We start from the raw sequence: 55,864 nt of genomic DNA on the forward strand, positions 1-55,864 counted from the left end.
GTGCCGAGCGCGCTCGTGTCGCTGCCGCTGCGCTGCATGCACTCGGTGGTGGAAACCGCCCATCTGGGCGACATTGAGAAGACAATCGAGCTGCTCACCGGCTTTGTCCTGTCGCTCGACGCCGACGACACTTTCCATCAGACCCTGTGAAATCCCTGCTCCTCGCCTTGGCCCTCGTCACTCCCGTGCTTGCTGCCGACTCCGGCACCCCGGCGGAAGCCGCCGTGCGCTTCGTGGAGAAACTGCGGGGCGGCCAGGTGGACCTGGCTCCGGGCGCGGACACAGCCCTCTCCGCCGCGACCGGCAAGGACAAGCGTGAGATGATCGCCGCGAGGATCAAACGTCTCTCCCGTGAAATCAGCGCCGACCGCGTGGAGGTGGGCCCGGTGAAACAGGACGGCGACCTGGCCGCGGTGCTCGTTCGGCAGGCCGCCGGATTCGATCCCGGCAGCCTGCGGGTGATCGCCATCGGTCTGGTCCGCAAAGGCGACCAATGGCTCCCCGCCCCGGTGCCGGGATCCTTTGAAAACACCAGCCTGGGGTATGACGAATCCCGGGCTGGCCGCATCGCCGCCCTTGAGGCGTGGATGACCCGCGAACAGGTGGTGGATCTTTCCACCCTGCGGGACCAATCCGCCGAACGGCTGCACAAGGAAATCGGCGGCAAAATCCAGAAGGAAGTCCTCCAAAAGGAAAAGCCCCCGGAACTGGTCAAACGCCTGCTGACGGCCTGCGCCACCCGCGACCAAGCCACCATGCTCGGCCTGATCGGCGGTCTTCAGAAGGACTTGCCGCGGGACTGGAGCGAGCGGCTGGGAGCGGTGGGCCGCGCCTTTTCCAAGGAAACCTTCGAACCCGCGTGGCGGCTGCTCGCGGCACCGGGCGTGATCCGCTCGGTGGTGCTGGAGGACGGTGACGACCAACACGCGGCGATCACCATGGCCTGCCTCGATGCCTCCGCCGAATCGGGCCGCGGCACGCTGCCCCACATCCGCCTGCTCAGCCTGGATCTGGAAAAAGATCCCGAAGGACTCTGGCGCATCGATCTGCCCGCTGCCCTGCTGCGGAGCGATCCTCCCGATCCCCATGGCGACGAGGACGGCATCGTGGGCACGGACTACCTGGATGCGTTGCCCGCCGTCTGGCGGCGTCAATTTCCCCTCGCCAAGCTGGACACCGCCAAGGCCGCCAGCGAGGCCGTCGTCGCCGCGCTGCGGGCAAACACCCCGGATAGCCTGCTGACGCTACTCGATCTCGAGGGCGACCCGGAACAAGCCCGGCTGGGTGCCTCCCGGCTGGCCCTCATCTGGCGGGACCTTCATTCCCCGCGGGACCTGACCACGCTGCTGCCGATCGGATTCATCGAGAAGAATGACGGGGCGGTCGCCTCCTACCAGGTCTTCTCCTCACGGCAACCGGAACGCGCGGACCTGCGCATGCTCTACTTCGTGAAACGGAACGGCGGCTGGCACTTGATCCCCGGCCTCCGTCCCGGCGACCAGGTGCAACCCGAGCTGGCGGAAGTGAAGGCCCAGGCCGACACCGTCGCGCCCGATTGGACCAAGGACTGGGAGGATCTCGCGCTCGCGGACAGCCCCGCGCTCGATAGCGTGCCCGGTGGAGAGGGGCCACCCGAAGAGGCCACACGTGGCATTTTCAACGAGTGGAGCAAAGCGATCGTGGCCGGAGACATCGGCACCTCCATCCGTCTGACCGCCCATCTGAAACGCGACCGGGGAACCGCGCGCCTGCTGCGCAATCTCGGCTACGAGTTGACGGGAGCCCTCAAGACCGGCGGCCACGCCACCATCCTCGGCGTGATCCGCCGCGGCCCGTGGACCGCCATCTCGGCGCGCATCGGCAATGCCGCGGACCCGGCGGCGACCTACCCGCTCTATCCGCTGGTGGCCACTCCGGACGGCCCGCGGGTGATGGCGGAGATCGACCTTTTCGCCAATGGCAACCGGACCCGCGATTTCCTCAACGTGGCCGCCTGGTCCCGCCTCGAGGCCGGCGGCAACACGGATGCCGCCGCCCAACTCCGCGAGATCTACGAGATCCATCGTAAAAACGCCGAATCCGACCGGCCTCCCATCCCGGAGAAATGAACGCTCCCACCCACGACATCCTTCCCGACCGACTGATGAGCCGCGCCCACGAGACCGCCACCCGCCTCGAACAAGCCGTCCGCACCGTGGTGCGCGGCCAGGACCATGTGATCCGCCGCGTGCTGGCGTGCATGGCTTCCGGCGGACACATGCTGCTGGAGGACTACCCCGGCACCGGCAAGACCACGATGGCCAAGGCGATCGCCAAGGCCGTGTCCGGAGCGGTGTTCAAGCGCGTCCAATTCACGCCCGATCTCCTGCCCTCGGACATCCTCGGCATCTCGGTGCTGGACCCGCGGACCCATGAGTTCCGCTTCCATCCCGGCCCGGTGTTCGCGGACATCCTGCTGGCGGATGAGATCAACCGCGCCTCCCCGCGCACCCAGAGCGCGCTGCTGGAGGCCATGGGCGAGCGCCAGGCCACGATCGAAGGCACCCGCCACGAGCTCGAAGGGCTGTTTTTCGTGATCGCCACGCAGAACCCGGTGGAATTCCGCGGCACCTATCCGCTGCCCGAAGCCCAGATGGACCGCTTCGCGATGCAGTGCGCGCTCGGCTACGTGAGCGCGGACGACGAGGCGGCGATCCTGGCCGACCAGGTGGAACGCCACCCGGTGGACGTGATGGAGCCGGTGGCCAGCCGCGAGGAGGTGATGGACCTGATGGCCGCCACCCGCGCGGTGCGTTTCTCGGACGAACTGCGCCACTACGTGGTCTCGCTGGTTTCCGCCACCCGCGGCCACCGGGACATCCAGCTTCCCGCCAGCCCGCGCGCCTCGCTGGCGCTGATGAAGGCGGCGCAGGCGCTCTCGCTCTTCGAGGGCCGCGACTACGTGCTGCCGGAAACAATCCAGGAAGTCGCCGTGGACGTCATCGCCCACCGCTTGGTGCTGGAGCCGGAGGCCCGCTACTCGGGCACCAGCGCCCGCTCGATCGTGGCGGGATTGATCGAACGCACTCCCGTGCCGGTGTGAAAGAGGCTCCGAAAGCCCGGACAGCCGACGCGCTGCTGCGCCGTCTCCACCGCACCTATTGGCGCGGCGCGGCACTCAATTACTTTTTCGCCCGCCGCGTCCGCGCGACGGGCTTCGGGGTCGGCATCGCCCTGGCCGTCACCACCGTGCTCGGCGTGGCCCAGCCCGAGAACCAGCAGCAGTTCCACGTTTACCTCGTCTTCTCGCTCACCGCGGCCTTGTTCGCGATGGCTCTCCCGCTGGCATTCTTCCGTAAACCGGGAGCTCTCGAAGCGCGCCGCGAGCTGCCACGCTACGCCACCGCCGGGGAACAGGTCCATTGCACCATCCACCTGCGCAATCCTGGCACTAGGGACCTCCGCTCCGTCTGGCTCCATGAAACGCCTCCGGATCCACGACCGCCCCTGAACTTGTTCCTGCGTGCCCGCGAACCGGAGGAGGCCACCCGCAATGCCTTCGACCGCACTTTCGCCTACTACCGGTGGCAATGGCTGATGGACCGACTGCGGCTCTACGAGGGAGGTCAATCGGCCCACTCCGTCGACGTGCCTGCCGGCGGCACCGTGGAGGTGCCCGTGGAACTGACTCCGGCGCGGCGCGGCGTGATCCGCCTGGACGACCTGCGGGCGCTGCTGCCGGATCCATTCGGGCTGTTCCAGCGCTGCGAGAAACTGCCCACCCCGCCCGCCACGCTCACCGTGCTCCCACCGCGTTACCGCCTGCCTCCAGTGGAGCTGCCGGGCAGCGGACGCTTCCAGATCGGCGGCGAGGCCGCGACCAATGCCATCGGCACCTCCGGGGAATTCGTCGGCCTGCGCGAGTACCGCCCTGGCGATCCAATCCGCCAGATCCACTGGAAAAGCTGGGCCCGCACCGGCCGACCGATCGTCCGGGAGCTGGAGGACACCTTCTATCCACGTTACGGACTGGTGCTCGATACGTTCCCCGCTTCCGGACACGAACTGCTGTTCGAAGATGCCGTGTCCGTGGCGGCCTCCTTCGCCTCCACGATCGATACCCGCGAAAGCCTGCTCGACCTGATGTTCATCAAGGACCGCGCCCACACCGTCACTGTCGGGCGCGGCATGGCCCGCTCGGAGGTGCTTCTGGAGGTGCTGGCGGGGGTGGAACCCGAAACCGTTCCTCACTTCGACACACTCGCGAACCTGGTGCTGAAGCACCGCGAGGAACTGACGTCCTGCCTGGTGGTGCTGTGCGGCTGGTCCGAGGAACGCGCCGCCTTCATCCGCCAGCTCGCCAGCCAGGGCCTGCCCTGCACCGTGCTGGCCACCGGCACCGGCCCGGCTCCCACCGGATTCCCGGGCCATTGGATCGAATCCGGTCAACTCGCCCGCGACCTTGGCTCGTTGCCCATCCGGTTGAAACCCGTGGTGGCCGGGTAATCTTCTTGTCCCCTCCCGATGCGTCCGAACACCCCGCCCCCGTTCCTGCTCGCCGCCGCGCTCCTGTTCTGGAGCGCGATGACGGACCAGTGGCTGATCGGCGTGAGCCTGGCGGTCGTCGTCGAACTGGCCCAATGGGTGCGGCTGCGCTGGGACTTCCGGGACGCCGCGTTCCTCCGGGCATGGCATCTCACCGTGCTGCTGGTGGCGGCGCGGATGGTGCTCACGTTTTTCGAAGGCAACCGCACCCAGATCGTCCAGCAACTGATCGTGTGGGGACCGGCGTTGTTCTTCCCGCTCCAATTCGCCCAGTCCTACGGCACGAAGGAGACGATGCCGCTTTACACGTTCTCGATCGTGGCCCGGAAACGATGGGAACGAAACCGCAAGCTGGGCCTCGGTGGCAACCCGCTGGAGCTCCCCTTCGGCCACATCTATCTCGGCATCATCCTGATCGCCTCCACCTTGGGAAAACCCGAGGAACCCCGTTCGCCGTGGTTCTTCCTGGTGGGTCTGCTGCTGATTCTCGGCTGGGCCCTGCTGGCGCTGCGCAACGCGCGGAAGATGATGATCATCGCCTGCCTCGCCCTCGCCGGCGGGATGGGAGTGAGCGGCATGTTCACCCTGAAATTTCTCTACGGCTGGGCCATCCGCGGTGCCCGTGGAGGAGGCGGGGACGGGTTCGATCCGAACTACTATAAAACCGCCATCGGAGACCTGGGAGAACTCAAGCAGTCCTCCGACATCCTCTGGCGGATGAAAACCCTGCAAGGCCCCACCCCGCCGCTGCTGCGGACCACCCTGTACAATCAATACGACGGCGGCGCGTGGGTATGCCGCGTTCCCCAGCCGACCGCGGTGATCGACACCACTTTCAACGAAGTGCGGAACATCGAGCCATTGCCCGGCAAGGTATACTATCTCAAATACCGCGCCAACGAGGCCACCCCGGCCGCGATCGAGGCCGCCATTTCCGACAGCCTGCCGCGGATCTCGCTGCGCGGGGCGGCGAAGCTGCGGATGCCGCTGCCGGTCCCCGGCCACTTCAGCAGCCTCACCGGATTCGATCTAGACACCGTGGAGCGAAACGACCTCTCCACGTTGCGGGTGGAACCCAAGGACCCGGTGATCAGCGGCACCGTGCTGTGGGACCCCAAAACCAGCCCGGACCGGCCACCGTGGGACCAGCGTCCGGCTCCAGGCACCTTCGTGTCCGATTTGAAGGTGCCTCAGGATGAAATCAACGCCGTCCACACCACGGCCCAGCAACTTGGCCTGGCCAATCTGCCGCTCCAGCAGCAACTGACGACGCTCAAAGGCTTCTTCCAGAGCGAATTCCACTACACCCGCTACCTCTCGATCAAGGCCCCGAACCGCAGCAAGGGCGAGGCCGACAGCGCGATCGCCAAATTCCTCACCACCGAGCGCCGGGGCCACTGCGAGTACTTCGCCACCGCCGCCACCCTGATCCTGCGGGACGCCGGGGTGCCCACCCGCTACGCGGTCGGCTATGCCGTCATGGAACTCGACCCGGCCCGCAGGGAAGCCGTGATCCGCGGCACCCACGCCCACGCCTGGTGCCGGGTCTGGGACGACAACGCGAAATGCTGGATCGATTTCGACCCGACCCCGGTGAACTGGCTGGCCAACGAACCGAGCCGCCAGGGTTGGGGCCAGGCCTTCGATGACTGGCTCCAACGGCTGCGGGAGGACTTTTTCATCTGGCGGAACGATCCGGGCAACACCGGCCTGGTCACCTTGATCGTAGCCACCTTCGGCACCGCGGGAGCCATCGCCATCTTCCGCGGCCTGTGGCGGTCGCGCCGCCGGATCGAAAAATCGTCCGGCCGCGCCCCCCTCCAACCCGCGTTCCGCACCCCGCTCCACGATCTTGAGCCGCTCGCCCGGAAACTCCTCGGAAACCGCCCTCCCGGCATGCCCTATTCGAAGTGGCTGGAAGGACTTCGGAAGCATTTGCCCGAAAACGAGGAACTCGGTGAGGCCATCCGCTTGCACCAACGGGTGCGCTTCGACCCGGAAACCGCCCCGGATGAAGTCCTGTCCCGGCTCGCCACCCTCCAGCGCTCCATGAGAGCCACGCTCAAGGGGGGACGAAAATCCGTCGGGTGATGGAAGTCCGATCGCCCCAGACAACCGAATTTTCGATCTCCCGACCTCCCCTACACACCCGGAACAGTCGAAAGGTCTGTCATTTTTCTGACACCCGCCCGCTACCCGGACGTCATTTGATACCCAAATTGGCAATTTTCGGGCAACCAAACCCCCAATCCGGCAGCCAATCGGGAAGTAATACCTCATTTTTGAGCAATTCTCCCGCTTCCAAGACTTGACCCCGCGGCACGGGATCGCCAGCTTGACGCCTCGCCGATCCCAAAAGGGGTGACGCTATTCTCCACACCATCACCTAGAGACACGCCATGGCCGCGAAGATCTACACCAACAAGGACGCCTCGCTGGTGCCCCTGAAGAAGAAAACCCTCGCCGTGATCGGCTTCGGCTCCCAAGGCCACGCCCACGCGCTGAACCTCAAGGACTCCGGCCTCAAGGTCGTCATCGGTCTCTACAAGAAGTCGAAGTCCCGTGAAGTCGCCAAGAAGCTCGGCTTCGAAGTGATGGACACCGCCGACGCCGTGAAGGCCGCCGACGTGATCTTCGTGGCCGTTCCGGACACCGTGATCCCGGAAGTCTACGCGAAGGACATCGCCCCGAACCTCACCGCCGGCAAGACCGTCCTCTTCTCCCACGGCTTCGCCGTGCTCTTCGGCGAGCTGAAGCTGCCGAAGGACATCAACGTGATCCTCGTCGCCCCGAAGGGCCCGGGCCACACCGTCCGCTCCCAGTTCGTCGACGGCAAGGGCGTTCCCGGCCTGATCGCGATCCACCAGGACGCCACCGGCAAGGCCAAGGAAATCGCCCTCTCCTGGGCCCGCGGCATCGGCTCCACCCGTGCCGGCGTGTTCGAAACCAACTTCCGCGAGGAAACCGTCACCGACCTCTTCGGTGAGCAGTGCGTGCTTTGCGGCGGCGCTTCCGCCCTCGTGAAGGCCGGTTTCGAAGTGCTCGTCGAGGCTGGCTACCAGCCGGAGATGGCCTACTTCGAGTGCCTCCACGAGCTGAAGCTCATCGTCGACCTGATGAACGAGTCCGGCCTGGCCGGCATGCGCTTCTCGGTCTCCGAAACCGCCGAGTGGGGCGACGTTTCCGTGGGTCCGAAGATCATCGACGGCTCCGTCAAGAAGCGGATGCAGAAGCAGCTCAAGGAAATCGAGTCCGGCAAGTTCGCCAAGGACTGGATCAAGGAGTACAAGGAAGGCTACCCGCGCTTCAACGCGATCCGCAAGGCCGAGGCCGCGCACCAGATCGAGAAGACCGGCGAGAAGCTCCGCTCCACGATGAGCTGGATCAAGCAGAAGAAGCTCAAGAAGGGTGCCTCCCAGGCCTCCTACGTGTCTTCCTCCAAGTAAGATCCCGCGATCTTTCCCCCAGCCCGGTCTCCGTGAGGAGCCCGGGCTTTTTCGCGCCCGGAAACCGCCCGACAGGACGCGATTCGGCAATGAATTCGCCTCATTCACCTTCCCGAAACCCACCTTTCCCTAACTGGAATCCCGCCCCGCGAGGGGAAGCGTTTTCTATCAGTTTTTCTTCGTGGAAGCTCTTGCTTGTCAGGGATCACGAGAACGGTTAATCGGTCCGGTCCTTACCCCTGAATTCCATTCATGAGCAGTACCACCGCAGATCCATCAATTGAGCCCAATGCCAAACGGCTACTCTGGGCTGGCTTCACCGCCATCCTGGCAACCGGCGTCGGCTTTTCCGTCCGCGGCGGCGTCCTCGGCCAATGGGCAGACCAGTTCGGCTTCACCATGACCGAGCTCGGCACCATCACCGGTGGCGGCCTGACCGGCTTCGGATTGGTGATCATCCTCTCCAGCTTGATCGCCGATAAGATCGGTTACGGCAAGCTGATGAGCCTGGCCTTCCTGCTCCATTTCGTTTCCGCCGTGCTCACGCTCGCGACGCCGGCGTTCTTCGCCTCGGGCGGCAAGGACTCCGCCTACTGGTGTCTCTTCTCGGCGATGTTCATCTTCGCGGTCGGCAACGGCATCTGCGAAGCGGTGGTCAATCCGCTCACCGCCACGCTGTTCCCGAAACAGCAGACGCATTACCTCAACATTCTCCATGCCGGTTGGCCCGCAGGCCTCGTCCTGGGCAGCGTGGCCTCCGCGCTGATGTCCAAACACACCGACGCCGCGGGCAACGTGACCGCCGCCGCCGTGGACTGGAAGATCCAGATGTCGCTGTTCCTCCTTCCGGTGGTCGCCTACGGCCTGATGATGATGGGCCAGCGCTTCCCGAAATCCCACGCTTCCGTGGCAGGTGTGCCACTCGGCCAGATGATCGGCACGCTGCTCACGCCGCTGATGCTCGTCCTGCTGCTCATCCACGCGCTCGTCGGCTACGTGGAGCTCGGCACCGACTCCTGGATCAGCAAGATCACCGGCGCGATCATGGACAGCCCGCAGAAGGGCCTGATGCTCTTCTCCTACACCTCCCTGCTGATGTTCGTGCTGCGCTTCTGCGCCGGCCCGATCGTCCACCGCATCTCCCCGATCGGCTTGCTGCTGATCAGCGCCGCGCTGGGCTGCCTCGGCCTCAATCTCCTCGGCGGTGCGACCACCGTCGCCATGTGCGTGATCGCCGCCACCGTCTACGCGCTCGGCAAGACCTTCCTCTGGCCGACGATGCTCTCGGTGGCCTCCGAGCGTTTCCCGAAATCCGGCGCCATCGGCATCGGCCTGATGGGCGGCGTGGGCATGCTTTCCGCCGGTCTCCTCGGTGGCCCGGCCATCGGTTTCAAGCAGGACTACAATGCTTCCCACCACCTTGAGCAGCAGGCTCCGGCCACCTACGGCCGCTACAAGGCGGACAAGGAGAACACCTTCGCCGGACTGAAGACCGTGGGTCTTGACGGTGCCAAGGTGGGCGTCCTCGAAGACGACGGCAAGGAACTCGCCCGCACCGGCGAACTGCTCGCGAAGGCGGGCACGCCCGACAAGAACCACGACCAGCTCGACGCCTGGTGGCAAGCCGCCAAGGCTGACGCCGCCGCGGACAAGCCGCTGGTGAAGGATGCCGGCCTCTACGGCGGCCGCATGGCCCTCAAGCTGACGTCTGTCGTGCCGGCCACCATGGGCCTGCTCTATCTGGGCCTGCTGATCTACTTCAAGTCCATCGGTGGCTACCGCCGCCTGCACGTGAACGACGAAGAACCGGCGACCGGTTTCTAAGCCAATCCAACTTTCAACTTTCCATTCCCAAAAGGGCGGCCGCGAGGCCGCCCTTTTTTGTTGGGTAGCCGACCGCTCACACGCTGCCGTGAACCATCGGCACGAAGCGGACCGGCAGGATGACCTGTGTGTGCAGGACGCCCGCCTGATCGCGATCCACCAGAGTGAGGTCCTGTTTCGTGTCAGGAGGGCCCACAGGGATCACCAGGCGGCCACCGGGAGCCAATTGATCCAACAGCGCGGTCGGCAGCTCCTCGGCCGCACAGGCCACCAGGATGCGCTCGAAACGCGGCTGAAGCCCCGGCCAGCCGAGAAAGCCATCGCCGTGGATCAGCTCGACGTTGCCGCAGCCCATCCCGACGAGGCGTTTGGAGGTTTCCTCCGCGAGCACCTCATCCCGTTCAATGGCGCACACATGCTTCACCAGCCGCGACAGCACCGAGCTCTGGTAGCCACAGCCCGCGCCGATCTCCAGCACGGTGGAGTCCGGGCCCGCCCCCAGCAGCTCCGTCATCAGGGCCACCATGTAGGGCTGGGAAATCGTCTGGCCGCGGCCGATGGACAGCGGCTGGTCCTCACAGGCCCAGGGCAGCAGCGCCGTCGGCACGAATTGCTCGCGCGGCACCTCGCGCATCGCCGCGAGCACGCGCGGCTCGCGGACGCCACGCGCCTCGATCTGATCCCTCACCATGCGCTCGCGTGCCCGGGTGTAATCCATCTCCCGTAGAGCGTAGCACGGCCGGGAAAGTTTTCGAGAATCACTCGTCCACCATTCGTTCAAGACCGGGGACGCGATCCGGGACGGAGGCTCAGCCTTCTCCCGGCGGATGGATCACCGCCACGCGCTCGATGCCGTGTTTGGTGAACTCCTCCCAGTAACGCTTCTCGATGTCCTGGGTGCGGGCGCGGCGCTCCTGCTCGCTCATTTTCTCCCACAGCGGCAGGCCGATCGAGCGGATCAGGTCGCGGTCGGCGAGGCGGATGACCATTTCCTCCCAGAAGCTTTCCTCGCGGAATTCCTCGAAGCACTCCTGGAAGAACGAGTTGCCCTCGTACTCCACGGTCACGCGGTGGGCCTGCTTCTCCTCGTCGAACTCGATGATCTCGCCGAAACCGGCGTGGCTGGCGCGCTCGAGGATCTTGTTTTCCAGATCCTCGAAGGCGGCGATGCCCTGCTCGGCTCCCGGTTTCTGGTTCACCGAGGCCACGTTCGCGGCCAGGCTGACCATCTGGATCAGGGTGGCGAGCTCGTTCTCGGTGAAGCGCAGGTGCATGACGGGGCGGGAAGAAACCACCACCCGGGCGGGCGGGCAAGCCCGCGATGAAAAAGGATGGTACACGAGGACGGGATCGAACCGCCGACCGACCGGGTGTAAACCGGTTGCTCTACCGCTGAGCTACTCGTGCGAAGTGCGGGGATCGTTTGCCGGGAGACGGCGCGGATCAAGCCCGGAAGTGAATCAAACCAGCCCGTCCTTCCGCGCCTGCTTCCAGTAGGCGTATTCGGAGCGGTTGAAGTCGATGTACTCCGGCGAGAGGTCGCTGGAATACATGGTGTAGTCGGCGTCGCCCTGGTTCAGGGAGATCACGATGTTGAACTCCGGCTCGGCGACCACGGCGCGCAGCTCCTCCATCGGCGTGGTGGTCTGGAGGCCACCGAGGCAGGCCGCCTTGCCGCCGATGTGGATGTCCACCAGCTCCTCGCGGATGCGGGCGCGGGAGTAGCCGACGGCGTGGAGGATACGGCCCCAGTTCGGGTCGCCGCCGTTCCAGGAGGATTTCACCAGGGCGGACTTGCAGACCGCCTCGGCCACCTTCTTGGCGTCGAGGTAAGTGCGGGCCCCCTTCACATCCACGGTCACGAACTTGGTGACGCGCTCGCCATCGCGCACGACGGCCTTGGCGAGCTCCAGCATCACCCACTGCAGGGCGGCGCGGAACTGCTTGCACAGGGCGCTGCCGCGGCGGATGGCGGGCATCTCGCTGGCCCCGTTCGCCAGCACCAGCACGGTGTCGTTCGTGCTCATGTCACCGTCGATGGTGATGCGGTTGAAGCTGTTTTCCACGCACTCCAGCACGGACTTCCGCAGCGAGTCGCTGGGGATGTTCGCGTCGGTGGTGATGAAGCAGAGCATGGTGGCCATGCTCGGGGAAATCATGCCCGCGCCCTTCACGCAGCCGCCGATGCGGACGCGGTGGCCGCCCAGATCGAAGGCGATGGAGACCTCCTTCGGGCGCGTATCGCTGGTGATGATGGCCGCGGCGACTTCCGGACCGTTCCTCGTGCTGAGCTGCGAGACGAGTTCCTCGAACTTCGGCTCGATGCGCATCATCGGCATCGGCAGGCCGATCACGCCGGTGGAGCACACGCCGATCTCGTTGCGCTTCAGGCCGAGCGGCTTCGCCACGGCATCGCACATCGCGTTGGCATCGTGGATCCCCTGCACGCCGGTGCAGGCGTTGGCGTTGCCGGAGTTCACCACTATGGCGCGCAGGTCATCCTTGCGCAGGTGCGCCTGGCTGACCTTCACCGGAGCCGCCTTCACGCGGTTGGTGGTGAACGTGCCCGCGGAGGTGCAGGGACGCTCGGAATAGATCAAGGCCAGATCGAGGCGCTCGACGGCGGGATTCTTGATGCCGCAGGCGACCGCGGACGTGAGAAAGCCTTTCGGCGCTCCGACGCCGCCTTTGATCCGGGTGAAGGGGAAGTCCATGGCAGGATTGAACGCGCGCAAGGTGCGCAGGCCTCAGAAGTTTTGCAATCCGGCAGTCTCGTCGAGGCCGAACAAGTGGTTGAAACTCTGCACCGCCTGGCCGCCCGCGCCCTTGCCGAGGTTGTCCTCGGTGCTGAGCAGGATGATCCGGCCGGTGCGCGCGTCGTATTGCCACCCGATGTCGATGAAATTGGTGCGGGTCACGTTCTTCGTGTCCGGATAGCCGCCGCGGCCGAGCACGCGCACGAAGGCGCTGCGGGAATAGGCCGCCTCCAGGCTGCGTCCGATCGCCTCCGGATCGATGCCCGGAGCGAGCATCGCCGTGGTGGTGGTGTGGATACCCGCGTTCACCGGGATCAGGTGCGGCAGGAAAGTGATCGTGACCTTTTCGCCCGCGGCGATGGACAGCTCCTGCTCGATCTCGGAGAGGTGGCGGTGCTTCGGCAGGCCGTAGGCGCGCACGCTTTCATTGCACTCCACGAAGAGGAGCGTCAGATCCGCTTTCCGGCCCGCGCCGCTGACGCCGCTCATGGAGTTCGCGACGATGGTGGCGGGATCGATCAGTTTTTCCCGCAGCAGCGGCAGTAGCGGCAGCAGGATACTGGTGGGGTAGCAGCCCGGGGACGCGATGAGATCGGACTTCACGATCTCGTCCGCCCGCACTTCCGGCAGGCCGTAAACCGCCCGCGCGAGCAAATCCGGGGCCGGATGCTCGTGGCCGTAGAATTCCGCGTAAACCGAGGCGTCCCGGAGGCGGAAATCCGCGCTCAGGTCGATGATTTTCAGGCCGCGGCCCAGCAGGGCGCGGGCGATGTCCGCGGCCACCCCGTGGGGCAACGCCAGGAACGCCACCTCCGCGCCGGTGGCGGCGATGGCGGCCGGATCGGGCTCGATGAAGGTCAGCTCGGCGGCCGGCGCGTGGCGGAAACGCGGGAAAACAGCGTGAATCGGCTTCCCTGCCTCCTGGCGGGAGGTGGCAGCCACCAACTCCACCTGAGGGTGCACCAACAGCAAGCGCAGCAGCTCCATTCCGGTGTAGCCACTCGCTCCGACGATCGCAGTTTTGATACGTTCCATGCCCGCAGGGGCAATCGCACGATTTTCCGGGCTTGCCAATCCGGATTTCCCCTGCTTGCTTGGCGCCCCGTTGATTTACGGGCTGTAGCGCAGTCTGGTAGCGCACTTGCCTGGGGGGCAAGGGGTCGTGGGTTCGAATCCCGCCAGCCCGACCAATCACCTAGTGGTGCATTGGTTATCCCGCATCCGTTTTCCCCCAAGGATGCATTCCACTCTCCATCGAGGGCTGGTGGGTGAGAACCTACCGAGCGCAGCGAGGTGGTTCGAATGCGGCGGGAGCTTCGCGACCTTTTCAACACCCGGCGAAGCCGCTGACTGGCATGGCCGGAGCGCAGCGCAGGCAATCCCGCGGCAGACAGAATCCCGGACTTCCCTGCTTCTTCATTCGGCCCCTCACCCCAACCACCTCCCTTCCCCGGGATCAAACGAATGGATCAGATCGCTCGCCGTGATCGTCCACACCGGTCCATCCGCCCATTCGATCGTATGGGTGAATCGGCCTGCCGTCCCGTCATGGGAGAATTCATCGAAACGCCAGTCCCCGTGGATGTCCCGCCAAGCCTCCCCCATGGCCAGGCAATAAGAATACACCTTGGGATAAACCAACACGATCGTCCCGTGATGCGCAGATGCCAGTTCGATCCGGATCATCACATGGCGGACACCATCCTCATCCTTCGCCTCGCCCACCTCCAGCTTCTGCAACCACGCATCGTGAGGCCCCTCGGGCCGATTTGGATCATACCACCAATCCGAGATCGCGATCTCGTAAGCATTCCGCGGAAACAGCCCTTGGGCCGCCTCAAGCGAAGCCCTGTAGTTTTTCCAGTTTTCCAAAAAGGAGGGCAGATCCTCCCGCTGCGCTGAAAGAATGAATGGCATGAGCGGCGGCATTCACTTGCACCCCGTGCACTTCTTCAAGTGCTCCCGCAGGTCCACGGTGTAGGTCTTGTTCTTCTCGTCCGTGACCGTGATCACGTCCCCCTCCAGCTTCAGCGCGGTGATGAACACCCACTGGACGTCCTTTTCCAACAGAGGATCGACCGGGTATTGATAGACCTTCAGCACGTGCCGGACCTCCTTGCCCTTGTTGTCCGTCATCATCACCTGCCCGGCGTTCGCGGGCTGGTTCGGGGCGGAAAGGGTGTAATCTCCATAAACCACCGGCTTCACCTCGGCGGGAGCCGCGCGCTTGGCGTGGCAAACCCCGGCCGCCAGCACGGTCGTCACGATCATCCCCAAGGTCGTGTACACTCTCATCGGATTTCCGGAATCTATTCGGGATTTCATCTCCGATCCATCGTTTTCTCTGCCCCCCTTCCGGAGTTGAACCGCGGCTAACAGATGCCATGGTGCAGGCGGCTCGATTGCCGTTCGCTGCATGAAATACGACATCCTGGTTCTGGGCGGTGGGTTCGCAGGCGCGTATTGCGCGAAGGCCCTGGGCGCGAACCGCTCGCTGAAGGTCGGGCTGGTGGCGGAGCGCAACGTGCTCGTCTTCCAGCCGATGCTCGCCGAGGTCGCGGGGGCCACCCTTTCCCCGCTCGACGTCGTCCACCCGCTGCGGCACTTCTGCAAGACCGCCGACATCCTTCAGGGGAAAGTAAAGCGCATCGATTGGGCCGCGAAGAAGGTGATCGTCGATGGCGGCCGCTTCACCCGCAACCACGAGATCGAGTTCGACCAACTGGTACTGACGCTCGGCAGCGTGACCGACCTGAGCAAGGTCCCCGGCATGACCGAGTATGGCCTGCCGATGAAAAACGCGGCGGACGCGATGCGGATCCGCTCGTCCATCATCAACCGATTGGAGGAGGCGAACCTGGTGGAGGACGAGGCGGTGCGGCAGCGCCTGATCACCTTCGTGATCGTGGGCGGCGGCTACACCGGCGTGGAGACCGCCGGCCAGGTGCTGGACCTGGTGAACTCCGCGAAACAATTCTACGCGAACCTCCGGGACAAGAAGCCGCGGGTGGTGCTGATCCACAGCCGCCCGCACCTGCTGGAGGAGATCGGCCCGGATCTCGGCGACCACGCCCAACGGGTGCTGGAAAAGCGCGGCATGGAGATCATCCTGAACTCCCGCGTCAGCGAGGCCACCTCCAACCGCATCCATTACGCGGAGGGGCAATTCATCGAAACCAACACGATCATCTCCAGCATCGGCAACGCGCCGAATCCGGCGGTGATGGACCTGTGCAAACAGCTCGGCATCGAGGCGGAAAAAGGCCGGGTCGCCACGGAGCCCGGCATGCGGGTGAAGGGCCAGGACAAGCTGTGGGCGGCGGGTGACTGCGCGGCGGTGCCGTGGAACGACGACGGTGAGCTGAAAACCTCCCCTCCCACCGCCCAGCTCGCCCTGCGCCAGGGCCGCCAGCTCGGCCTGAACATCCTGCGCGCGCTGCGCGGCGAGCCGCTCCAACCCTTCACCCACCGCTATCTCGGTCAGCTCGCCACGGTGGGCGCGCACGAAGCGGTGGCGGAGATCCTCGGCTTCCGCTTCAGCGGCTTCGTGGCGTGGTGGATGTGGCGCTCCATCTACCTTTCGAAGTTGCCCGGCTTCGGCCGGAAACTGCGGGTGATGATCGACTGGACCTTCGAGTTGTTCTTCCCACGCGACCTCAGCGCGCCGCTGCCGGTGCCGGAGGACCCGATGCCCTCGGTCCACTTCGAGGTGGGCGAGAATTTCGCCGAGCGGGGCGATCCGTGCCGGGCGGTGCTGCTGGTGCGGACGGGCAAGATAATCGCCTCCGCCCCCGGCGAACCGGACCGCGAATACGGCCCCGGCAGCGTGATCGGCCAGGACGAGCGGGACGCGGCGGGCTGCTGGACCCACACGCTGGTGGCCGGGGATCGCACCGACGCCGTGCTGTTCCGCGGACGCGCCCTGGACCTGCTTCGGTCCGGCGTGCGGATCGAGGCCCTGGCTCCCGCGGCGACGCCCTCCAGCGCCTCCTGAAGGCCCGCAAAAAGAAAACGCCGTCCCGGTATCCCGGAACGGCGTTTGGAAAATCAGGAAGGATCCGCGGGGATCACTTCTTTTCGGGCTCAGCCTTTTTCTCCGGCTCCGCCTTCTTTTCGGGTTCGCCCTTCTGCGCGGGCTCCGGCTCCTCGCCGCCGTCTTCTTCCTCGTCCGCGGCGTTCGGGTTGGCCTTCATCTTCTCGAGCTGGGCCTTGAACTTGTCGATGTTCTTGCCGAGCTCGCTCTCCGGGGCCACGGCCTTGGCTTCCTCGACCGCCTTGATGGCTTCGTCGTACTTCTTCACGTGGGCGTAGATCATCGCCTTGGTGGCGAGGATCTCCTGCTTGGTCTCCCCTTCGAAGCCACCCTCCTTGAGGGTCTTATCGACGAACGCCAGCGCACCGTCGTGATCCTGCTTCTCGGCGAAGGCATTGAGGTCTTCCTCGAACTTGGCGAGCTTGGCCTTCGATTCGATTTCCTTGGTGAAACCGGTCTCGTCCTTCGGGTCGGCCGCCTTGATGTCCTTCACGACGTCGCCGTAGAAGTTGGTGACGGTGGCGTCCTCGAGATCCATCTCCTTGAGGGCGGCGACGAGCTGCTTGGCCTTCTCCACGCCTTCCGCCTTGGCGGCAGCGGCGAGAGCCTCGTCACGCTTGGCCTTCTTGGCGCGCAGGGTGTCGAGGTTGGCGACGTATTTTTCCGGGCCGCCGGCTTCGTAACCGGTCTTGGCGAACGGCTTGCCGGTGGCATCGCAGAGGATGATGGACGGGAAACCCTCGACGCCGAATTTCTCCTGGAGGCCGTCGTTCTGCTTCTTGGTCTCGGCGGAAATCTTGGCCTCGTCCTGCGGGAAATCGACTTCCACGAGCACGAACTTGTCCTTCACCCCGGCCTTGAAAGCGTCCTTGGAGAACACCTCGTCATTGAGCTTGATGCACCAGCCGCACCAGTCGGACCCGGTGAAGTCGAGAAGCAGGTCCTTCTTCTCCTCGGCGGCCTTCTTTTTCGCGGCCTCGAAGTCGCTGGTCCAGCCCTCGCCCCCGGCGAACGCGGAACCGATGCTATGGAGCGCCACGATGGCGGCGCAGGTGATGGTGTTGAATTTCATGAGCGTAGGCTGATGTGCTGGCACCGTGGATGGGGTGGTGCCGGGAGTCTAGGGGATTTTGTCCGGCCGGATCAGGAACCGGACAGGCAGGCGCGGATTTCCTCCGCGATGATTTTCAGGCCGTCCCGGACCACGGACTCGTCCATGGCGAAGCTCACGCGGATGCACTCCTCGCGGTGGCGCCAGGCCGGATCGTCGTGGCCGAAGAAGAAGTAATGGCCGGGCACCACCAGCACCTCGCGGCGCTTCAGGCGCTCGTAGAGTTCCTTCGAGGTGATCGGCAGGCCGGGGAACCAGAACCAGAGGAACAGGGCCCCCTCCGAGCGGTGGACGCGCCACGGGAAGTCATCGCCGAAAATCTCCTCCGCGGCCTTCACCGCGAGCCGGGACTTTTCCTGGTAGAACGGACGGACGATGTCGTTGGAGAGCTCCAGGATCTTCCCGGATTCCACCAGCGGCAGGACGATCTGCTGGCCGATGTTGGTGTTCGCCAAGCCGACGATGGCGCTCATCGAGCCGAGGGCGCGGATGATTTCAGGCGGCCCGATCACGATGCCGGTGCGCGTGGCGGGCAGGCCGATCTTCGAGAGGCTGAAGGTGAGGACCACGTGCTCATCCCAGAATGGCTTGGCGTCGGCGAAGAAGATGTTCGGGAAGGGCGCGCCGTAGGCGTTGTCGATGATCAGCGGGATGCCGTGCTCCTTCGCGATGCCGGAAAGGCGGGCGACCTCGGCGTCGGTGAGGACGTTGCCGGTGGGGTTGGTCGGGCGGGAGAAGCAGATCGCGGCGACGTCGTCCCCGATCTCCAGATTGTCGAAATCGACGCCGTATTTGAACTCGTGCGGGCCGGTCTCGGTGATCACCGGCGGCACGGCGCGGAACAGCTCCTCGGACGCGGATTGGTTCGCATAGCCGATGTATTCCGGCACCACCGGCAGCAGGATCTTCTTGCGGCGGCCGTCCGGCATGGCTCCGGCGAGCAGGTTGAAGAGGAAAAAGAACGCGGTCTGGCCACCGGCGGTGACGGCGACGTTTTCCGGGCCGATGTTCCAGCCGAAGGACTCGCGGAACAGTTTCGCGATGGCCTCCAGGAAATGGGGGTTGCCACGCGGGGAATCGTAGCGGGTGAGCGAGCGCTCCAGGCCACCCTCCTCCGCCATCAGCTCCTCCAGGCGCTGACGCCACACGGCATTGATCTCCGGGATGCGGGCGGGCTGGCCGCCACCGAGCATCTTGATGTTCGGGCCACCCTTGGCGAGGGCGTGGCCGAGGTCGTCCATGAGTTCCTCGATGCCGCTGCCGGTGCCGAGGTGGCGGCCGATGGTGGAGAATTCAAATGCCATGGTGGGAATGCGTTGGTTGACCGAAGGAAAGCCGCTTCTATAGTCGCCCCCGGTTCCGAACAACCCCAATACCACCATGGCACTCCAAGTCGGCGACAAAGCCCCGGATTTCACCCTCGTGACGAAAACGGCCGAAGGCCCGCAGCTCGTGAAACTCTCCGATCACATCGGCCAATCGAACATCCTGCTGCTGTTCGTGCCGATGGCCTTCACGGGCGTCTGCACCACCGAGCTGTGCGACATCACCTCCGGCCTGTCCGAATACGAGGCGCTGGACGCCAAGGTGTTCGGGATCTCCGGTGACAGCCCGTTCGCCCAGGAAGCCTGGGCCAAGCAGTCCGGCATCAACCTGCCGCTGCTGAGCGACTACGAGCACACCGTGGCCAAGGCCTACGACGTGGCCTACGAGCAGTTCCTGCCCGAGGCGAACCTGATCATGGGCGGCGTGGCGAAGCGCTCCGCCTTCGTGATCGATAAGGCTGGCGTGATCCGCTACTCCGAATCCCAGGACCACCCGAAGGATCTCCCGGACTTCAACGCGGTGAAGGAGACCCTCAAGAGCCTCTGAGCCATCCGGTTTTCCCAAGAAAAAAGCCGCGGGTGACCGCGGCTTTTTTCGTGTCTGGAAGATGGGTGGAAATCAGTTCCCGGCGGGCTTTTCCGCAGGTGCCTCAGCCGAAGGAGCAGCCTCCGCGGCGGGCTTGTGCTCGGCGGGTGCCTTGGTGTCGGCGGGAGCGGGCACGGGCACATCGGTCGGCGGAGCGGCCGGATCGATCACGGTGGGAACGGCACCGCTCGGCGGAGTCTCGCCCGGCGGGATCAGCGGGATGCTCTGGTCGATGGGCTTCACCGGGCCACCCGGCAGCGGCGGATACACCTGGACCTCTCCGGGAGCCCCCGGCAGACCGGCGACAGGAGCGGACGGATCCGTGACGAGCACGGAGGCGACATAACCCACCTCGCCGGAATCGAGTTCAACCTTGAGATATGCCCCGTCGGTGGAAATGACCTTCATCTGGGTGCCGAGTTTCAACAACTTGTCGGCATCGCCTTCACCGCGCGGGCGCTTCACGAAGAACGCGGTGTTGTCGGTCACCGCGCGGACGAACTGGCCCGGGGAAAACGACGAGCCACCCGCTTGGCCGAGGTCGTTCTTTCTCAGGGAGCCGGGAGCGGTCAAGGGGTCGAAATCGCCGCTGGTGCTGAGCGGTCGATTGAGGGTGTCGCAGGAGGCCAGGGTCAGGGCCGCGGCGACAGGCAAGAGCAGGGACTTCATTTGCGCCATCAAGTTGGCACGGCCCCCTAGGAGGGTCAACGGCATTCACGGACGTATTCCCGCAGTGCATCCTGCCACCCGCGGGGGGCCTCGCCGAGACATGCCGACAATCTGTTAGTGGCCATGGCGGTGTGGCGCGGACGGGGCGCACGGAAGGCGGTGGTGGCGTCCAGCGCGGTGGCCGCCACCGGGGGCAGGGAGGCCAAACGCCCCTGCCGGACGAGTTCATCCACGATCACCTCCGCCATGCCGTGCCAGCTCACCGGCTCGCCGGATTGGCAGGCGTGGACGATGCCCTCGGTGCCGGTTTCGATCAGTCGCTCCGTCCATGTTGCGAGGTCGCGGGTGTGGGTCGGCAGCGACCACTTGTCGGCGATGGCGGCAAGCGGCTGACCCGCCAGCGCGGCGCGGACGATGCCGTCCGTGAACGACGGCTTCTCAGGCCCGAAGACCCAGGACACGCGGACCACGCAGGTCCCGGGATGGGCGAGCACCGCCAGTTCCCCTTCCCGCTTGGTCGTGCCGTAGACCGAAAGCGGTTGAGGAACATCGTCCTCGGTTTTCAGACCCGGCGCTTCCCCGGAGAAGACGTAATCGGTGCTGAAATGGATCAGCCGGACACCGCGGCGGGTGGCCCACGCGGCCAGCTCGCCCGGAGCCTCGACGTTCAGGCGACGGGCCAGCGCGGGATCGTCCTCGCTGGCCTCCAGGCCTGTTAGGCCCGCGGGATTGAGGAACACATCGCAGTCCAGCTCCCCGAGCGCGGCCGCCATCGCAGCGGGATCGGCGAGGTCGAAGCGCGCGCGTGACAATTCAGTCACCTCGTGCCGCCCGGCGAAATGCGCCGCCAATGCCGCGCCCACCCGTCCGGTCGTGCCGGTCACCGCGATCTTCATGCGGGCAGCGAAACCGATCGCGGAATTCCGCGCCAGCCGACACTTGCCGAAGACCCGGCTTTTCCACGATACTGGCTCACCGTGCCACGTGACCTCACCCGACCGCTCGTGACCGGCGGTGCCGGATTCATCGGCTCCGCCCTCGTCCGGCTATTGCTCGCCCGCCCCGAGGTGGAGCGGGTGGTGGTGCTGGACAAGCTGACCTACGCGGGCTCGATCGGCCGGCTGCCGGAGGGCGGCAAGCACCCGCGGCTGACCTTCCTGCGCGGCGACGTGGCGGACCGAGAAACGCTGGTCCACCTGCTCGATTTCCACGGCATCACCGGCGTGCTGCACCTCGCGGCGGAGTCCCACGTCGACCGCTCGATCGAGCGACCGGACGATTTCATCGCCACCAACATCGTCGGCACCGCCTGCCTGCTCGACGTCTGCCGCCACGCGGGAATTCCGCTGCTGCATTGCTCGACGGACGAGGTTTACGGCTCGATCGAGGCACCCGGCGTGTTCACCGAGGAATCGCCACTGCGCCCATCCTCGCCCTATTCGGCGTCGAAAACCTCCGCCGACCTGCTGTGCCTGGCGGCGGCGACCACCTACGGCCAGGACGTGGTGATCACCCGCAGCTCGAACAACTACGGGCCGCGCCAGCACCCGGAGAAACTCATCCCGCGCATGATCCAGTGCGCCCTGCGCGATGAACCGCTGCCGGTCTATGGCAGCGGCCTGCAGGTGCGGGACTGGATGCACGCGGACGACCACGGCAGCGGCCTGATCGCCGCCTATCTCAAGGGCGCACCCGCCGGAGTCTACAACCTCGGCGCGCGCTGCGAGCGGACGAACCTCGACCTGGTGCGGAGCATCCTTTCGATCCTCGGCAAACCGGAATCGCTGATCCGCCATGTGACGGACCGCCCCGGGCACGACCTGCGCTATGCGGTCGATCCATCCAAGGCGGAGCACGAGCTCGGCTGGCGCGCGCGCGCGGACTTCGAGCGGGATTTCACCGCCACGGTCCACCAGCTCGCACGCGAGCTGGTGTAAGGCCCAGGCTTGTTAGAGGATGCCCTGCTCGCGCAGTTCCTCGTCCACATCCGGGTAATCGGCACCGGCATCGCGGATGCCGGCGAGGCGGCGGCGGGCACCGCGGGCGGTTTCCGGGCCGTTCACCTTGTTGGCGATGCCACCGACCAGCAACGGCACAAGGGCCGCGATGCCGAGGCCACCGAGCGCGATGGCCACGCCACGGCGCGCGTTGCGGTGCATCAGATCGCCCAGCAGCATCCCGGCGGCCGCGCCCAGGAGGCCCGGTGCCACCAAGGCGGTGGTTTCGATCCAATCACGCTGCGTGTCTGCGGAGTCGTTCGGCATGCGGATAATCTAGCAACTTGTCATCCCGCGACAACCGGAAACACGTGCCGGTCGTTTCCCGCTTCCCGATTCCACAAGCACGCCCGTAGGATACGGGCGTCATGCCGAATACCCGAGCCACCTACGCCCTGATCCTCGCCGGAGGATCCGGCACCCGCTTCTGGCCGCTGAGCCGGAATTCGCGGCCGAAACAACTTTTGCAGCTCTTCGGGGAGGACACGTTGCTCGAACAAACGATCCGCCGCCTCGAGGGGCTGGTGCCGGTCGAGAACATCCTGATCCTCACCAACTCGCAGCAGGAAGCCGGCGTCCGCGAGGTCGCCTCGATGCTGCCGCCGGAGAACATTTTCGCCGAACCCGCCAAGCGCGATACCGCCCCGGCCGTGGCCCTCGGCATCGGCCTGGTCGCCGCCCGCGACCCGGACGCCACCATGATGGTGCTGCCCGCCGACCAGCTCATCCAGGACGTGGAGGCTTACCAGGCGGTGATGCGCGACGCGATCGCCGTGGCCGAGCATTCCGACGGCCTGGTCACCATCGGCATCCGCCCGACCTGGCCGTGCCCGTCCTACGGCTACATCGAGCGCGGCGAACGCGCCTCGATCCCGACCCTCGACGTCGAGCACAAGCCGCGCGAGGTGAAGCGCTTCCGCGAAAAGCCCGCGCCGGAGCTGGCCGAGCAGTTCCTGGCCCACGGCGGTTTCTCGTGGAACGCCGGCATGTTCGTGTGGTCCCTGCCCACCGTGATCCAGCAGCTCGCCAAACACGCGCCGCAGCTCGCGGGCTTCATTTCCGAAATGCGCGGTTCCAAGGACCTCGCGGCCACCATCGCCGCCCAGTTCCCGAACCTCACGCCGATCTCGATCGACTACGCCCTGATGGAGAAGGCCGCGCGCGTCCTCAACATCGAGGCGACCTTCGATTGGGACGACGTCGGCTCCTGGCTGTCCGTGGCCGAATACCTTGAGAAGACCGGCGAGAACAACCGCGTCAACCAGCCGGTGACCGAACTCGATGCCGAGAACAACATCGTCTTCAACGCCCGCAAGGGCAGCCGGGTGGCCCTGCTGGGCGTGGACGACCTGATCGTGGTGCAGACCGAGGACGCCCTGCTCATCGCCAACCGCCACCAGGCCGACGACATCAAGAAGCTCGTGGACCTGCTGCCGAAGGAATTGCTCTGATCCGCCCGTGAGCGACTCCACCTGCCATCCCGCGCTCGGCATCGACCACGGCGACGCCCGCATCGGCATCGCCGCCACGGACGATTTCGGCATCCTCGCCCACCCGGTCGAGACCATCGACCGGGCGAAGACCGATCCGCTCGAGCGCATCCCGCAACTGGTCGCCCAGCGCCGGATCAAGACGCTGGTGGTAGGCCTGCCGGTGCGGATGGATGGCAGCGAGGGAACCTCCGCGGAAAAGGTCCGCGCCTTCGCCGCGAAACTTGCCGCGGCCTTGCCGGACCTGCCGCTGGTGTTCGTGGATGAAACGCTGACCACCTCCGCCGCCTCCGGCAAACTCCGCGAGGCCGGCCGCAAGGCGAAGCACCAGAAGGCGGTGATCGACCAGGCCGCTGCCGTGGAAATCCTCAACACCTGGATGGAGGAAAACGGTTAGCCCCGCCCCTCTTCCATTCGTCATTGGGATTTAGTCCTTAGTCATTTCTTCCACCGTGCGCCTGAAACTCACCATCGCCTACGACGGGCGTCCCTACGAGGGCTGGCAGTCCCAGGTCGGCAACAACACCGTCCAGGACCACCTCAAGGAAGCGCTGGCGCTCACCGCCAAGGAACCGGTGGCGCTGCTGGGCTCCGGCCGCACCGATGCCGGGGTGCACGCGCTCGCCCAGACCGCCCATTTCGACGCGCCGGAGCACCTGACGATGAATCCCTACAACTGGGTGCCCGCGCTGAACACCAAGCTGCCCGCGACCATCCGCGTGCTGGCCTGCGAGGAGGTGGCCGCGGATTTCCACGCCCGCTTTTCCGCCACCGCGAAGGTCTACCGCTACGACCTGTGCACCGATCCGGTGCTTTCCCCGTTCAAGGCCGGGCTGGCGTGGCATGTGCCGCGGCTGCTGGACGCGGACGTGCTCCAACAGGCGCTCCACGTGTTCACCGGTCGCCACGATTTCCAAGGCTTCGCGGCCAACCGCGGCAACGAAACCCCGGACACCGACTGGCACCGCACCATCTCCGCCGCCGAGCTGGAGGCCCGGCCGGACGGCTACCGCATCACCTGGTGCGGGGACGGCTTCATGTACAAGATGGTCCGCCTGATGACCGGAGCGGCGGTGCACACCTCGCAGGGCCGCATGCGCCTGGACGACCTGGCGAAGCTGTTGGATCAGCCGCCGGGACTGCCCTTCGGCAAGTCCCCGCTGTGCGCGCCCTCGGACGGGCTTTACCTGCAGGAAGTACGATACGGTTCGTAGGCGGTCACAGCCCCGACCAAGTCGGCTCGTTGCCGGGCTTCCACTTGATGTTGCAGCCGCTGCTCGGATAGGGCCGGATCATCGGCGGCTCGCCGGCAATCATCCGTCGCACCGCCTCACCGAGGTCACCGCCGGTCGGCTGGAGGCCGCCGCGCGGACGGGAATCATCGAACTGCCCGGCGTAGGTCAGGTTCAGATCCGCATCGAAGAGGAAGAAGTCCGGGGTGCAGGCGGCGGCATAGGCGCGGGCCACCTTTTGGTCGGCGTCGATCAGGTATGGGAAATCCCAGGCGTGGGTGGCCGCGAATTCCTTCATGTGCTCGGGGCCGTCCTGCGGGTACTTTTCGAGGTCATTGGACACGATCGCCACCGTGCCCACGCCGCGGGACTCGATCTCGCGGGCAAAATCGCCGAGGGCGTCCGCGAGATGCACTACGTAGGGACAATGGTTGCAGGCGAACACCACAAGCAAGCCATTGGCTCCCAGCACGTCATCGAGATTGGTGACGATCCCGTCGGCGGTCGGAAGCGAGAAGTGGGGCGCCCGGTCGCCGGGCTTCAGGAGGAACGTCGAGAGAACTTCAGCCATGACATACCCATAACCCCGCGCGGGGATTTTCGAAAGAGGGAATCGGTCTGTTGGGCTCGGGAAATTACGGTTGCACGCGGCGGGGAAAGGCCTTCATTCCTCCGCAGAGATGTTGCCACCCCTCACCGCCGACGACCGCGAGCGCTACTCCCGCCACCTGCTGATTCCGGGCGTGGGCGAGGAAGGCCAGCGCAAGCTGAAAGCCTCCTCCGTCCTCCTCATCGGCACCGGCGGGCTGGGCTCCCCTGCCGCGCTCTATCTGGCTGCCGCCGGGGTGGGCCGCATCGGCCTGATCGATCCGGACACGGTGGACCGCTCGAACCTCCAGCGGCAGATCCTCCACGGCGAATCGATGGTCGGGAAACCGAAGCTCGAAAGTGCCGCCGCCCGCCTCCGCGAGCTCTCGCCGCACCTCCAGCTCGATCTCCACCCGGTCATGTTCACGCCGGACAATGCCGACGAGATCGCGCGGCCCTACGACGTGATCGTGGACGGAACCGACAATTTCCCGACCCGCTTTCTTTCGAACGACGTCGCGTTTTTCCAAAAGAAGCCGAACGTCTATGGCTCGATCTTCCGCTTCGACGGCCAAGTGACGGTCTTCGCGCCCCACCTCGGCGGCCCGTGCTACCGCTGCCTCCTGCCGGAGCTCCCCGCCGCGGGCGCGGTGCCGTCCTGCAACGAGGCGGGCGTCCTGGGCGTGCTGCCCGGCATCATCGGCTCGCTGCAGGCGATGGAGACGATCAAGCTGCTGCTCGGCATCGGCGAAGTCCCGCTGGGCAAGCTGACCTGCTACGACGCCCTCCGCAGCTCCTTCCGCACCCTCACGCTGCGCCGCGATCCGGCCTGCAAGCTCTGCGGTGACCACCCTTCCATCACTTCCATCCGGAATCCCGAAACCCTCGCCTCCACCTCCTGCTCCATGGACGACAATCTTCCCGCCATCTCCGCCGAAGAACTCAAGCGCCGCCTCGAAAGCGGTTTCGAGGGCACGCTCCTCGACGTCCGCGAACCGGATGAATACGCCGCCGCCAGCATCCCCGGCAGCCGCCTGATCCCGCTGGGCACCTTCGAGGCCAGCATCCCGGACCTGCCGCGCGACGAGCAGATCCTGATCCATTGCAAGTCCGGCCGCCGCTCGGCCCGCGCCGTGCAGGCGCTGCTCGACGCCGGTTTCAGCAACGTGCTGAACGTGACCGGCGGCATCGACGCCTGGCACAAGCTACCGTAAAGGCCGGCGGCCCGGTGCCGCTTCCTTCACCCGGGGTTTGCCAAATCCCACATGGAATTTGCATTCCTGCCATTGCCTGCAACGGCCGCGCCACTCAAGGTGCGAGCCTAGCAATGGATCAGACGATTTCGATTTCCGGCGACGTGGCGGACACGGCGGCGGCTCCGGTCGCGCGCCGGGTGCCGGTTTCCCTCCAGACCCGGATGGTGATCCTGTCGTATCTGGCCTATTTCTTCTACTACTTCACGCGCAAGCACCTCGGGGTGGCCACCGCCTCGCTGGTCGACGCGGGTTATAGCAAGCAGCTCATCGGCGATGCGAATTTCGGCTTCAGCCTGCTCTACATGGTCGGGCAGGGCGTGAGCGGTTATCTGGGCGACCGGATCGGCCCCCGCATCACCATCTGCGCGGGCATGGTGCTCTCCGCGCTGGCCACGCTGGCCTTCGGGTTCTTCCCGCTGATGGGGCTGCTGGTGGTGACCTGCACGCTGAACGGTTTCTTCCAAGCGACCGGTTGGTCGAACACCTGCAAGGTGGTGTCCTCCTGGGTTACTCCGGCCCAGCGCGGGCGGGTGATGGGATTCTGGCTGACCTGCTACATTCTCGGCAGCCTCGCCGCCACGGCGCTCGCGGGCTTGGTGGTCCAGTATTGGGGGTGGAAGCACCTGTTCCAGGCCGCCGGACTGATCGTGCTGGTGGTGGGCATCGTGCAAGGGCTGTTCCTGATCAGCCGACCGAAGGACGCGGGCTATGAGATCGAGGAAGAGGCCGCCTCCCATGGTGCATCGCTGGAAAAGCCGAAGGGTTTTTCCGAAGTCATCCGCCATCCCTCGGTGCTGCTGCTCGGGGTTTCCTACACCGGCATCAAGTTCATCCGTTACACCTTCTTCGCGTGGCTGCCGCTCTATCTGCGGGAGGTCGCGAAAGCCGGGAACGACACCGCGGCCTACACCTCCCTCGCCTTCGAGATCGGCGGGGTGATCGGATTGCTGCCGAGCGGCTACCTGGCCGCGCGGTGGTTCCCCGACAACCGCACCCGGCTCGCCTTCGTGGCGCTGCTGGTGATGACCCTGGTGGTCGTCCTCTACCGGCAGATGGGCGGAGCGGCAGGCAGCAACCTGTATGCCCACGGCATCGGCCTGGCGGGCATCGGGGCCTTCCTCTACATCGCGGACTCCATCGTTTCCGGAACCGCCGCGCAGGACCTCGGCGGCGCGGCGAAGACCGCTTCCGTGGCGGGGGTGATCAACGGCATCGGATCGATCGGGGCCTTGTGCTCGTCGAAGGTGCCGATCTGGTTGGAGGAACGCTGGGGCTGGGACTCCATCTTCGTGGCGTTCATCGTCCTGTCGGTGGTGTCCTGCATCGCGATCGCACCGGTGGCGATGAAGAGGGAGCTCAAGCCAATCTGAGCCATCGTCGCCGAACATGAGAACCGCTAGGGTCGTGCGCGCCCTTCCCTTCTATCCGCATTTCCATCGTCGCTACGCGACTCCATCCCGTGGTGGGCCTTGTCCCGTGGGTTGAAACCCACGGCTACGATCCGCTGCCACTCCGTGGCAAAATCCAAACGACCCGGACGGCTCCATTTCCCATTCAAACCCGACCCAAACATCATCGATCCCATCGATGATGTCGTGAAAACTGTCGATTTTGCCGCGGGCACGAGAAGGCCTAATCTCTGGCACCGACATGCCTGCCGACCTACCTCCCCCACCTGCCCGCGAGCCGGTGGTGCTGCTGCATGGCCTCTGCCGCAGCGCCAGTTCGATGCGGCCGATGCAGCGCGAGCTGGAGTCGGCAGGCTTCACGGTGAGCAATGTCGACTATCCCTCGCGCGTCTCGGGGATCGGGGAACTGAGCGAGTCGGTGATCGGCACCATCCTGGCCTGCCACCCCGGCACCCGGGTCCATTTCGTCTGTCACTCGCTGGGGGGAATCCTGGTCCGCCAATACGCGGCGCGGCATCCCCGCGCGGCCATCGGCAAGGTGGTGATGCTCGGCCCGCCCAACGGCGGCAGCGAGGTGGTGGACCGACTCGGCACGTGGCGTTTGTTCTCATGGATCAACGGCCCGGCGGGGCAACAGCTCGGAACCGGGAACGACTCGGTGCCGAAGCATCTCGGCCCGCCGCCCTTCCAAGCTGGCATCATTGCCGGAAACCGGTCGATCAACTGGATCAACAGCCTGATGATCCCGGGGCTCGACGACGGCAAGGTGTCGGTGGAAAGCACCCGCTTGCCCGGGGCCAGGGATCACTTGGTGGTCGCCAGCTCACATCCGTTCCTCATGCGGAACCGCGAGGTCATGCGTCAAACCGTGGCCTTTTTGAAACAAGGCAGCTTCGACCACTCCAGCGACGACGAACCACGAAAGGCTCGAAATTTCACGAAAGGATAGAGCCCGCACGCCCCTCCCTTTTCGTGCCCTTTTCGTGCCCTTTTCGTGCCCTTTTCGTGCCCTTTTCGTGCCCTTTTCGCGCCCTTTCGTGTGTTTCGTGGATTAAAACTCCACTCGCTCACCGCACCACTTCGGTGCCGATGCCGCCATCGGTGAAGATCTCCAGCAGCAGGGCGTGGGGCAGGCGGCCATCGACGAAGTGGACCTTGCGGACACCGGCGTTGAGAGCGTCGACCGCGCTGCGGATCTTCGGAATCATGCCGCCGGAAATGGTGCCATCCGCCACCAGTTCGTCGGCCTGCTTGCGGTTCACCGACTTGATGAGCGTGGAGGGATCGGACGGGTCCTTCATCAGTCCCGGAACGTCCGAGAGGTAAACGAGCTTCGCCACGCGGAGTTCTTTCGCCAGCGCGGCGGCGGCGAGGTCGGCGTTGATGTTGAGCGGCTTGCCCGTCGCCAGTTCGGCGGCGAGTGGGGAAATCACCGGCACGATGCCCGCGCTGTGGGCGGCATCCATGTGCTCCAAGTGGCAGCCGACGACTTCGCCGACGCGGCCGATGTCGACGCGCTTGCCCTCGGGGTCGACGCCCTTGGTCTTCTCGCCGATGAACACGTCAGTACCGGGGATGCCGACCGCCTTGCCGCCGAAGTCACGAATCATCCGGACGAGGCTGGGATTGAGCTCCTCGGAAAGCACGCGGGAGACGATGTCGATGGCCTCCTCGGTGGTGACGCGGAAACCGCCGACGAACTTCGCCTCCAGCCCGGCATCTTTCATTGCGGCGGAGATCGCCTTGCCGCCGCCGTGGACGACGATCGGGTTGATGCCCGCGACCTCGAGGAACACGATGTCCCGCATCACCTTGGCGACCAGATCCGGATCCTCCATGGCGGAGCCGCCCATCTTGATGAGGAAAGTCTTGCCACGGAAGGCCTGGAGATACGGCAGGGCTTCAATGAGAGCGTCGGCTTTGTCGATGGTTTGCTGGAGGCTCATGGCGGGGCGGGACTGTGGGAGGTTCGGGAAAGTTTGGAAAGCGGGAGCTGCGGTGGCTCACTTTTTCTTTTTCGGAGCCTTCTTGGCTGGCTGTTTGGCCGGTGGCTTGGCGGCCTTCTTCGCCGCCTTCTTCGCAGGCGAGGCAGGTTTGGGGGCTGGCGGCGGAGCGGGTTCCGGCTTAGGCGCCTCGGGCGGGGCAGGCTTGCGTTCGCGGGGGGGCTTGTCTGGCTTCGGCTCGGCCGCGACCAGCGGCAGGGTTTCCTGGACCTCCAGCGCAAAGGGTGCGAACGGAGCCGGAGCGGCGGGAACTTCCGGCTCCGGGGAATCGGGAGCCACCTGCGGTGGTGCCGCAACAGGAGCGGGCAGCACCGACTTGCCCCCAAACGGCCAAGCACCAAGGAGGCCTCCCAGCAGCGCCGCGAGGAGCGGCAGACCGGGCAGCCAGCAGGCGAAGGCCATGGCGATGAGCTGGGCCGCGACGACCGCTCCGAAGAAAATGCCAAACCACAGCTTCAGCCGGAAGGTCCCGCGGGTGGCGGAGGCGACGAGGAACACGACGAGCTGGCCGATCAGGCAGGCCTCGATTTCCCACGGCTGACGCCGGAATTCCTTCGGTGCCGAAAGCCCGGCATCCGAGCGGATCGCGGCGATCGCGTGGGCCACCGAGGACGAGAAGCGCACGGTGCTGCGGTCCGCCGCCGTGCGGTCATCCCGGAGCAACACGCTGCCGTCCGATGGCAGGGATTCGGCATCCAGCAAGGACTCCACCGGCTCGGCGGGCGGCACCTCGGCCGCCGTGGCATCCGCCATGCGGCCGGAGGCATCGATCGGAACCACCGGACCCTCCGGGCCGAGCTTCAAGTACGAGCCCGGCCGTAAATCGATCCCATCCACCGGCAAGCCCTTTTCCGCGAGGACGGCCATCACCGGAAACGCGAACACGACCCGGTCTCCCCAACGGGCCACCAGCGGGCGGCGCTCGGACGGCTTCTCGGACTCCAGTTCGGAAAAGCCCACCAACGTCCGCGCATCGCCGAAGACGGTGTGCGGGACCGGCAGGTGGTTCACCACCGGCAGTTCGCCCACATCGCCATGGACCTGCTCGACCGGCAGGGAACTGCGAACGATTTCCGCGGGCATGCGGTCCTCGGTGCTGGCACGGGACAAGGGCGTCACGGCCACCACCGATTCAAAGGCCTTCAGGCGGGAAGAAAAGGCCTCCTTGGCGTAGGGGTCGGCACTTTCCCAGGAAATCACCGCGCCGATGGCCAAGTGGCGAACACCGAGGCGGTCGAGATTCCGCAGGATCACCGCGTAATCCACCGGCGAGGGCGGGGAGCTTTGGAAGACCTCATCCTTGTCATCGCCGATGGCGACCACCGCGGGCAGCGGTTTCTTCGCCTTCGGATCGGGCGCGGCGAGGGTGCGCAGGCCCCACGGGTGTTCGTGGGTGCCGTCGCCGGAAATGAAAAACGGCGGGTTGGCGAAAGCCCCGGCCACCGAGCGGAAAGCCAGCCGGTCGACCTCGCCCAGCGCGGGGGTAGCGGGAGCCAGTTTCCACAGGCCGAATCCGGCAAGGGACGCCGCAAGCAGCACCCGGACCCGGCGTTGGAACAACTTCGCCATCGCGACAGGGAAAATCAGACCACGGCCTCCGCCAGCACGCCGGCCAGCGGTTTCTCGAGCGGAGTGCCCGCGACGACCTCCAGGAGCAAGCGGGACGCCACCGCGATGTGCGGGCGGTACCACTCATCGCCACGCCTCTTGAGGATATTGCCGTAGGCACCGAGAGCCTGCATCAGGCGCTGGGCGGCGCACTCGTGGAAGATCGACGTTTCCGGGCGCTCGTCCGCGATTTCCTCCCAGATCTCCAGGAGCCGCTCGCGCTCGTCCTCGGAATGGTCGAGGTAAGGATCGTAGATCAGCGAGGCGAGGTCGTATTCCTGGCGGCCACGGCGAAGACCTTGGAAATCGACCAACCAGGTTTCCCCGTCCTTCACCATCAGGTTCTGGGACTGGAAATCACGGTGGACGAGGTGGCGGGCACCGGAACCGAGGCGCTCGGCGAGGGCGATGAAGGCGGGGTCTTCCCGCAGCACCCCGGCATCGAGGCCGAGGAAGCCTTCCACCAGGTGATCGAAAAAGTATTCCTGCTCCCAGCGGTAGAGGGCCGCATCGAAGGGCGGCATCAGCTCGAATTCCTTCGGGGCCTTGGCGTAGAACAGCCGGTCGATCTGGCCGAGGGCGGAGCGGTAGAGCGGCTCACGCTCGACGAACGGGCGGTCCTTCAGGGTCAGCAGGTCGGTGTTGCCAAGGTCCTCCACCAGCGCGACGTGGCGTTTGGCGTTCTCGTGCAGGATCTCGGGCACGCGGATGCGGGCCTTTTTCAGGAACCGGGCGACGGGGACGAAATTGGCGTTGTCGGCGCGCTCGTCGGTCCAGTGCACGCCGATGAACGGATCGCGGCCGGGGGTTTTCACGCGCACGATGGTCCGGCCGGATGCCCCGCGTTTGATGGGTTCCAGCGTCACGGAAACGGTCGGGTCCACGCCGAGGTACTGTCGGGCGGTGGAGAGGATCGAGTCGGTCGGCATGGGGGGAGAGAAGAGAGGAAAGGGCTTAGAGGCAAGGTGTTAATCCGCCGTGGAACACTACGGGCAGCACGGACCGGACCACCTTGCCCGGGGAGCGGTGGCACCCTCAGTTCAACTTCTCCTCCACCAGCCGGAAGCGGGGGTCGAAGGCTCCCTCGCTGTGTTTCCGGCAGCAGTTGTAGCAGGCCACGACGCGGCGGATGCGGCGGACCCGGCGGAAGGTTTCCAGGCACCACGGGCAGGTGTAGGCGAAATTCCGCTTCATCCGGCGGCGCTTCAGCGGCAGCGAGTGGTACGGCTGTTCGTGGGGGATTCCGAGTTCCGCACAGGCCGCGCGCCACTCCGGGCCGTGGGGCTCGATCCGGCGGCGGCCGCTGCGCTCGTAGGCGATGAGGTGGGCGAGCTCGTGCCGGAGGGTGCGCCAGAGTTCCTCCGGTGCGAAGTCCTTCAGCTTCGGATTCATCTCGATCAGCCGGTCCGGCCACCACGCGCGGCCGGCGGTGGTCTGCATGCGGGCGTTCCACGTGACGCGCACGCGGCGGGCGAGTTCTGGCAGATCGAGGGCCTTCGCGGTTTCCTGGCACCAGGCGGTGAGGCCGGTGTCCTCGTGCGGAAGGAGGCCCTTTTCAGGGTCAGTCGAGGGTTTGGCAGGAAGCCAAGCGTTCCATCGCAGATCGAGCTGCCGCAGCCATCGACTCATCTTAACGGTGGTTACCATTCGTGCCGCGAAAACGCAAGGTGCTCCGCGGCCCGTGAATGATAAATCCACTTCACCAGCGGTAGGTGGCGGTCACTCGCACCGATCGCGGCTCCGCGGGGTGGATGTGGTAGTCGTCCACGCCGCCGAGCGGCTCGCCCGGAAGCCGGGAGGTGTAGTAGTATTCGATGTCGTTGTCCGCGCGGTCGAGGACGTTGAACACATCGACGGCGAGCTCCCAGCACTCGGTGCGATACCCGGCGCGGGCGTTCACCTGGAACGATTCGCTGGATTCGAAATGCTTGTCCGCCGTGAGCGGGCGGGCGGAGAACCAGCGCGAGCGGAGCGCACCGAACCAGCCGGTCTTTTCACCGAGCGTCAGGCCGGTGGACAGTACCACCGGCACCTGGTTCTCGATCCACGGGCCGCCGCTGAGGTTCGGGTCGTCATAGCGGCCCTGGCTGACGGCCAGTTCGCCATCGACGGAGATCCAATCGCACGGACGCCAGTAGGCGGTGGCCTCCACGCCGATGCGGGTGGTGGCGCCACCGGCCTCCACGTTTCCGGCATCGCCGACGTAGATCAGCTCGGAATCGCTCTGGATCGTCCACAGCGCCAGCGAGGTGGCGAGGGTCTTGGTGGGATGGGCGCGCCAGCCGAGCTCCGTGCCGAAGGTGCGGACCAGCGGATCGACCGGCGCGGTGGGCAGGCCGGTGGAGGGGTCGACGTGCAAGGTGGTGCCGCGGGCATCGTTGCTGTGGAAGCCGGTGCCGGCGTTCACGTAGAACTCGTTCTTGTCCCACGGACCGAAGATCAGGCTGAGCTTCGGATTGACCATGAAATCGGCCTCGGTGCCACTGTTCGCGGCCAGGCTGCTGTTCACGGAGAAGGCGAAGGCATCCGCGCGGAGGCCCGCCACGGTGCGGAACCACGACGTCCACTTGGTTTCCGCCTCGCCCCACAGCGAGTAGTTGCCGGAGTAGAGGTCGTCCTCGCGGACCACCGAGAGATCGGCGCGACGGTAGGTGTTGGCGAGGCCGAGATCGAGGATCCAGTCGTTGTGGGTCTGGAAGCCGCCGCTGACGCGGGTCTCGTGGCCGAACCAGAACAGGCCCTCGAGGGTGGCCTTCAGGTTCGCACCGCCGAAGATCCGCTCGTCGCTCTGGCGGAACTGGTCGCCATTCACCGGGTCGTTCAGGAAGTAGGTGAAGTCGGAGAACAGGTCGAGGTGGTAGAACCCGGCGTAGACATTGCCCTCCCACAACACATTGCCATCGCGGTGCTTGAAGTCCGCGGAGAGGCTGTAGCGCTGCGAATCGCCGCCATCGGTGGGATCGATGTAGCCGAAGCGGTCGATCATCCCCATATCCACGGCACGCTGCGGGATCTGGTCGGTGGAACGCCACTTCCCATCCGAAGCCATCAGGGTGACGGACACCTCGTCGTCGCCCTCGCGCCGGTGCCACTTCACGAGGCCATTGAGACGGTGGGCATCCTCGGGCAGCACCCACGGGCCCTCGTTGTAGCTGCTTTCCAGACCGAGGGTGAGGATGCCGGAGCCAGCCTTGAGCGAATCGCCGAACACCGCCCGGAAATAGGAATCCTCGCCCGCGGTGAGCGACAGGAAGCCGTGCTCCAGCGAATCGACGAGGCTGAACTTCGCGGTTCCGGCGGTGGTGAGGTCGCCGTTTTCCGCGGCATACGGCCCCTTGGTGTAATCGAGGCGGCCGATGAACTCGGGGATCAGGAAATTGGTGTCCGCGTAGCCCTGGCCGTGGGCATGGGAGCGGAGGTTGGCGGGCATGCCATCGACGAACACCCCGAAGTCGGTGCCGTGGTCGAGGTTGTAGCCGCGGACGAAATACTGGTTCGCCTTGCCGGAGCCGCTGTGCTGGGTGACGACCATCCCGGGAACGGTCTCCAACAGCTCGCCACGGCGCAGGTAGGGTCGCTCCATCAGTTCCTCATGGCTGGCATGGCCGGTGGACGAAGTGGTGGCCTCGCCGAGGACGTCCTCGGCTTTCCCTGTGACCACCATGTCCTCCATCATGGCACCGAGCACGCCATCGTGGGCGCGGAGAGCGGGGGTGAGCGCGGCGAGCAGCAACAGGGCGTGAAAGGATCGGAAACGAAGCATTCAACCGGCATCCCGCGGCACGTTTCCGGACACGACAAGGCCGAAAGTGTGACCGGACTGTTCCAAATCCCCGGAAGATTGGAGGAAATGCCAAGGCTCAGGGGATGACCGTGCCATCCGGGATACGGAAGGTCTTCACCCGCGAGCCATCGCCCTTTTCGAGGACCACGGCGGACTTCGGGAGACCGAGGGATTTCGCGAGAAACTCGCGGATGGCGGCGTTCGCCTTGCCCTCCACCGGCGGGGCGGCGATCCGCACCCGCAGGACACGCCCGGCGCGCGGATCGTCCTCCCAGCCGCAGATTTCGCTGCGGGAGGCGTTCGGGACGGCGAGGACGACCAGTTTCATGGCCGCAGGCTAGGGGCCTCTCCCCCGCCCGGCCAGTTTTGGGTTCCTCCCGGGCGGGAATTGTCTAGGTTCCGCCCCGACATGCTGGAAGACGACATCAAGCAACCGACCCGCCGGGAATGGGCCTCCTTCTGGTCCCTCGTCTTCCTGCAGATCCTGCAATCGTTCAACGTCAACGCGTCCAAGTTCGTGCTGATGCCGCTGGCCGCGTGGCTGTTCTCGATGAAGGTCGCCCTCGACCCGACCCTGACGGACACCAGCAAGCACATCATCGCGCTCTGCCTGGTGGTGCCCTACGTGCTTTTCGCCCCTACCGCCGGCTGGTTGTCCGACCGCTTCGCCAAGACCTCCGTGATCCGCTGGACCTCGTGGATGCAGCTCGCGGTGCTGGGGATCCTGATTTTCTTCCTCAAGTTGCAGCACCTCGAGCTCTGCATCGCCGCCTTCTTCTTCATTTCGCTCCAGGCGGCGCTGCTCAGCCCCTCCAAGATCGGGGTGGTGAAGGAATACGTGGGCGCGCGCCGCCTCGGTTTCGCCAGCGGCGTGATGGAAGGCACCGTGGTGCTGGCCATCCTGGCAGGCCAGATCGCCGGAGGCGCGTGGTTCGACCACGGGCTGAAACAACACGGCCACGGCTGGGATGCCGCGCTGGTCCCGATGTGGACACTCGTCGGGCTGTGCCTGCTGTCCATCGGGCTGGCGCACGTCACCCAGAAGAGCAAGCCGAACTCCGACCGCCCGTTTTCCTTCAACGAGGCCATCAGCCACCTGCGCGACCTCGGGGAGTTTTTCAAGGACCGCTCGCTGCTGCTCTACGGGCTGGGCGTGGCCTACTTCTGGGGCTTCGGCGGGTTCATCAATCTGGTGATCCTCTCCATCGCCGAGCATATGTTTCACGGCGGAGCGGGCACCGGCGGGGCCTTCGCGGGCCTGTGGGCGATGCCGGGGATCGGCATCATCGGCGGCAGCGTGCTGGCGAGCTTCATCAGCCGCCGCAACATCGAGCTGGGCCTGGCCCCGCTGGGCGCCACGCTGATGGCGGTTTCCTCGGCCATCCTCGCCTTCGCCGACCCGCAATCGGTCCTGATGCTGGTGATGCTCGTCATCGCGGGTGCGTCCGGCGCGGTGTTCCTGGTGCCGCTGCAGGCGATGGTGCAGGAGAAGCCGTCCGACGAGCGCCGCGGCGCGGTCATTTCCGCCTCGAACCTGCTCAACAGCCTGGCCGGCATCGTGGCGGTGGCACTGCAACTGGCGCTGGAGGCGGCGCATGTGTCATTCGCGGTCCAGTTCCTGTTCATCACCGCGTTCTCGCTGTTCATGGCGGCGGTCACCTTCCGTCACTTCGGCGCGGACTTCGTCCGGCTGGTCGGGCTGGCGCTGATCAAGACGATCTACCGCGTGCGCGTGGCTGGTGAGGAGAACGTGCCGAAACACGGCGGCGTGCTGCTGCTGCCGAACCACGTGACCTGGGCGGACGCCTTCTTCCTCTCCGCCGCCTGCCCGCGCAAGGTGCGCTTCGTGATGGACGCGACCTTCATGGCCAATCCGTGGGTGGCGGCGTTCTGCAAGGTCTTCGACACCGTGCCAATCGAACGCGGCAATGCCCGCGAGGCGCTGCGCACCGCCGCCGAGGCGCTGAAGCAGGGCGACGCGCTGTGTTTGTTCCCGGAAGGCCAGCTCACCCGCACCGGCACGCTGTCCGAACTCCAGCGCGGTTTCGAACTGATCGCGAGGATGGCCAGGTGCCCGCTGGTGCCGGTGTGGTCCGCGGGCTCGTGGGGCTCGATCTTCTCGTTCGAAGGCGGACGGTTCTTCCGCAAGCTGCCACACCAGCTCCCGCACATCGTGAACGTGGCTTTCGGCGCACCGCTCGATCCCAAAACCGCGGACAGCGACCAGGTGCGCGAGGCGATGCTGGAGACCTCCGCCGCGGCCATCGAAGTGCATTTCCATGAAGAGCACGACGGCCACCGCCCGGACGCGGACCGCGGGTTCCTGTGGGCGAACGGCTACCAGCTCGGCCAGATCAACGCCCTGCCGCGCCGGGGCAGCTACGCGACGCTGGAGGGCGACGCGCTGCCGAACGACTTGTTCGCGCTGACGACCTCGTTCCCGGAGCAATTCGAGGCCACCTGCCTGCTGGAGCCGACCTTCGACGCGCGTTTCGTGCGCCATTGGGTGGGCGGCGAGGTGCTGCGCGAGGTGATCTCCGGCGCGAAGGATGCCTCGGTGGTGTTCTACGATTTCAGCGATGAGGCGCTGGTGCCGCTGGTGCGACCGGGCCTGGTCCACTGCCCGTGCCTGGCGATCGACGGCACGATCGTGGCGATGTCGATGCCGAACCCGCCGCTGGCCTACGCCACGAGCGAACATCAAGCCGGAATGAAAACCGGCACCTGGGGCAAGCTGCTGCCGGGCTTCTACCTGCGCACGGGAGACGATGGCTCGGTGACGCTCCACGGACCGGCGGTGCCGGAAAAAGGCGTGCCGCTGCCGCAGGGCACCACCGTCGATGCCGAGTGCTTCCTGGTCGCTCCCACCGCATGAAGCCCCTGCTGTCCCTCTTCCACTCGGAGTGGATCGAGATCCGCGGCGGTCGTATCACCGCGGTGAAGGGGCGGTTTTCCCAGCGGACGCTCTCCGACCTCGGCGACGTCTTCGCCAGCCATCCGGAGCTGCGCGGCCACATCCGCTCGAACGGCGGTGGCCGCTACACCTTTTCCGGCGGCATTCCGGAGCCGCTGCACCAGCGGGCGCGCAATGTTCTCGCCTCCCGGTGAATTTTTCGCGCCCCGGCGGCGGAATCCACGTTAGAACTCCCGGGCACCGATGCCCAACGCCCGTGTCCTGATCGACGGCCCCTCCGAGCTCGTCTTCGACTACGCCATCCCCGCCGGGCTCCCCGTCCAGCCGGGTTGCCGCGTGCGGGTGCCGCTGCGGAAGAAATCCGCGACGGGGACGGTGCTGGCCTTGTCGGACGGCCCGCAGGAGGACTTCGCGCTGCGCGAGCTGGAATCGCTGGTGGATCCGGAACCTCTGATCACGCCGGTGCTGTTGAAGACCGGCCGCTGGATCGCGGACTACTATGGTTCCAGTTTGGAATCGGTGGTGCGCTCGCTGCTGCCGGAAGCCGTCCGCACCGAGGAAAACTCGGCGAAGACCCGCCGCATCGCAGTGATGGATGCACCGCCCGCCGACGAGGTCTTGGCGAAGCTGGAGAAACGCGCCGCCCGCCAGCACGCGGTGCTGAGTCTGCTGATGCATTCACCGGACCGGCGGCTCGCCGTGGCTGACCTGGGCGAGGGCTCGAATGCCGCGCTGAAGGCCTTGGAAAAAGCCGGGCTGATCCGCATCGAAACCGAGGAGGTTCGCCGCGACCCCGAGGCCGACGGCGTCGAGGAAATCCTGGAATCGAAACCGCTCACACTCACACCGCAGCAAGCGAAAGCCTTGGAGGCGGTCAACGCGTCCATCGCCACTCCCGGAAAGCCGATCCTCCTTCTCGGCGTGACCGGTTCCGGCAAAACCGAAGTTTACCTGCAGGCGGCGCAGCATGCGCTGGATCTCGGCAAGACGGTGCTGGTGTTGGTGCCGGAAATCTCGCTCACGCCGCAAACGGTGCAGCGTTTCAAGGCGCGCTTCGCCAGCATGCAGGACAAAGTGGCGGTGCTGCACTCGAACCTTTCGCAAGGCGAGCGTTTCGACGAATGGCACCGCATCCGCAAGGGCATTGCGCGGATCGTGATCGGCGCGCGCTCCGCGGTGTTCGCGCCACTGCCGGATCTCGGGCTGATCCTCGTGGATGAGGAGCACGAGAATTCCTACAAGCAGGAGAACCCGCCGCGCTACCACGGCCGCGACGTGGCGGTGCTGCGCGCGGCCTTCGAACCGTGCGCCGTCGTGCTGGGCTCCGCCACGCCCTCGCTGGAATCGTGGCAGAACACGCGCAGCGGGAAGTACCAGATCGTGCGCCTCGACCAGCGCGCCGACGGCCAATCGATGCCGCTGGTGCGGGTCGTCGACATGAAGCTGGAGGCCACCAAGCACAAGGGCCCGCATCCGATCCTCTCCGACAAGCTGCGCACCGCACTGGAACGGCGTCTTGAGAAAGGCGAGCAATCGATCCTGTTCCTGAACCGCCGCGGGTTCGCCCGCTCGCTGCAATGCCCGAAGTGCGGCCATGTCTGCCAGTGCCCGCACTGCGCGGTGGCGCTGACCTACCACCGCACCGACGACCGCCTGGTCTGCCACGTCTGCGGCCACCAGGCGGTGGTGCCGCGCAAGTGCCCGGAGTGCCACGATCCCGCGATCATCCTTCAGGGATACGGCACGCAAAAGGTGGAGGACGTTTTACAGCGGCTGCTGCCGAAGGCGAAGTTCGCGCGCATCGACGCCGACGCGATGCGCCGCAAGAACGCGCTGCGCGACACGCTCAACGCCTTCAAAGCCCACAAGATCGACATCCTCATCGGCACCCAGATGATCGCGAAGGGGCTGCATTTCCCGAACGTGACGCTGGTGGGCATCCTCAATGCCGACGTGGGCCTGCACGTGCCGGACTTCCGCGCGGGCGAGCGCACGTTCCAACTGCTGACGCAGGTGGCGGGCCGCGCCGGACGCGGCGAGCTGGAGGGCGAGGTGATCGTGCAGACCTTCACGCCGCATTCGCCCTCGATCCAATACGCGCGCCAACACGACTTCGATGGTTTCTCGGACCAGGAGCTGGAGTTCCGGCAGCAGTTCGCGTTTCCACCCTTCGCGCACTGCGCGGTGCTCACGGCGCGCTCGACGCACGAACGGCGGGCGGAGTTCACCTTGCAAACGCTGCACCGTCGGCTGGTCGAGAACGCCCCGCCGCACTTGCACATCGGCGAGCCGCTGCCCTCGCCACTGGTGAAATCGCACGGTCAATTCCGTTTCCAGATCACGCTGCGCGGACCGGCGGCGCGGCCGCTCTCACGTCACGTGCAGCAGGTGCTGGAAAAGACCTCGTTGCCCGATGACGTGACGGTGGTGTTCGACATGGACGCGCAGAATTTCTCGTAAGTAGCACAAGCATTCCTGCTTGTGGGTGTGAGAAGCCCGTTTATCAGCGAACTCGGAGTCTCTCCAACCAAGTGTAACTCGCCATCCCATTTGAGAAAAGTTGCCGCGATGTTGAGAAAAACGGGCCGTTTCGCCCCCGTTTCCCGCCACCGGCAACCCCGTTGCAACGCCCCTGCCGACCCGTTGCGGCCGCCGGTCCTCACCCCCACGGAATGACCCCCTCGCGGATCGGCAGCACGGTGCCCCCGTCCAGGATCTCGGCCAGCTCCAGCGGATAGTGCGGGGCGCTCGGCGCGGGCATCGTGCGGGCCAGGAATGGCCCCTTGGCGGCCGTGACCTCTCCCGGCGAGCCCTCCGTGATCAGCGTGTAGACGTGCCCCGTCCTGGGCGGTGTCGCCAGCAGGCTCACCACGATGTCAAAGGGCTCCCCGTCGTTGTAGGCCGCCGCGCCGTCCTCCGTCGCCGTGTAGACCCCTCCGGCCTCGTCTGGCAGGCCGCTGGCCCGCGCTGCCACCGTGATCGTGCCGTCGCTGATGCTGGCCACGCCATCGCTCGCCACCGTGATCGTCCAGGCCGCGTCCGTGTCACCCAGGTATTCGCTCCGGGAGGCGGCTGTGAACGTCTGCCCCGGCACCGTCCCGGCCATCGGGTTCACCGTCGCCTTCTGGAACAGCGTCGCGGCCACATACGCCTTCTCCACCCGCGCCACGAGACCGAACGGCTCGCCGCCGAAGTAGGTCGTTTCCCCGTAGGGCGTCGCCACCAGCGTGAACTCCCCGTCGTCCAGGAGCGTGCTCGGCGGAAAGGGCGGGCTGCCGCCTCCTGGGCACCCGAGCGCGAACTCCCAACCCGTGCCCTCATAGGGAGACAGCACCGTCACGGTCGCCTTGGTCGGCGTGGCGGCCGCCTTGTTGAAGCTCAGCGTTCCGGCACCCACCCCGTCGCACACCACGGTTTCCGGCGCACCACCGCCCACGGGCGTGTAGTCCCCATCATCCCCCCGCAGGCCTGTGTCGATCACATCCACCCCATCCCACGTCACCACGAATCGATCCGGCACGCTGAACGCATTGAAAACGAGTTCCACCGTCCCCGTGTCCGATCCCAACTCGACCTCGTAGACGCCGCCCCCATCGCCACCCGCCGTCGCCAGCGAGCCACACATGATCCGCCCGCCCAGCGGCACCGTCCCGGCGGCGGCCGTCGCCACCACGTCCACACCATCGTGCAGCTCCACGCTCCCGTCCTCCTCATCATACCGCAGCTCCCACGCCCCGTTGAGCTGACCCACGAACAACATCGGCGACACTGCCCGAAACATCCCGTGCGGCGCGCCCGTCGCATCCGGCGAGGTCAGCCTCACGTTGCGGCCGCTGCCGCCCAGGAACGTCCGCTGCTCGATGCCCGAGATCTCCGTCGCGTCATCCGCCACCCGCACCCGCGCCCCGCCTCGCTGGCTCTGCACGTAGCCATCGCCCGCCCACAGATCGCCGCCCTCGGTCGCCCGCACTTCGAATTGCTTGTAGTCCCTCATCGTCTCGTCACGTCGCTTGAATGTTGTCCGTCGATCTGGAGGCGCGGTAGCGGCCCGTCACGTCGCTCATCGCCACCCGCATCGGCGTCCCGCAGCGGATCGTCACCACGCCCGTGCGCAGGTTCACAGACTGCGATTGCACGATCGCACCGGCCGTCGCCATGTCCGGATCATCCGGGTGGATCACGTTGATCTTGCAGCCGATCCACCGCCGCCACGGCATCTTCGGCGTGAAACTGATCTGCCCCTCCCAGGGCACGAAGTTTTGCGCGTTGAAAAGGTTCTCCGCGAGCCCCGGCGGCTCCGTCCGGTATTGATATGCCGCCTTCTGATAGACCGTCGTCAGCGAGGTGTAGCCGAGGTTCGGAGCCGGGCCATTGATCGCGCTGTCGATCGTGTAGTCCACGTGGATGTAGTAGTTCGTGAGGATCGCCGTGCCTCCGGATGGGTAGCCCTTCAGCCACGTCACCCGCCCCGCGTTGTTCAGCGCCAGCAGCGTGTTCGGCACGCTGGCAAAGGGCTCTCCGTAGATCTGCAGGCGGAACACGCCCATCACCTGGATGGCCCCGTTCTTGATCGAATAATCGGTCAGCAGGAAATCCGGCAACGATGCTCCGTTCGTCACCCGGTGCCACGAGCTGGCCGCCACCGCCGCCCCGCTGCTCACCTGCTTGATCACCGCAGGCGCGATCTGCGTCGTGTTCGTGCTGCCCGTTCCTCCGGAGCTGGAGTAGAGGAAATCGAATCCCGAAATGGCCGTCGGCGTGATGTCGCCGTAGTTCGCGATCGCCTGCGCGATCGCCGTGTCCAGCACCTTCGCTTCCGCCCATCCCCCCACGATCGGGCTCGTCTGGATCGCCACGCTCGGCAGGTCATCCGGCGGGATGAAAGGCAGCAATTGCGGCGAGGACACGGCCACCACCTGCCCGCCTCCCGCGCCGCCCACCTGCCGCTTGATGAAGTTCACTTTTCCGTTCGCCCCGCGCTCCGCCACGGAGACGATCACCCCCGCCGGTTTCAGATCCGGGCGCGGCGTGAAGTCCGCGATCTCGTGGATCTCGTGCCGTCCCGGGATGAGCGTCACCTCCTCCATCAGCCCGCTCCTCCTCACCACGTTGAAGGTCGGCGGATTGTAAAAGTAGTCCAGATACACCGCATGGTCGGATAGAGGCTTGAGCACCTCCACCATCGCCGCCAGCCAGGAGCCTCCGGAGAAGCTGCGGTTGCCCACAATGAAGTCGGCCGGGATGTCCAGGATTCCCTGCTGCACCACCGCCTGCGAGCCCAGTAGTTGGACCACGCTGGAGCGGATCGATTGCTGCGGGAGGTCGATGCTGGGCTGCACCGTTTGCGAGCCGTTGTTGCCCACATACGCGCTGATCAGTGGCAGCTCGCCCAGGATCCACATCGCGTCCACCAGCTCCACCTTGAAGGTCGCGCCCTCGCCCTTCACCCAGCTCCACGGCCGGATCTTCGCGTAGCCCGTGAAGACCGCTTCGTCGTCCCGATAGATCACGATCCGCTGCCCCACGTCCGGAGGCCGCGTGCCACGCTGCTGCGTCCACGAGATCCGCCCGGCCTCCAGGCACTCCCAGGAGAGGTCCACATCCGCGGGCACGCCGCGCTCCGCGCCGGTTCGCTTGCGTTCATCCCACGCCAGGCCGTTCGATCCTTGGAAGGTCCACTTGGTCATTGGTTACGCTGGGCTTTGAGGTTTCGGTATTCGATTAGAAGCTGGTTATAAGCCCCCTGCATTTTAGCCAATTGGGAGTAGATCTCCCGATCTAGGGCCGCACGTGAGTTCATTACTTCGGTGAAGGCGTTGCGGAATTTTTGGATCTCGGTGGGATCGACGATGCCGTCCTTGAGTATTTCGGACATCGTCTGGATCGCTCCTTTAAGGAGATTGTCGCTCTCGATGCCTCGTGCGGCGTTGTCCGCATCGATCTGCTTGATCTTGTCCTGGAACGCCCGCGCCTGGTCGTTCAGCGAGGTCCCTAGGGCAATTGCAGCTTGTTGCTGGCCGTTCGAAAAATCGGACAGCAGCTTCTCATTCGAGATGGCCTGCTCCTTCAGTAGCTGCTCCAGGTTGGCCTGCGCCTCGTTGAGCTGGTTTTGAATTCCGTTCCTTTGATCGGTGGTCGAGTTGACGTCGCCCCGAGCCTTGCCGATGTCGGCCCTCATCCCGGCGCGATCGCTCTCGGCAATCGCGAAATCATCCCGCTCCTTTTGAGTCGGGTCCTTGCCCAGCCTCGAAGGATGCGTTTCGTTGAATTTCTCCAGCTTCAACTGGGCATCCACCAGCCGGATGCTGGCAGCATCCAATGCTCCCTGCCAAACTTGAAGAGTGCCGTTCAGTTCGTTGACCTTGGCTTGCGCGATAGCGGTCTCAGTCGCCCCGTCGGCCAGCGCGTTCTGATAGGCCCGTTGCCGCTTCTCGGCTTCCAGCGCCGCCACCTGCGTGGCCTTCTCCGCGTCGGTCCCCGCGCCCGCCCGGATCTGGGCGATCTTCGTGTCGGCGGCGTTGTCCGCGATTGCAACGTCCGCGTCCCGCCGCTGCTTGAGCAGTTGGATCTGGCGCTCGATGCTCTTCGAAAGATTCTCGTTGGCCGTCAGCTCCTGTTCCAGTTGCGTCTTGATCGTCCGCTCCTCGATCGCCTTCTTCCGGTCCTCCTCGGTCTTCTTCAGTTCCAGGTAGGCCGTGCGCGCATCCTTCGCATAGGCGATGGCCTTCACCATCTCCTCCTGCGCCTTCTTCGGCCCACCCGCGAGCGTCTCCATCAGCTCGCCGATCGGATCTTGCAGCGACGCCAGCAGCTTCAGCTCGGTCGCGTATTCCTTCGCCCAGGCCGGATCGATTTCCGCCTGCTTCTTGGCCAGCTCCGCCACCTCGCCCACCGCCTTCCTTGCCGCCAGCGCGATCGCGGCGTAGGGAGCGACGTTCGCGGCCACGTCGCCCATCGAGGTGCCACGCAGCAGGCCCTTCAGGCCCGTCGCATCGCTCGGATCGGCCTCGCTGCCACCACCGGCCGCGCCGCCCGCCACCGGCATCGTGGGGAGCTTGCCCATCTGGCCACGTGCCCGTAGCGCCTGGCGGTTCATCGCCTCCTGCACATCGGCCTCCCGCTCCTTCTCCGTCGTCGCCTTGCGCTCGGCGGCCGCCAGCCGCTCGGTCTCGATCGCGGCCTCCTTGCGCTTCAGCCCCAGCAGGATCTCCGCGTTCGCGGCCTTGCGCGCCGCGTCTTCCTTCTCGATCTCGGCGGCCGTCATCGGCGTCACGCCGGAGGCCATCGGGTTGTTCTCCGGCTTCGTGACGGCCTCCTGTTGGGCGAGGCGCGCTTCACGCCGCGCCCGGGCCTCGTCCTTGATCTTCTGCTGCTGCGCCACGTAGGCGGCCGCCGCCGCATTCGAGATGCGCGTGTCCTCCTCGTAGATCTTCCTCCGGATCTCCGCCTCGCGCTGTTCCGCGTCGGAGGTTTCCGCCACCGCCTGCTGCTTCTTCTCCTCGGCCTCGACGATCGCCGCGGCGGTGTCGGCCGCGCCCTGCTGCTCGCGCTTGTTGATCTCCTCGGCGGCCGCCTTCAGCCGCTTCGTGCGTTCCAGCGCCTGGCGCTTCCGCTCCTCTGCCTGGTCCACCACCGTGGCCGCGGATTCCTCCGCGTCCTTCTGCGTCACCACCACCTGCTCGATGTCCTTCACCACCTGCTTCACGCCGGTGGTTTGGAATCTCAGGTCAATCGTCGGATCGTTGGACATCGCTTCTCTCTTCTCTGATCACTGCTGACTCGGCACTCTTGGCCTCAGCCGATTCTTCGAAAGCGGGCGTAAGAACCCGTCAGCATCTTCACCGCGGAGCCGTTGACCTCGGTGTTCAGCACCACCTTGACGGGCGCGCCCGGCGATCCGGTCACGAGGAACGAGCCCCGGATGATCAAGGGCTGAGGCGTGTTCGCGGCCGGAATCGCGGTGCCATTGAAGGTCACCGTGAAGCCATTTCCCGTCGCGATCTGCGGAGCACTGGCGCTGGTGGAAGGGCCACGCACCTCCCAAACAAACTGCGTCACCGTCGGGCCGGTCATGCTGATCACCACGCCCGTCGTCGTCGCCGCGCTCTGGACCATCGCCCACACCTCGAACTCGTAGCGGCCGTTGGCCAGCGGCGTGAACTCCAGATCATCGATCGCCGTGGACAGGCCCGTGTTGCTCACCGTCACATCGGCCGTCTGTATTTTGTAGGTGTCCGGGAACACCATCCCGTCCGCATCCTGGAAGGTCACCACCCGCGTCTGCGTCGCCGCCGAGTCGAACTTGGTGAGGACCCCGCCCGCGTTGTAGAAGCCGATCTGCCCCGTCTTCAGCCACAGCGGCAGGTCGGAGCCATCGCCCAGGCTCACGCGGTATCCCGTTGCAAGGCTGTCGCCGGAGTTGTGCAGCAGCCACTTGAAGGTCTGCTCGTCGCTCGCCGGTTTCTTGGTGGAGAGGTCTTGTCCCATGGTCTCTTCGTTTGGAATTTAGTGCTTTGAATTTCGTGCTTCGCCCCGCGCCCTCACATGTCCTCCCACGTGCCCGGGATGTCCTCCCAGGCCATGTCGAGCCAGCGCCAGGTCATGCCCGGTGTGAAGGGAACTCCGCTCATCGGAATCATCTCCCCGGACACGGCCTTGTAGATCGTCGTCGTCTCGTTCGCCGCCGGGAAGCATTGGCGGGTGGGAGCGGCCAGCAAAACGGCGTCCTGGTAATCCACCACCGCGCCGTCCTGGTATTCGTAGCGCAGCACCTTGCGGTCGCTCAGATACGGCAGCGTCTGCGGGTGCACATGGCAGTAGAGCTGAGCGGCCAGCCGGGACGCATGCGTGCGCCGCCGCGTCCACGTGTGCGGTTCCACGATCTCCCCGTTCGCGTAGGGCACCGCGTTCTTGGCTCCCAGCGGGCCGAAGGGTGAGAACCCCTGCTCACCGCCGAACTGCATGTCGTCGATCAAGTGCTCGCCGAAATCCAGCAGCACCAGCGCCCGGCCATCCGGGTCCCAGGTGATACGGCAGTTGGTGACGTGTTCGGGCATGGCTTACTTCGGCAAGAGGAACCCGCTGCTCTGGAACACCGTTTTCATGGCCGCGGCGTGGAGCACCACGGCCGCCGGGGTGTTGTAATAATGCACCGCCGTGGGATCGCCGCCGGGATCGGTGTCGCGCGGGAAGGGCCGCGTGTCGATGACCCAGCCGAGCGCATCGGCCGCCGCCACGTTCCGGATCGCCTGGCGCACCTGCTCGATGTTGCCGGTGCGGGTTTCCGCGAAGGCCGGGGTGCCGCCGCCCGTCGCGAAGGTCCAGCTCGCCACCAGTTCCGGGTGCGCGGCGTTGGTGGCGCTGCCAGTCATGATCAGCGTGCCGCTGTTGCGAAGCTCCCAATTGCCGCTGGCGATCTGGAGCGTGTAGGTGCCTTTGGTGAACACATAGGCCACGTTGTAATCCGTCTCGCCCGCGGCGGCCTGGATGGCATAGGTGCCATTGGCCCCACTGGCTCCGCCGGTCAGACCGGAGATCGTCAGGTTGTTTCCCGAGGCGGTGCGGAACGGCGGATCGTAGTCCACCAGGTGATAGATGATCCTCACGTCGCTGCCATGGATCGCACGCAGCCGGGCGATCACCTGGGTGAGGTTCGCCTGGTAACGCAGCGCCTCGAACCGATATTCCGTATCGCTCTCACCTTGGTTCCAGGACAGCACCTTGGTGGTGCGCCCCAGCGCCAGCGCGTTGGTCGGCAGGATCGCCGCGAAGGCATTGGAGGCCGTCACCATCCGGAAGCCGTTGGTCGGGCTGTTGTAGGCCGCGTCACTGTCCGTCTGCCGGTCCGCCTGGAGATTTCCGGTGTTCGTCGCAGACGCGATCAGATAGTGGGAGATCGCCTCCCCTCCGAAGTTGGCGTTGATGTTGGAAACCGAGACATTCTTGAGATCGGCCACCCCGCCCGGCGCGCCAAAGTCCGCGGCCGTCAACTCCGCCGTCTCGTTGCTTTGGCCGAATCCACCGTGGCACACGTAGTCCACCAGATCGCGCAGGTAGGTGGTCGCCATCACCGGCCAGATCTGCGCCAGCGGCAGCGCCGCGATCTGCGCCTTGGTCCCGTAGAGCAGCACCGCCGCGTAGAGAACGCCCGTGTGGCCGTTGGTCACGGCCGGAGCCGTGAAGCGGATGTTGTTCGCGTAGGCCGCGAAGGACTCCTGCGTGTAGAGCGTGGCAAGGTTGGTGTCGGCGATGGAGTTGCGCACCGCGTGCACCACGTTCTCGCCCACGGACCGGTAAGACAGCAGCAGCGTGGGGCTGCTCACCGGGCTGCACCCGGTCCAGCGGCTGCTGCCGCCATCCCCCGCATTCGTGTTCGCACAGTAGCCGAAGGCATTGGCACCGGCCCCTTGCAGGGACCAGGGCGCGTAGTTCCGGCTCGCTCCGCCATAGCCCGCCACCGGAGCGGAGAGGTTGATCACGGACAACGATTGGCCGCCCGTGGCGATCACCGTCGTCAGCGCCGCGTTGCCGTAAATGTAGCTCCCGGGCGCTTCGCTCGCGGGAAAGGGATCGTCCACCCGCACGATGGAGCCGAAGGCCGGATTGTTCCCGCCGGAGAAGGGCGCGTAGCTCGCCCCGAGATACTGCGTCTGGTTCGCGCCCACTCCCAGCGCCAGCGTCGTGCCGTCCGCGCCGAAGCTGCCGCCCGTGATGGTCCAGCGCGTGCTGTTGCGGTTGCCCGCGTAGGTCGATCCGGAGTAACCGGCTGGACCCGCCGGGTAGCCCGCACCGAATCCACTGCGTGCGGCGTAGAAGGCGAGGTTGTTCCAGAAGCCCACCGCCTTGGCGCAGCGGAACCACTCATCGAGCTGCACCTTCTTGGAGCGGACCGTGATCGGGTCCGCCGTCGCCGCCGAGGCGAAGGTGACCAGGTCGGCATCGTAAACCGCGCACACGCCGGTCCACGCCACCACCGAGTCGCCGATCCCGTTGGAGGCAGTCACGCGGCATTTCAGTTCGCCGGACATACTGGGCACCGTCAGGGGGTTGGCTGTTGCCCCCAGCAGAAGCACGTCATTCACAAACCACTGGTAGGTGAACGTCGGCAGATTCCGCCACGTCCCGGTATCCGCCGTCACGCTGCCACCGATCGTCGCCGTCGCAGCCACGCTCGCGTCCGTGACTTGTTCCGGCGGCCTGATCGGATGATTCCCCACCACGCTGCCAGGCGCGGTCGGAGATCCCGGCGCGTGGTCACCCGCCACGTTTCCCGGCGCGTCCGGAGATCCGGCGCTGTGGTCCACCACCACCGATCCAGGAGCGGTCGGAGAAGCTGGCGTGTGATCGCCGGTGATGTTGCCCGGGGCATCGGGCGTGCCGGGCGTGAACGGAGGAAAGACGGAACCAGGAGCGGAGGGCATGGGATCGGATGCGTTGGAAGTTGGAAGGAGGGATGAAGTCAGGAGCCTTCGCCACCGCCGCCGCCTGGCAGCGTGATGGCGTTGGAGATCGCGATGAAGGAGCCGTGGGCATTGGTCGCGGTTTCGCGCAGATACCAGATGCCGTCATGCGCGGAGCTGTCGATGGTCGCGCCGCTCACGCTCTGGTGGGAACCGAGCACATCGGGCGTTCGCCACTCGTAGGAGATCGAGGTCGGCGCGTTGAACCAACCGGCGCTCACGGCCGTCAGCGTTCCACCCATCGTCCCGCTGTAGGTCGGCACACCCACAGGAGATGGCGGCCCGCCGATGCCGGGGGTGTAGTCCGGCACCACCTGGTCGGGCGCATCCGGAGATCCCCCACCGACTGCACCCACCACGCTCCCGGGCGCGGTCGGCGCGCCGGGAGTGTGGACGGGCACGATCGTGCCGGGTGCGGTCGGTGGGGTTCCGGTCAACGCCATGGCCGTGGTCGCGTGGGCTTAGCCGAGGTCCGGGAACACGACGCTTTCCGCATCGAGCTCGTCGATCTTGTGGGCGATCAGCGCGCCCTTCACCGACTTCTGGCCGATCTTGATGTCGGCCTGCAGGCGGAGCTGCACGCGCCAGATGAAGCGGAATCGGTCGGCACCCTTGCCGCCCTTGCGGCCCTGCACGTAGAGCCAGCCGGTGATCTGGCGATCGTCCAGCGTGCCCGGCGATTGCGCGGTGCCCAGGACGATCCTGCTCGGCAGGCCCATCTGCAGCCGCCAGGACAGCTCGTGCATCTCGTCGGCCGTGAACGCGAACATGTCGGCGTTGGTCCACTTGCGCGGCACCTTGATCTGCTTGCCGCTCGGCATGACCCTGTAAAAGGGATCGTCGGTTCCCTCGTTGGAGAATCCGCTCTCCTGGATGTTACCCAGCGAGGGCCAGTTGGAGATCGGGGTGAAGTCGGGGATGACGGTCTCGCCGACAACCAGGCTGTCGACTTCGGTGCCGTCCTCCACGAAGAACACGAGCGCGCCGATCAGATCGGCTTCGAGCATGAAGGTGGGAGTCATGGGATGGGGTATCGGGGTTGGAGGTTCGGATCAGGCGAGGCCCACGTAGGCGAGCGCGCCGGGTTGGTTCGCGTTCACCGCGTCGGCTTCCGCCTGGGTGAGCTTCAGTTGGGTGCCGGGGAAGCACAGCGCCTTGCCGCGCTTCAGCTTGTGCCCGGGCTGCACTTCGAAGATCAGCAGCACTTCGGTTTCGTTCTTTGGTTCTTTGGCCATGGTGGTTTCGGGGTTGTTGGAAATCGGTTGTCAGAGGAATGCGGGGATCGAGATCTCGCCGGAGTAGAGGAGGAACCGTTTGTCGGGCACCTGGTCGCCGCCCTTCATCTCCACCTCGCCGTTCACGTGGTCCTCCTCCGGCCGCCACTTCCACAGCCGGATGATCACGCTATCCATCACGTCGTCGGCGTAGAGCGCGCCGTCGGCCTTGGCCTCCTCGCCACTCTCCAGCACCAGCGGGCGGCTCCACACCGTCAGCTCGTAGTGCTTCGTGATGCGGGGGCGTTTCTGCGCCGCGTCCAGCGGGCTCCAGCCGGTGTAGGTCATCGAGATCACCACGCCCTTGGTCCGGCCGATGATCTCCGCCACCTTGTCCACCGGCAGCGCCTGGCGGGCGTAGACGAAGTCCACGCCGGTGATGTCCACCGGCGTCGGCAGCTCGCGGTGCTCCTCGTCCACCAGCGGAGCCGTGGCGAGGCGTGCTTGGATCAGGGCGGCGTGTGTGCGGGCTTTTCCCATGTCAGGCGGCTTCTCGGAGTTCGGAGATGTAGTTGAGGATCACGCGGCGGCTCAGCGCCCGGTAGATCTGGTCGGAGGGCAGCAGCGAGCGGTCTTGCTTTTGCTCGACCTTCCGGGCCAGCCAGAAGGCCACCGTCCAGCCATCGGTGAACATCAGCGCCGGATAGCGGCCGCCCACGATCGTGAAGGTCAGATCGCCCGGGGCGAACTCACCGGCCCGTCGACCGTAGGTGCGGGCATCCGCCGGGATCGTGAGGAACTGGCGGCCGCTGCCGGGCAGGATGACGACGTCATGGAACGCACGGCCCAGGCCGGAGGACCGCGGGATGCGCAGGATCGCGAACTGCTCGTCGGAAGCCGCTTCCAGTCGACCGGCCGTGCGCTCGTGGTGCAGCGTCGGTGCAGCGCCCAGCCCCTCGGCCGTGGCGTGGCGGTTCAGCCCGCGCAGGTAACGCTGCGTGAACTGCATCGCCTCCACCGCGAGGCGGGCGTTGACGTTCTCCATCGTGGTCAGCCCGTCGCGCAGGGCTTCCACCGTGCCGAGCGAGGCCTTGAAACGGATCTGCACGTTCATTGCCCGTCCCTCCCGTTTCTGCCTTTGCGATAGGCGGCTTGCGATTCCGCGAGGCTTTCTTCCAGCAGGTCGCTGTAGTCGTAGCGCCCCGGCTTTTCCGTCACCGGCTTCGACATCGTCTCCACCTCGAACTTCCGGCGCAGATCCGGAGACACATCCTGCATCGTCAGCCGTGGCGCCGGGAGCGGCATCGCGCCCGCGATCACACGCGGCCGCTTCGGGCTGGCCAGCCATTCGTCGACCGTCTCGCCCTCCGGGCCGCGGATGTCGAAGCGCACGCACTCCGCGTGGCTGCGCTCTTCCCAGCCCACACCGGAGCCAAACGCCAGCGGTGGCGTGTCCACGTCCAGGGCGTCATTGAAGTTCTCCGAGGAGCCGAGTTCGCCCCAGCGCGGATCGCCTTTGAAAAGGATCATGCGGCCGCCGTCCACCAGCACGCCGCCCACGATCGTGAAGCGCGCCTTCCAATCGCGGGGCGCGGCCCGTGGCGAGATCCGCACCAGCTCGAACGCGGGAAACTCCGCGAGCCTCACCGGCTCCATGCCGCGCCGCTGAAGGCCCGCGTTGGTCATCAGGTCGACCTGCGTCGTGAGAGTCAGGTTCATCCGACGGAACGAGGACAGATCTTGGAGCGAGCCACGGATCGCGGGCGGCACCTGGCCGACTCCCTCGCCGGGGAATCCACCCTCGGGCGTGTAGCCCAGGGCGCGCAGGCATTCGATCAACGTCGCCCGCGCATCCGCCATGCCGATGTCGCCGCTCGCCAGCAGGTCCACCACGCGCTTCAGCTCGTTCACGTAGATCGTGCTCGTGCCCCGCGCCGTGAACACCGCACGCGCCCGCACCGCCGCGGAAAGCTGGCGCAGGCCAGCCGTGTCCAGGTGCGTCGGCAGCGCCTTGCGGGCGTTCGCCGCACGGAACGCATCGAAGACAGGATCTGTAGAAGTCGAGGGCAAGATCGTGGATTATTTCCAATGGTTAAGTCCGGACACGCCGCTACGATGGCGCGCATGACCTGCGGTGAATTCGCCTGTAAAGTAGTGGATTGGATTTGGGCCTCCGTGGAGGCGATCGCCACGGTTGTGGCCGCGATCTGGGCCTACCGGGCCTTCAAGGCTCAGTCGCGGCAACTGGATTTGCAGCGGCTGGACCGCCAGAACGAGGGGCTGGCAAAATCGCCGCGCTTCCGTGCGACCGGGCTCGTGCAGAGCCCCGACCTCAGGGGAGTCCCCGTCGGCAACGTTGTCGGATGCCCGGAAAAGACGCCGGGCCATCCCACCTTGGACGCTCTGCCCCATCTCGGCCATCATTTGATCATCTGTAACCTCCGCAAAGACATCGAGGTGTCTCAGCTCGAAATCCGGATCGACGGCGACGCTCAGTTTCGCGGCATGCAGAACCGGGATCTGCTCTTCACGGTCGATCCCATGGATACCCCGAACAGTGATTATCAGTTTTTCGTGATCCGCTACCCTTGGGGGTTGGGAACCACCGGCGAGACGGTTCGCTTGCGTGTTCAATTCGTCACCGCGACCGGCTTCGAGCAGAGCCACATTTACGAAACGCGCATCCGGGAGCGGCACTTCCACCGCGTCAACCCGCCGTTCATGGCTGAGGCAGACGAAGAGGAAGAAGACCGTCAGTGGTGGAAGTGAAAGCATGTTAGATCGGCTTGTTGAAGGTCCAGTCGCGCCGGTTGAGCACGCCCGTGATTTCCTCCATCTCGGTGATGGTCGGCTGGCGCTCGCGGTCCGGATCGAGGTTGCCCGTGCCGCGCTCCACCACCGTGAGGGTGATCTGCACGGCCTTGTCGGTATCGAGCTGCGCCCAAATGGTGACGTTCTTCGGCATGGCTTCTCTTCGTTTAGGAATTTGGATTTAGGATTTAGTGCTTAGGGCTTCGCCCGTCAGATCCCGTTCTGCATGTCGCGGCTGAACCGCTTGCGCCGGGCGATGATTCGCGGGCTCGGGCTCGGCGGCGGCGCGGGCGCTTCCGGGTTTTCGTCCGGGCGTTCGATCGAGGCCCGGCCCGCACGGACGTCTTTCAGGAACGCCACCGCGTCCTTCCATTCGTTGGTGCGCGGCTCGCTCACGGCCTCGTCGATCATCGACAGCAGCCGGTAGCGGATCAGGCAGATCGCCGCGTCCTCGCACTCGTCCGCGATCGTGGTCGGGTCCGGATCGAGGCGGTTCTCATGCCAGGAGCGGATCGCGTTGCGCACCCGTTTCGTGACCGCGGCTAGGATGCTCGGCAGCGGATCGACGCCGCCTGTCACCGCCACATGCGTGCGATAGGTGGTGCGCTCGGTGTCGCTCAGCGCGCCGACCAGCGCGTCGGTTGTCAGGGTGATCCACATGATGATTGGAAATTGAGGGTTCTTGTCTCGATGACAGGCTCCGCTTTCACGGAGCCTGCGGATCGAAAGAAGATCCGGAACAGGGGTGGAGGGATCAGTTCAACGCAACCGTGAGGCGCTCGGCCGCCTCCTCGTTCGTGACCTGGACGTCTTCCGACCAGTCGTATTTGGCGACCTCGCCACGGCCGTCTTCCTTCTGATAGGTGCCTGGCACCATGAACTGTCCGCGCAGGCGGAACGTCTTCATGAAGGACGGGTCGAAGCGCGTCGGGTTGGCCATGCGGGCGAACACCAGGATGTCGCCGTCCAGCGTGAACTGGATGTCCTCGGCCAGGCCTTCGGGCGCGTCGTCGTAGCACATCAGGCTCAGGCGGACATCCGGGGTGGCCATCAGGAGCTGGCTGAACTGTTCGATCGTCGGCACGGCGAACTGGCCCTTGCCGCCCGCCACGAAGCGGGACTTCACGGACGGATGGTTCTTCGCAACGCGGTAGGCACCGGCACCGAAGATGACGCCCACGCCCATCAGACCGCCGTATTTCGCGGCCTTGATCACGGCCGTGATCTTCTTGTCGATCTGGTCGATGATGTCGTCACCGGCGGTGATCGCCAGCGCGGTGCCATTGCCCATCGCGGCCAGGGCCGCGTCGATCACCTTCTTTTCATGCGCCAGGGCGGCGGCCGCCGCCACCAGGTCGGCACCTTCCTGCATGACGTTCATCAGATCCGCAGTCTCGATCTTCTCCAGGTTGTCCACCGGGAAATCGAGGGCATGCGGTTCGCAGTTGAACGTCTTGTCCTTGGCGGAGAAGCCGATCTGGGTGGCGCTTCCGCCCAGGGCGCGCGCGGTATTGGGAATCCGGAAGCGGTTCTTCTGGGTATACTCCTTGTAACGGCCGGTGAGCGTGGCCACCGGCACGGTCGGAGCGAGGAAATCGGCCACCGCGGAGGTGGCGGATTGGGCGGCCCCCTGGGAGTATTCCTTGAGGATCGGATCGGAACTGACTTCAGCGAGTTTGCTCATGTTTTTGGATGAGGTGTGGGTTCAGGGTTCGGGTTGGAGCGATCAGGCCATGATGCCCTTCGCGACGAGCGCGGCGCGGATCTCGCGCACCGTGGTCACCAGCGCATCGGCCTGCGCGGAGGTGGTGAAGCCATAGGGCGT

The 55,864-nt window shown here is 65.8% G+C and carries 54 protein-coding genes and 2 tRNA genes (2 of these 56 running past the window's edge); 21 read left to right on the forward strand and 35 right to left on the reverse strand.

From position 1 onward, the window contains the following. The 7 genes from llg_RS03270 to llg_RS03300 all read left to right on the forward strand — a co-directional run. Positions 1-150: the final stretch of a M42 family metallopeptidase gene (locus llg_RS03270; RefSeq protein ID WP_338288131.1), read on the forward strand. It extends 927 nt beyond the left edge of the window; the window shows 150 of its 1,077 coding nt (coding positions 928-1,077); the start codon falls outside the window, past its left edge; its stop codon occupies positions 148-150. Further along, positions 147-2,108: a hypothetical protein gene (locus tag llg_RS03275; RefSeq protein ID WP_338288132.1), complete on the forward strand. Its 1,962-nt coding sequence runs from the start codon at positions 147-149 to the stop codon at positions 2,106-2,108. The genes llg_RS03270 and llg_RS03275 overlap by 4 nt, the downstream gene beginning before the upstream one ends. After that, complete coding sequence (locus llg_RS03280) at positions 2,105-3,082, forward strand: MoxR family ATPase (protein ID WP_338288133.1); 978 nt, start codon at positions 2,105-2,107, stop codon at positions 3,080-3,082. Before llg_RS03275 ends, llg_RS03280 begins: the two co-directional genes overlap by 4 nt. Next, positions 3,079-4,485 (forward strand): DUF58 domain-containing protein, encoded by a 1,407-nt coding sequence (locus llg_RS03285; RefSeq protein WP_338288134.1) that lies wholly within the window; start codon positions 3,079-3,081, stop codon positions 4,483-4,485. The genes llg_RS03280 and llg_RS03285 overlap by 4 nt, the downstream gene beginning before the upstream one ends. An 18-nt stretch (positions 4,486-4,503) precedes the next feature. Then, positions 4,504-6,615, forward strand: a complete 2,112-nt coding sequence (locus llg_RS03290) for a transglutaminase-like domain-containing protein (RefSeq protein ID WP_338288135.1) — start codon at positions 4,504-4,506, stop codon at positions 6,613-6,615. 308 nt (positions 6,616-6,923) lie between these two features. Beyond that, positions 6,924-7,970: a ketol-acid reductoisomerase gene (gene ilvC, locus llg_RS03295; RefSeq protein ID WP_338288136.1), complete on the forward strand. Its 1,047-nt coding sequence runs from the start codon at positions 6,924-6,926 to the stop codon at positions 7,968-7,970. A gap of 252 nt (positions 7,971-8,222) precedes the next feature. Continuing rightward, positions 8,223-9,794 (forward strand): MFS transporter, encoded by a 1,572-nt coding sequence (locus tag llg_RS03300; RefSeq protein ID WP_338288137.1) that lies wholly within the window; start codon positions 8,223-8,225, stop codon positions 9,792-9,794. A gap of 76 nt (positions 9,795-9,870) precedes the next feature. On the opposite strand, the gene llg_RS03305 is transcribed toward llg_RS03300, so the two are convergent. From llg_RS03305 to argC, 5 genes are all read right to left on the reverse strand, one after another. Next, the gene (locus tag llg_RS03305) at positions 9,871-10,512 is read right to left on the reverse strand and encodes a protein-L-isoaspartate(D-aspartate) O-methyltransferase (RefSeq protein ID WP_338288138.1); all 642 of its coding nucleotides are present in this window, start codon (positions 10,510-10,512) and stop codon (positions 9,871-9,873) included. A 91-nt stretch (positions 10,513-10,603) separates the two neighbouring features. Further along, a complete protein-coding gene (locus tag llg_RS03310) occupies positions 10,604-11,068 on the reverse strand; it encodes a hypothetical protein (RefSeq protein ID WP_338288139.1) in 465 nt (154 codons plus the stop codon). 58 nt (positions 11,069-11,126) lie between these two features. Continuing rightward, positions 11,127-11,201: transfer RNA gene (locus tag llg_RS03315), tRNA-Val, on the reverse strand. 53 nt (positions 11,202-11,254) lie between these two features. Next, complete coding sequence (gene argJ, locus llg_RS03320) at positions 11,255-12,508, reverse strand: bifunctional glutamate N-acetyltransferase/amino-acid acetyltransferase ArgJ (protein ID WP_338288140.1); 1,254 nt, start codon at positions 12,506-12,508, stop codon at positions 11,255-11,257. A 33-nt stretch (positions 12,509-12,541) separates the two neighbouring features. After that, the gene (gene argC, locus llg_RS03325; protein WP_338288141.1) at positions 12,542-13,585 is read right to left on the reverse strand and encodes an N-acetyl-gamma-glutamyl-phosphate reductase; all 1,044 of its coding nucleotides are present in this window, start codon (positions 13,583-13,585) and stop codon (positions 12,542-12,544) included. Positions 13,586-13,663: 78 nt separating this feature from the next. Between argC and llg_RS03330 the strand changes: the two genes are divergently transcribed. Next, a tRNA-Pro gene (locus llg_RS03330) sits at positions 13,664-13,740 on the forward strand. 238 nt (positions 13,741-13,978) lie between these two features. Here the strand turns inward: llg_RS03330 and llg_RS03335 are convergent. Continuing rightward, the gene (locus tag llg_RS03335) at positions 13,979-14,467 is read right to left on the reverse strand and encodes a hypothetical protein (protein ID WP_338288142.1); all 489 of its coding nucleotides are present in this window, start codon (positions 14,465-14,467) and stop codon (positions 13,979-13,981) included. A gap of 12 nt (positions 14,468-14,479) precedes the next feature. Further along, complete coding sequence (locus tag llg_RS03340; RefSeq protein ID WP_338288143.1) at positions 14,480-14,845, reverse strand: hypothetical protein; 366 nt, start codon at positions 14,843-14,845, stop codon at positions 14,480-14,482. A gap of 121 nt (positions 14,846-14,966) precedes the next feature. Here llg_RS03340 and llg_RS03345 point away from each other — a divergent pair, with 121 nt between their 5' ends. Further along, complete coding sequence (locus llg_RS03345) at positions 14,967-16,544, forward strand: NAD(P)/FAD-dependent oxidoreductase (protein ID WP_338288144.1); 1,578 nt, start codon at positions 14,967-14,969, stop codon at positions 16,542-16,544. Positions 16,545-16,617: 73 nt separating this feature from the next. Here the strand turns inward: llg_RS03345 and llg_RS03350 are convergent, their stop codons facing one another. Both llg_RS03350 and llg_RS03355 read right to left on the reverse strand, forming a co-directional pair. Next, positions 16,618-17,655: a thioredoxin family protein gene (locus llg_RS03350; RefSeq protein WP_338288145.1), complete on the reverse strand. Its 1,038-nt coding sequence runs from the start codon at positions 17,653-17,655 to the stop codon at positions 16,618-16,620. A 71-nt stretch (positions 17,656-17,726) separates the two neighbouring features. Continuing rightward, positions 17,727-18,998, reverse strand: a complete 1,272-nt coding sequence (locus llg_RS03355) for a valine--pyruvate transaminase (RefSeq protein ID WP_338288146.1) — start codon at positions 18,996-18,998, stop codon at positions 17,727-17,729. A gap of 76 nt (positions 18,999-19,074) precedes the next feature. Between llg_RS03355 and llg_RS03360 the strand changes: the two genes are divergently transcribed. After that, a complete protein-coding gene (locus tag llg_RS03360; RefSeq protein ID WP_338288147.1) occupies positions 19,075-19,566 on the forward strand; it encodes a redoxin domain-containing protein in 492 nt (163 codons plus the stop codon). Between the two features lie 72 nt (positions 19,567-19,638). Here llg_RS03360 and llg_RS03365 read toward each other — a convergent pair whose 3' ends face one another. Together llg_RS03365 and llg_RS03370 are read right to left on the reverse strand one after the other, a co-directional pair. After that, the gene (locus tag llg_RS03365; protein WP_338288148.1) at positions 19,639-20,274 is read right to left on the reverse strand and encodes a hypothetical protein; all 636 of its coding nucleotides are present in this window, start codon (positions 20,272-20,274) and stop codon (positions 19,639-19,641) included. Between the two features lie 35 nt (positions 20,275-20,309). Further along, positions 20,310-21,170: an NAD(P)-dependent oxidoreductase gene (locus tag llg_RS03370; RefSeq protein ID WP_338288149.1), complete on the reverse strand. Its 861-nt coding sequence runs from the start codon at positions 21,168-21,170 to the stop codon at positions 20,310-20,312. 81 nt (positions 21,171-21,251) lie between these two features. Here llg_RS03370 and rfbB point away from each other — a divergent pair, with 81 nt between their 5' ends. After that, complete coding sequence (gene rfbB / locus llg_RS03375) at positions 21,252-22,211, forward strand: dTDP-glucose 4,6-dehydratase (RefSeq protein ID WP_338288150.1); 960 nt, start codon at positions 21,252-21,254, stop codon at positions 22,209-22,211. Positions 22,212-22,223: 12 nt separating this feature from the next. Here the strand turns inward: rfbB and llg_RS03380 are convergent, their stop codons facing one another. Continuing rightward, a complete protein-coding gene (locus tag llg_RS03380; RefSeq protein ID WP_338288151.1) occupies positions 22,224-22,538 on the reverse strand; it encodes a hypothetical protein in 315 nt (104 codons plus the stop codon). Positions 22,539-22,639: 101 nt separating this feature from the next. Here llg_RS03380 and llg_RS03385 point away from each other — a divergent pair, with 101 nt between their 5' ends. The 3 genes from llg_RS03385 to truA are packed head-to-tail and all read left to right on the forward strand — an operon-like array spanning position 22,640 to position 24,975. Continuing rightward, positions 22,640-23,722 carry a sugar phosphate nucleotidyltransferase gene (locus tag llg_RS03385; protein WP_338288153.1) on the forward strand — a complete coding sequence of 361 codons (1,083 nt, stop codon included), beginning with the start codon at positions 22,640-22,642 and terminating at the stop codon, positions 23,720-23,722. Between the two features lie 7 nt (positions 23,723-23,729). Beyond that, on the forward strand, positions 23,730-24,158 hold the full coding sequence (ruvX, locus tag llg_RS03390; RefSeq protein WP_338288154.1) for a Holliday junction resolvase RuvX: 429 nt from the start codon (positions 23,730-23,732) through the stop codon (positions 24,156-24,158). A 55-nt stretch (positions 24,159-24,213) separates the two neighbouring features. Continuing rightward, on the forward strand, positions 24,214-24,975 hold the full coding sequence (truA, locus tag llg_RS03395) for a tRNA pseudouridine(38-40) synthase TruA (protein ID WP_338288155.1): 762 nt from the start codon (positions 24,214-24,216) through the stop codon (positions 24,973-24,975). Between the two features lie 4 nt (positions 24,976-24,979). On the opposite strand, the gene llg_RS03400 is transcribed toward truA, so the two are convergent. After that, complete coding sequence (locus llg_RS03400; protein ID WP_338288156.1) at positions 24,980-25,564, reverse strand: thioredoxin family protein; 585 nt, start codon at positions 25,562-25,564, stop codon at positions 24,980-24,982. 109 nt (positions 25,565-25,673) lie between these two features. Between llg_RS03400 and moeB the strand changes: the two genes are divergently transcribed. The 3 genes from moeB (at position 25,674) to llg_RS03415 (ending at position 29,195) form a co-directional block, all read left to right on the forward strand. Next, positions 25,674-26,795, forward strand: a complete 1,122-nt coding sequence (gene moeB / locus llg_RS03405) for a molybdopterin-synthase adenylyltransferase MoeB (RefSeq protein ID WP_338288157.1) — start codon at positions 25,674-25,676, stop codon at positions 26,793-26,795. A gap of 113 nt (positions 26,796-26,908) precedes the next feature. Next, positions 26,909-28,207, forward strand: a complete 1,299-nt coding sequence (locus llg_RS03410; protein WP_338288158.1) for an MFS transporter — start codon at positions 26,909-26,911, stop codon at positions 28,205-28,207. 280 nt (positions 28,208-28,487) lie between these two features. Next, a complete protein-coding gene (locus tag llg_RS03415) occupies positions 28,488-29,195 on the forward strand; it encodes an alpha/beta fold hydrolase (RefSeq protein WP_338288159.1) in 708 nt (235 codons plus the stop codon). A 118-nt stretch (positions 29,196-29,313) separates the two neighbouring features. On the opposite strand, the gene argB is transcribed toward llg_RS03415, so the two are convergent. The 6 genes from argB to llg_RS03445 form a co-directional block, all read right to left on the reverse strand. Next, complete coding sequence (argB, locus tag llg_RS03420; RefSeq protein WP_338288160.1) at positions 29,314-30,192, reverse strand: acetylglutamate kinase; 879 nt, start codon at positions 30,190-30,192, stop codon at positions 29,314-29,316. Between the two features lie 57 nt (positions 30,193-30,249). Further along, positions 30,250-31,818: a hypothetical protein gene (locus tag llg_RS03425; protein WP_338288162.1), complete on the reverse strand. Its 1,569-nt coding sequence runs from the start codon at positions 31,816-31,818 to the stop codon at positions 30,250-30,252. A 14-nt stretch (positions 31,819-31,832) separates the two neighbouring features. Then, complete coding sequence (locus llg_RS03430) at positions 31,833-32,786, reverse strand: phosphotransferase (RefSeq protein ID WP_338288163.1); 954 nt, start codon at positions 32,784-32,786, stop codon at positions 31,833-31,835. A 106-nt stretch (positions 32,787-32,892) separates the two neighbouring features. Continuing rightward, positions 32,893-33,486, reverse strand: coding sequence for a SprT family zinc-dependent metalloprotease (locus llg_RS03435; RefSeq protein WP_338288165.1), 594 nt, complete (start codon positions 33,484-33,486; stop codon positions 32,893-32,895). A gap of 70 nt (positions 33,487-33,556) precedes the next feature. Continuing rightward, positions 33,557-35,620: a TonB-dependent receptor gene (locus llg_RS03440; RefSeq protein WP_338288166.1), complete on the reverse strand. Its 2,064-nt coding sequence runs from the start codon at positions 35,618-35,620 to the stop codon at positions 33,557-33,559. A gap of 97 nt (positions 35,621-35,717) precedes the next feature. After that, the gene (locus tag llg_RS03445) at positions 35,718-35,969 is read right to left on the reverse strand and encodes a DUF167 domain-containing protein (protein WP_338288167.1); all 252 of its coding nucleotides are present in this window, start codon (positions 35,967-35,969) and stop codon (positions 35,718-35,720) included. Positions 35,970-36,050: 81 nt separating this feature from the next. On the opposite strand from llg_RS03445, the gene llg_RS03450 reads away from it, so the two are divergent. Genes llg_RS03450 through priA form a run of 3 tightly spaced genes read left to right on the forward strand, consistent with a single transcriptional unit; the run spans position 36,051 to position 41,015 of the window. After that, positions 36,051-38,516 (forward strand): MFS transporter, encoded by a 2,466-nt coding sequence (locus llg_RS03450; RefSeq protein WP_338288168.1) that lies wholly within the window; start codon positions 36,051-36,053, stop codon positions 38,514-38,516. Then, positions 38,513-38,749 carry a hypothetical protein gene (locus tag llg_RS03455; protein ID WP_338288169.1) on the forward strand — a complete coding sequence of 79 codons (237 nt, stop codon included), beginning with the start codon at positions 38,513-38,515 and terminating at the stop codon, positions 38,747-38,749. The genes llg_RS03450 and llg_RS03455 overlap by 4 nt, the downstream gene beginning before the upstream one ends. A gap of 49 nt (positions 38,750-38,798) precedes the next feature. Then, complete coding sequence (priA, locus tag llg_RS03460) at positions 38,799-41,015, forward strand: primosomal protein N' (protein ID WP_338288170.1); 2,217 nt, start codon at positions 38,799-38,801, stop codon at positions 41,013-41,015. A gap of 199 nt (positions 41,016-41,214) precedes the next feature. On the opposite strand, the gene llg_RS03465 is transcribed toward priA, so the two are convergent. Genes llg_RS03465 through llg_RS03520 form a run of 12 tightly spaced genes read right to left on the reverse strand, consistent with a single transcriptional unit; the run spans position 41,215 to position 53,298 of the window. After that, positions 41,215-42,549: a hypothetical protein gene (locus llg_RS03465; RefSeq protein WP_338287223.1), complete on the reverse strand. Its 1,335-nt coding sequence runs from the start codon at positions 42,547-42,549 to the stop codon at positions 41,215-41,217. Between the two features lie 7 nt (positions 42,550-42,556). Continuing rightward, complete coding sequence (locus llg_RS03470) at positions 42,557-44,242, reverse strand: hypothetical protein (RefSeq protein ID WP_338287222.1); 1,686 nt, start codon at positions 44,240-44,242, stop codon at positions 42,557-42,559. Beyond that, a complete protein-coding gene (locus tag llg_RS03475) occupies positions 44,239-46,305 on the reverse strand; it encodes a hypothetical protein (protein ID WP_338287221.1) in 2,067 nt (688 codons plus the stop codon). The genes llg_RS03470 and llg_RS03475 overlap by 4 nt, the downstream gene beginning before the upstream one ends. A gap of 44 nt (positions 46,306-46,349) precedes the next feature. Beyond that, positions 46,350-47,042, reverse strand: a complete 693-nt coding sequence (locus llg_RS03480) for a hypothetical protein (protein WP_338287219.1) — start codon at positions 47,040-47,042, stop codon at positions 46,350-46,352. 53 nt (positions 47,043-47,095) lie between these two features. Next, on the reverse strand, positions 47,096-47,611 hold the full coding sequence (locus llg_RS03485; RefSeq protein ID WP_338287218.1) for a hypothetical protein: 516 nt from the start codon (positions 47,609-47,611) through the stop codon (positions 47,096-47,098). A gap of 3 nt (positions 47,612-47,614) precedes the next feature. Continuing rightward, positions 47,615-49,975: a hypothetical protein gene (locus tag llg_RS03490; RefSeq protein ID WP_338287217.1), complete on the reverse strand. Its 2,361-nt coding sequence runs from the start codon at positions 49,973-49,975 to the stop codon at positions 47,615-47,617. A 38-nt stretch (positions 49,976-50,013) separates the two neighbouring features. Continuing rightward, positions 50,014-50,457 (reverse strand): hypothetical protein, encoded by a 444-nt coding sequence (locus llg_RS03495; RefSeq protein WP_338287216.1) that lies wholly within the window; start codon positions 50,455-50,457, stop codon positions 50,014-50,016. Positions 50,458-50,475: 18 nt separating this feature from the next. Further along, entirely contained in the window at positions 50,476-51,036 is a 561-nt protein-coding gene (locus llg_RS03500; RefSeq protein WP_338287215.1) for a hypothetical protein, read from the reverse strand. A gap of 30 nt (positions 51,037-51,066) precedes the next feature. Beyond that, a complete protein-coding gene (locus llg_RS03505; protein ID WP_338287214.1) occupies positions 51,067-51,249 on the reverse strand; it encodes a hypothetical protein in 183 nt (60 codons plus the stop codon). A gap of 30 nt (positions 51,250-51,279) precedes the next feature. Next, positions 51,280-51,768 (reverse strand): hypothetical protein, encoded by a 489-nt coding sequence (locus llg_RS03510; protein WP_338287213.1) that lies wholly within the window; start codon positions 51,766-51,768, stop codon positions 51,280-51,282. A 1-nt stretch (position 51,769) separates the two neighbouring features. Next, entirely contained in the window at positions 51,770-52,342 is a 573-nt protein-coding gene (locus tag llg_RS03515) for a hypothetical protein (RefSeq protein ID WP_338287212.1), read from the reverse strand. Beyond that, a complete protein-coding gene (locus llg_RS03520) occupies positions 52,339-53,298 on the reverse strand; it encodes a hypothetical protein (RefSeq protein WP_338287211.1) in 960 nt (319 codons plus the stop codon). The genes llg_RS03515 and llg_RS03520 overlap by 4 nt, the downstream gene beginning before the upstream one ends. A 45-nt stretch (positions 53,299-53,343) precedes the next feature. Here llg_RS03520 and llg_RS03525 point away from each other — a divergent pair, with 45 nt between their 5' ends. Continuing rightward, complete coding sequence (locus llg_RS03525) at positions 53,344-53,997, forward strand: hypothetical protein (RefSeq protein WP_338287210.1); 654 nt, start codon at positions 53,344-53,346, stop codon at positions 53,995-53,997. A 7-nt stretch (positions 53,998-54,004) separates the two neighbouring features. Here the strand turns inward: llg_RS03525 and llg_RS03530 are convergent, their stop codons facing one another. The 4 genes from llg_RS03530 to llg_RS03545 form a co-directional block, all read right to left on the reverse strand. Further along, the gene (locus tag llg_RS03530) at positions 54,005-54,193 is read right to left on the reverse strand and encodes a hypothetical protein (protein WP_338287209.1); all 189 of its coding nucleotides are present in this window, start codon (positions 54,191-54,193) and stop codon (positions 54,005-54,007) included. 56 nt (positions 54,194-54,249) lie between these two features. After that, a complete protein-coding gene (locus llg_RS03535) occupies positions 54,250-54,699 on the reverse strand; it encodes a phage protein Gp36 family protein (protein WP_338287208.1) in 450 nt (149 codons plus the stop codon). A 94-nt stretch (positions 54,700-54,793) separates the two neighbouring features. Continuing rightward, positions 54,794-55,723 (reverse strand): hypothetical protein, encoded by a 930-nt coding sequence (locus tag llg_RS03540; protein ID WP_338287207.1) that lies wholly within the window; start codon positions 55,721-55,723, stop codon positions 54,794-54,796. Positions 55,724-55,765: 42 nt separating this feature from the next. Further along, positions 55,766-55,864, reverse strand: the final stretch of a protein-coding gene (locus llg_RS03545) for a hypothetical protein (RefSeq protein ID WP_338287206.1). The gene runs 474 nt beyond the window's last position; 99 of the gene's 573 nt are visible here — the last part of the coding sequence; its start codon lies off the right edge, out of view — the gene reads right to left on this strand; its stop codon occupies positions 55,766-55,768.

This window comes from Luteolibacter sp. LG18 (assembly GCF_036322585.1).
GTDB lineage: Bacteria > Verrucomicrobiota > Verrucomicrobiia > Verrucomicrobiales > Akkermansiaceae > Luteolibacter.

Excerpts from the sequence above, each read along its gene's own strand:
- llg_RS03280 (WP_338288133.1), top strand. The coding sequence starts at position 2,105 with ATGAACGCTCCCACCCACGACATCCTTCCCGACCGACTGATGAGCCGC.
- llg_RS03290 (WP_338288135.1), top strand. The coding sequence starts at position 4,504 with ATGCGTCCGAACACCCCGCCCCCGTTCCTGCTCGCCGCCGCGCTCCTG.
- ilvC (WP_338288136.1), top strand. The coding sequence starts at position 6,924 with ATGGCCGCGAAGATCTACACCAACAAGGACGCCTCGCTGGTGCCCCTG.
- llg_RS03300 (WP_338288137.1), top strand. The coding sequence starts at position 8,223 with ATGAGCAGTACCACCGCAGATCCATCAATTGAGCCCAATGCCAAACGG.
- llg_RS03305 (WP_338288138.1), bottom strand. The coding sequence starts at position 10,512 with ATGGATTACACCCGGGCACGCGAGCGCATGGTGAGGGATCAGATCGAG.
- llg_RS03310 (WP_338288139.1), bottom strand. The coding sequence starts at position 11,068 with ATGCACCTGCGCTTCACCGAGAACGAGCTCGCCACCCTGATCCAGATG.
- argJ (WP_338288140.1), bottom strand. The coding sequence starts at position 12,508 with ATGGACTTCCCCTTCACCCGGATCAAAGGCGGCGTCGGAGCGCCGAAA.
- argC (WP_338288141.1), bottom strand. The coding sequence starts at position 13,585 with ATGGAACGTATCAAAACTGCGATCGTCGGAGCGAGTGGCTACACCGGA.
- llg_RS03335 (WP_338288142.1), bottom strand. The coding sequence starts at position 14,467 with ATGCCATTCATTCTTTCAGCGCAGCGGGAGGATCTGCCCTCCTTTTTG.
- llg_RS03340 (WP_338288143.1), bottom strand. The coding sequence starts at position 14,845 with ATGAGAGTGTACACGACCTTGGGGATGATCGTGACGACCGTGCTGGCG.
- llg_RS03345 (WP_338288144.1), top strand. The coding sequence starts at position 14,967 with ATGAAATACGACATCCTGGTTCTGGGCGGTGGGTTCGCAGGCGCGTAT.
- llg_RS03350 (WP_338288145.1), bottom strand. The coding sequence starts at position 17,655 with ATGAAATTCAACACCATCACCTGCGCCGCCATCGTGGCGCTCCATAGC.
- llg_RS03355 (WP_338288146.1), bottom strand. The coding sequence starts at position 18,998 with ATGGCATTTGAATTCTCCACCATCGGCCGCCACCTCGGCACCGGCAGC.
- llg_RS03360 (WP_338288147.1), top strand. The coding sequence starts at position 19,075 with ATGGCACTCCAAGTCGGCGACAAAGCCCCGGATTTCACCCTCGTGACG.
- llg_RS03365 (WP_338288148.1), bottom strand. The coding sequence starts at position 20,274 with ATGAAGTCCCTGCTCTTGCCTGTCGCCGCGGCCCTGACCCTGGCCTCC.
- llg_RS03370 (WP_338288149.1), bottom strand. The coding sequence starts at position 21,170 with ATGAAGATCGCGGTGACCGGCACGACCGGACGGGTGGGCGCGGCATTG.
- llg_RS03380 (WP_338288151.1), bottom strand. The coding sequence starts at position 22,538 with ATGCCGAACGACTCCGCAGACACGCAGCGTGATTGGATCGAAACCACC.
- llg_RS03385 (WP_338288153.1), top strand. The coding sequence starts at position 22,640 with ATGCCGAATACCCGAGCCACCTACGCCCTGATCCTCGCCGGAGGATCC.
- llg_RS03400 (WP_338288156.1), bottom strand. The coding sequence starts at position 25,564 with ATGGCTGAAGTTCTCTCGACGTTCCTCCTGAAGCCCGGCGACCGGGCG.
- moeB (WP_338288157.1), top strand. The coding sequence starts at position 25,674 with ATGTTGCCACCCCTCACCGCCGACGACCGCGAGCGCTACTCCCGCCAC.
- llg_RS03410 (WP_338288158.1), top strand. The coding sequence starts at position 26,909 with ATGGATCAGACGATTTCGATTTCCGGCGACGTGGCGGACACGGCGGCG.
- llg_RS03415 (WP_338288159.1), top strand. The coding sequence starts at position 28,488 with ATGCCTGCCGACCTACCTCCCCCACCTGCCCGCGAGCCGGTGGTGCTG.
- argB (WP_338288160.1), bottom strand. The coding sequence starts at position 30,192 with ATGAGCCTCCAGCAAACCATCGACAAAGCCGACGCTCTCATTGAAGCC.
- llg_RS03425 (WP_338288162.1), bottom strand. The coding sequence starts at position 31,818 with ATGGCGAAGTTGTTCCAACGCCGGGTCCGGGTGCTGCTTGCGGCGTCC.
- llg_RS03430 (WP_338288163.1), bottom strand. The coding sequence starts at position 32,786 with ATGCCGACCGACTCGATCCTCTCCACCGCCCGACAGTACCTCGGCGTG.
- llg_RS03435 (WP_338288165.1), bottom strand. The coding sequence starts at position 33,486 with ATGAGTCGATGGCTGCGGCAGCTCGATCTGCGATGGAACGCTTGGCTT.
- llg_RS03440 (WP_338288166.1), bottom strand. The coding sequence starts at position 35,620 with ATGCTTCGTTTCCGATCCTTTCACGCCCTGTTGCTGCTCGCCGCGCTC.
- llg_RS03445 (WP_338288167.1), bottom strand. The coding sequence starts at position 35,969 with ATGAAACTGGTCGTCCTCGCCGTCCCGAACGCCTCCCGCAGCGAAATC.
- llg_RS03450 (WP_338288168.1), top strand. The coding sequence starts at position 36,051 with ATGCTGGAAGACGACATCAAGCAACCGACCCGCCGGGAATGGGCCTCC.
- llg_RS03455 (WP_338288169.1), top strand. The coding sequence starts at position 38,513 with ATGAAGCCCCTGCTGTCCCTCTTCCACTCGGAGTGGATCGAGATCCGC.
- priA (WP_338288170.1), top strand. The coding sequence starts at position 38,799 with ATGCCCAACGCCCGTGTCCTGATCGACGGCCCCTCCGAGCTCGTCTTC.
- llg_RS03465 (WP_338287223.1), bottom strand. The coding sequence starts at position 42,549 with ATGAGGGACTACAAGCAATTCGAAGTGCGGGCGACCGAGGGCGGCGAT.
- llg_RS03470 (WP_338287222.1), bottom strand. The coding sequence starts at position 44,242 with ATGACCAAGTGGACCTTCCAAGGATCGAACGGCCTGGCGTGGGATGAA.
- llg_RS03475 (WP_338287221.1), bottom strand. The coding sequence starts at position 46,305 with ATGTCCAACGATCCGACGATTGACCTGAGATTCCAAACCACCGGCGTG.
- llg_RS03480 (WP_338287219.1), bottom strand. The coding sequence starts at position 47,042 with ATGGGACAAGACCTCTCCACCAAGAAACCGGCGAGCGACGAGCAGACC.
- llg_RS03485 (WP_338287218.1), bottom strand. The coding sequence starts at position 47,611 with ATGCCCGAACACGTCACCAACTGCCGTATCACCTGGGACCCGGATGGC.
- llg_RS03490 (WP_338287217.1), bottom strand. The coding sequence starts at position 49,975 with ATGCCCTCCGCTCCTGGTTCCGTCTTTCCTCCGTTCACGCCCGGCACG.
- llg_RS03495 (WP_338287216.1), bottom strand. The coding sequence starts at position 50,457 with ATGGCGTTGACCGGAACCCCACCGACCGCACCCGGCACGATCGTGCCC.
- llg_RS03500 (WP_338287215.1), bottom strand. The coding sequence starts at position 51,036 with ATGACTCCCACCTTCATGCTCGAAGCCGATCTGATCGGCGCGCTCGTG.
- llg_RS03505 (WP_338287214.1), bottom strand. The coding sequence starts at position 51,249 with ATGGCCAAAGAACCAAAGAACGAAACCGAAGTGCTGCTGATCTTCGAA.
- llg_RS03510 (WP_338287213.1), bottom strand. The coding sequence starts at position 51,768 with ATGGGAAAAGCCCGCACACACGCCGCCCTGATCCAAGCACGCCTCGCC.
- llg_RS03515 (WP_338287212.1), bottom strand. The coding sequence starts at position 52,342 with ATGAACGTGCAGATCCGTTTCAAGGCCTCGCTCGGCACGGTGGAAGCC.
- llg_RS03525 (WP_338287210.1), top strand. The coding sequence starts at position 53,344 with ATGGCGCGCATGACCTGCGGTGAATTCGCCTGTAAAGTAGTGGATTGG.
- llg_RS03530 (WP_338287209.1), bottom strand. The coding sequence starts at position 54,193 with ATGCCGAAGAACGTCACCATTTGGGCGCAGCTCGATACCGACAAGGCC.
- llg_RS03535 (WP_338287208.1), bottom strand. The coding sequence starts at position 54,699 with ATGTGGATCACCCTGACAACCGACGCGCTGGTCGGCGCGCTGAGCGAC.
- llg_RS03540 (WP_338287207.1), bottom strand. The coding sequence starts at position 55,723 with ATGAGCAAACTCGCTGAAGTCAGTTCCGATCCGATCCTCAAGGAATAC.